58 protein-coding genes (1 of these 58 only partly in view) are annotated in these 55,323 nt (G+C 69.1%); 32 read left to right on the forward strand and 26 right to left on the reverse strand.

From position 1 onward, the window contains the following. Both VNJ48_RS10600 and VNJ48_RS10605 read right to left on the reverse strand, forming a co-directional pair. The gene (locus VNJ48_RS10600) at nt 1-1,098 is read right to left on the reverse strand and encodes an IS630 family transposase (RefSeq protein WP_325601850.1); all 1,098 of its coding nucleotides are present in this window, start codon (nt 1,096-1,098) and stop codon (nt 1-3) included. A gap of 127 nt (nt 1,099-1,225) precedes the next feature. Continuing rightward, a complete protein-coding gene (locus tag VNJ48_RS10605) occupies nt 1,226-4,300 on the reverse strand; it encodes a DUF3427 domain-containing protein (RefSeq protein WP_325601852.1) in 3,075 nt (1,024 codons plus the stop codon). 366 nt (nt 4,301-4,666) lie between these two features. On the opposite strand from VNJ48_RS10605, the gene VNJ48_RS22665 reads away from it, so the two are divergent. From VNJ48_RS22665 to VNJ48_RS10640, 8 genes are all read left to right on the forward strand, one after another. Beyond that, nucleotides 4,667-4,741 carry an excalibur calcium-binding domain-containing protein gene (locus VNJ48_RS22665; protein ID WP_414689942.1) on the forward strand — a complete coding sequence of 25 codons (75 nt, stop codon included), beginning with the start codon at nt 4,667-4,669 and terminating at the stop codon, nt 4,739-4,741. A 122-nt stretch (nt 4,742-4,863) separates the two neighbouring features. Continuing rightward, entirely contained in the window at nt 4,864-6,450 is a 1,587-nt protein-coding gene (locus VNJ48_RS10610; RefSeq protein ID WP_325601854.1) for an alpha/beta hydrolase, read from the forward strand. 131 nt (nt 6,451-6,581) lie between these two features. Further along, nucleotides 6,582-7,454, forward strand: coding sequence for a dienelactone hydrolase family protein (locus tag VNJ48_RS10615; protein WP_325601855.1), 873 nt, complete (start codon nt 6,582-6,584; stop codon nt 7,452-7,454). A gap of 98 nt (nt 7,455-7,552) precedes the next feature. After that, nucleotides 7,553-8,047, forward strand: a complete 495-nt coding sequence (locus VNJ48_RS10620) for a sigma-70 family RNA polymerase sigma factor (RefSeq protein ID WP_325601857.1) — start codon at nt 7,553-7,555, stop codon at nt 8,045-8,047. After that, a complete protein-coding gene (locus tag VNJ48_RS10625) occupies nt 8,044-8,958 on the forward strand; it encodes a hypothetical protein (protein ID WP_325601859.1) in 915 nt (304 codons plus the stop codon). Before VNJ48_RS10620 ends, VNJ48_RS10625 begins: the two co-directional genes overlap by 4 nt. 77 nt (nt 8,959-9,035) lie before the next feature. Continuing rightward, a complete protein-coding gene (locus VNJ48_RS10630) occupies nt 9,036-12,113 on the forward strand; it encodes an ABC transporter permease (RefSeq protein ID WP_325601860.1) in 3,078 nt (1,025 codons plus the stop codon). After that, entirely contained in the window at nt 12,113-12,940 is an 828-nt protein-coding gene (locus VNJ48_RS10635; protein WP_325601862.1) for an ABC transporter ATP-binding protein, read from the forward strand. Before VNJ48_RS10630 ends, VNJ48_RS10635 begins: the two co-directional genes overlap by 1 nt. Next, entirely contained in the window at nt 12,937-13,602 is a 666-nt protein-coding gene (locus VNJ48_RS10640; RefSeq protein WP_325601864.1) for an ATP-binding cassette domain-containing protein, read from the forward strand. The genes VNJ48_RS10635 and VNJ48_RS10640 overlap by 4 nt, the downstream gene beginning before the upstream one ends. A 9-nt stretch (nt 13,603-13,611) precedes the next feature. On the opposite strand, the gene VNJ48_RS10645 is transcribed toward VNJ48_RS10640, so the two are convergent. Together VNJ48_RS10645 and VNJ48_RS10650 are read right to left on the reverse strand one after the other, a co-directional pair. Continuing rightward, nucleotides 13,612-14,082, reverse strand: coding sequence for a GNAT family N-acetyltransferase (locus VNJ48_RS10645; RefSeq protein ID WP_325601865.1), 471 nt, complete (start codon nt 14,080-14,082; stop codon nt 13,612-13,614). A 95-nt stretch (nt 14,083-14,177) separates the two neighbouring features. Continuing rightward, on the reverse strand, nt 14,178-15,821 hold the full coding sequence (locus VNJ48_RS10650) for a S8 family peptidase (RefSeq protein ID WP_325601867.1): 1,644 nt from the start codon (nt 15,819-15,821) through the stop codon (nt 14,178-14,180). 127 nt (nt 15,822-15,948) lie between these two features. Between VNJ48_RS10650 and VNJ48_RS10655 the strand changes: the two genes are divergently transcribed. Beyond that, on the forward strand, nt 15,949-16,497 hold the full coding sequence (locus VNJ48_RS10655; RefSeq protein WP_325601869.1) for a hypothetical protein: 549 nt from the start codon (nt 15,949-15,951) through the stop codon (nt 16,495-16,497). A 40-nt stretch (nt 16,498-16,537) separates the two neighbouring features. Then, nucleotides 16,538-17,362: a hypothetical protein gene (locus VNJ48_RS10660; protein WP_325601871.1), complete on the forward strand. Its 825-nt coding sequence runs from the start codon at nt 16,538-16,540 to the stop codon at nt 17,360-17,362. On the opposite strand, the gene VNJ48_RS10665 is transcribed toward VNJ48_RS10660, so the two are convergent. Then, nucleotides 17,335-18,417 (reverse strand): EAL domain-containing protein, encoded by a 1,083-nt coding sequence (locus VNJ48_RS10665; RefSeq protein ID WP_325601873.1) that lies wholly within the window; start codon nt 18,415-18,417, stop codon nt 17,335-17,337. The two genes, VNJ48_RS10660 and VNJ48_RS10665, sit on opposite strands and share 28 nt — an antisense overlap. Nucleotides 18,418-18,574: 157 nt before the next feature. Continuing rightward, complete coding sequence (locus VNJ48_RS10670) at nt 18,575-18,964, reverse strand: DUF2237 domain-containing protein (protein ID WP_325601875.1); 390 nt, start codon at nt 18,962-18,964, stop codon at nt 18,575-18,577. 45 nt (nt 18,965-19,009) lie between these two features. On the opposite strand from VNJ48_RS10670, the gene VNJ48_RS10675 reads away from it, so the two are divergent. Beyond that, nucleotides 19,010-19,978, forward strand: coding sequence for an ERCC4 domain-containing protein (locus tag VNJ48_RS10675; RefSeq protein ID WP_325601877.1), 969 nt, complete (start codon nt 19,010-19,012; stop codon nt 19,976-19,978). Here the strand turns inward: VNJ48_RS10675 and VNJ48_RS10680 are convergent, their stop codons facing one another. The 9 genes from VNJ48_RS10680 to VNJ48_RS10720 form a co-directional block, all read right to left on the reverse strand. Then, entirely contained in the window at nt 19,979-20,554 is a 576-nt protein-coding gene (locus VNJ48_RS10680) for a hypothetical protein (RefSeq protein WP_325601879.1), read from the reverse strand. It abuts the gene before it with no gap. A 21-nt stretch (nt 20,555-20,575) separates the two neighbouring features. After that, on the reverse strand, nt 20,576-20,728 hold the full coding sequence (locus tag VNJ48_RS10685) for a hypothetical protein (protein ID WP_325601881.1): 153 nt from the start codon (nt 20,726-20,728) through the stop codon (nt 20,576-20,578). Nucleotides 20,729-20,793: 65 nt separating this feature from the next. After that, complete coding sequence (locus VNJ48_RS10690; protein ID WP_325601883.1) at nt 20,794-22,239, reverse strand: hypothetical protein; 1,446 nt, start codon at nt 22,237-22,239, stop codon at nt 20,794-20,796. Nucleotides 22,240-22,291: 52 nt separating this feature from the next. Further along, nucleotides 22,292-22,654 (reverse strand): DUF7674 family protein, encoded by a 363-nt coding sequence (locus tag VNJ48_RS10695; protein WP_325601885.1) that lies wholly within the window; start codon nt 22,652-22,654, stop codon nt 22,292-22,294. Further along, nucleotides 22,651-23,241 (reverse strand): hypothetical protein, encoded by a 591-nt coding sequence (locus VNJ48_RS10700; RefSeq protein WP_325601887.1) that lies wholly within the window; start codon nt 23,239-23,241, stop codon nt 22,651-22,653. The genes VNJ48_RS10695 and VNJ48_RS10700 overlap by 4 nt, the downstream gene beginning before the upstream one ends. 240 nt (nt 23,242-23,481) lie before the next feature. Next, the gene (locus VNJ48_RS10705; RefSeq protein WP_325601888.1) at nt 23,482-23,961 is read right to left on the reverse strand and encodes a hypothetical protein; all 480 of its coding nucleotides are present in this window, start codon (nt 23,959-23,961) and stop codon (nt 23,482-23,484) included. Continuing rightward, nucleotides 23,958-24,254 carry a WXG100 family type VII secretion target gene (locus VNJ48_RS10710; protein WP_325601890.1) on the reverse strand — a complete coding sequence of 99 codons (297 nt, stop codon included), beginning with the start codon at nt 24,252-24,254 and terminating at the stop codon, nt 23,958-23,960. Before VNJ48_RS10710 ends, VNJ48_RS10705 begins: the two co-directional genes overlap by 4 nt. Then, complete coding sequence (locus VNJ48_RS10715; RefSeq protein WP_325601892.1) at nt 24,251-24,556, reverse strand: WXG100 family type VII secretion target; 306 nt, start codon at nt 24,554-24,556, stop codon at nt 24,251-24,253. Before VNJ48_RS10715 ends, VNJ48_RS10710 begins: the two co-directional genes overlap by 4 nt. A gap of 125 nt (nt 24,557-24,681) precedes the next feature. After that, the gene (locus VNJ48_RS10720; protein ID WP_325601894.1) at nt 24,682-25,530 is read right to left on the reverse strand and encodes a DICT sensory domain-containing protein; all 849 of its coding nucleotides are present in this window, start codon (nt 25,528-25,530) and stop codon (nt 24,682-24,684) included. A 102-nt stretch (nt 25,531-25,632) separates the two neighbouring features. Between VNJ48_RS10720 and VNJ48_RS10725 the strand changes: the two genes are divergently transcribed. Further along, a complete protein-coding gene (locus VNJ48_RS10725; protein WP_325601895.1) occupies nt 25,633-25,800 on the forward strand; it encodes a hypothetical protein in 168 nt (55 codons plus the stop codon). 6 nt (nt 25,801-25,806) lie between these two features. Here VNJ48_RS10725 and VNJ48_RS10730 read toward each other — a convergent pair whose 3' ends face one another. Continuing rightward, complete coding sequence (locus VNJ48_RS10730) at nt 25,807-26,658, reverse strand: NAD(P)H-binding protein (RefSeq protein WP_325601897.1); 852 nt, start codon at nt 26,656-26,658, stop codon at nt 25,807-25,809. Between the two features lie 81 nt (nt 26,659-26,739). Here VNJ48_RS10730 and VNJ48_RS10735 point away from each other — a divergent pair, with 81 nt between their 5' ends. Next, entirely contained in the window at nt 26,740-27,654 is a 915-nt protein-coding gene (locus VNJ48_RS10735; RefSeq protein ID WP_325601899.1) for an AraC family transcriptional regulator, read from the forward strand. Between the two features lie 6 nt (nt 27,655-27,660). On the opposite strand, the gene VNJ48_RS10740 is transcribed toward VNJ48_RS10735, so the two are convergent. Next, complete coding sequence (locus VNJ48_RS10740) at nt 27,661-28,593, reverse strand: acyl-ACP desaturase (protein ID WP_325601901.1); 933 nt, start codon at nt 28,591-28,593, stop codon at nt 27,661-27,663. Nucleotides 28,594-28,639: 46 nt separating this feature from the next. Here VNJ48_RS10740 and VNJ48_RS10745 point away from each other — a divergent pair, with 46 nt between their 5' ends. Further along, complete coding sequence (locus tag VNJ48_RS10745; protein ID WP_325601903.1) at nt 28,640-30,100, forward strand: cryptochrome/photolyase family protein; 1,461 nt, start codon at nt 28,640-28,642, stop codon at nt 30,098-30,100. On the opposite strand, the gene VNJ48_RS10750 is transcribed toward VNJ48_RS10745, so the two are convergent. Further along, a complete protein-coding gene (locus VNJ48_RS10750) occupies nt 30,097-31,572 on the reverse strand; it encodes a PhoX family protein (RefSeq protein WP_325601905.1) in 1,476 nt (491 codons plus the stop codon). The genes VNJ48_RS10745 and VNJ48_RS10750 overlap by 4 nt on opposite strands. A 79-nt stretch (nt 31,573-31,651) precedes the next feature. After that, complete coding sequence (locus VNJ48_RS10755; RefSeq protein WP_325601907.1) at nt 31,652-32,029, reverse strand: SRPBCC family protein; 378 nt, start codon at nt 32,027-32,029, stop codon at nt 31,652-31,654. A 64-nt stretch (nt 32,030-32,093) separates the two neighbouring features. Between VNJ48_RS10755 and VNJ48_RS10760 the strand changes: the two genes are divergently transcribed. Both VNJ48_RS10760 and VNJ48_RS10765 read left to right on the forward strand, forming a co-directional pair. After that, nucleotides 32,094-32,306 carry a DUF2945 domain-containing protein gene (locus VNJ48_RS10760; RefSeq protein WP_325601909.1) on the forward strand — a complete coding sequence of 71 codons (213 nt, stop codon included), beginning with the start codon at nt 32,094-32,096 and terminating at the stop codon, nt 32,304-32,306. Between the two features lie 36 nt (nt 32,307-32,342). After that, nucleotides 32,343-32,846 carry a hypothetical protein gene (locus VNJ48_RS10765; protein WP_325601911.1) on the forward strand — a complete coding sequence of 168 codons (504 nt, stop codon included), beginning with the start codon at nt 32,343-32,345 and terminating at the stop codon, nt 32,844-32,846. A gap of 10 nt (nt 32,847-32,856) precedes the next feature. On the opposite strand, the gene VNJ48_RS10770 is transcribed toward VNJ48_RS10765, so the two are convergent. Beyond that, nucleotides 32,857-34,008: an endonuclease gene (locus VNJ48_RS10770; RefSeq protein ID WP_325601913.1), complete on the reverse strand. Its 1,152-nt coding sequence runs from the start codon at nt 34,006-34,008 to the stop codon at nt 32,857-32,859. 38 nt (nt 34,009-34,046) lie between these two features. Then, nucleotides 34,047-35,237, reverse strand: a complete 1,191-nt coding sequence (locus VNJ48_RS10775) for a zinc-dependent alcohol dehydrogenase (protein WP_325601915.1) — start codon at nt 35,235-35,237, stop codon at nt 34,047-34,049. 70 nt (nt 35,238-35,307) lie between these two features. On the opposite strand from VNJ48_RS10775, the gene VNJ48_RS10780 reads away from it, so the two are divergent. The 6 genes from VNJ48_RS10780 (at nt 35,308) to VNJ48_RS10805 (ending at nt 41,585) form a co-directional block, all read left to right on the forward strand. Next, a complete protein-coding gene (locus VNJ48_RS10780; protein WP_325601916.1) occupies nt 35,308-35,754 on the forward strand; it encodes a hypothetical protein in 447 nt (148 codons plus the stop codon). Nucleotides 35,755-35,891: 137 nt separating this feature from the next. Further along, entirely contained in the window at nt 35,892-39,374 is a 3,483-nt protein-coding gene (locus VNJ48_RS10785) for a sensor histidine kinase (protein WP_325601918.1), read from the forward strand. 14 nt (nt 39,375-39,388) lie between these two features. Further along, on the forward strand, nt 39,389-39,808 hold the full coding sequence (locus VNJ48_RS10790) for a roadblock/LC7 domain-containing protein (RefSeq protein WP_325601920.1): 420 nt from the start codon (nt 39,389-39,391) through the stop codon (nt 39,806-39,808). 109 nt (nt 39,809-39,917) lie between these two features. Beyond that, nucleotides 39,918-40,193, forward strand: a complete 276-nt coding sequence (locus VNJ48_RS10795; protein WP_297737110.1) for a DUF742 domain-containing protein — start codon at nt 39,918-39,920, stop codon at nt 40,191-40,193. Next, nucleotides 40,174-40,770, forward strand: a complete 597-nt coding sequence (locus VNJ48_RS10800) for an ATP/GTP-binding protein (RefSeq protein ID WP_325601924.1) — start codon at nt 40,174-40,176, stop codon at nt 40,768-40,770. The genes VNJ48_RS10795 and VNJ48_RS10800 overlap by 20 nt, the downstream gene beginning before the upstream one ends. Next, nucleotides 40,770-41,585 (forward strand): ABC transporter substrate-binding protein, encoded by an 816-nt coding sequence (locus VNJ48_RS10805; protein WP_325601926.1) that lies wholly within the window; start codon nt 40,770-40,772, stop codon nt 41,583-41,585. The genes VNJ48_RS10800 and VNJ48_RS10805 overlap by 1 nt, the downstream gene beginning before the upstream one ends. A 64-nt stretch (nt 41,586-41,649) precedes the next feature. On the opposite strand, the gene VNJ48_RS10810 is transcribed toward VNJ48_RS10805, so the two are convergent. Continuing rightward, nucleotides 41,650-42,813 carry an ROK family transcriptional regulator gene (locus VNJ48_RS10810; protein ID WP_325601928.1) on the reverse strand — a complete coding sequence of 388 codons (1,164 nt, stop codon included), beginning with the start codon at nt 42,811-42,813 and terminating at the stop codon, nt 41,650-41,652. 94 nt (nt 42,814-42,907) lie between these two features. Between VNJ48_RS10810 and VNJ48_RS10815 the strand changes: the two genes are divergently transcribed. From VNJ48_RS10815 to VNJ48_RS10845, 7 genes are read left to right on the forward strand one after another with little or no spacing between them, the layout of a single operon-like run. Further along, a complete protein-coding gene (locus tag VNJ48_RS10815) occupies nt 42,908-44,437 on the forward strand; it encodes a sugar ABC transporter ATP-binding protein (RefSeq protein ID WP_325601930.1) in 1,530 nt (509 codons plus the stop codon). Continuing rightward, the gene (locus tag VNJ48_RS10820; protein WP_325601933.1) at nt 44,434-45,447 is read left to right on the forward strand and encodes an ABC transporter permease; all 1,014 of its coding nucleotides are present in this window, start codon (nt 44,434-44,436) and stop codon (nt 45,445-45,447) included. Before VNJ48_RS10815 ends, VNJ48_RS10820 begins: the two co-directional genes overlap by 4 nt. Continuing rightward, nucleotides 45,444-46,577: an ABC transporter permease gene (locus VNJ48_RS10825; protein ID WP_325601935.1), complete on the forward strand. Its 1,134-nt coding sequence runs from the start codon at nt 45,444-45,446 to the stop codon at nt 46,575-46,577. Before VNJ48_RS10820 ends, VNJ48_RS10825 begins: the two co-directional genes overlap by 4 nt. Continuing rightward, nucleotides 46,577-47,833: a substrate-binding domain-containing protein gene (locus VNJ48_RS10830; protein ID WP_325601937.1), complete on the forward strand. Its 1,257-nt coding sequence runs from the start codon at nt 46,577-46,579 to the stop codon at nt 47,831-47,833. The genes VNJ48_RS10825 and VNJ48_RS10830 overlap by 1 nt, the downstream gene beginning before the upstream one ends. A 3-nt stretch (nt 47,834-47,836) precedes the next feature. Next, a complete protein-coding gene (locus VNJ48_RS10835) occupies nt 47,837-48,697 on the forward strand; it encodes a sugar phosphate isomerase/epimerase family protein (RefSeq protein ID WP_325601939.1) in 861 nt (286 codons plus the stop codon). 1 nt (nt 48,698) lies between these two features. Further along, nucleotides 48,699-49,841, forward strand: coding sequence for a Gfo/Idh/MocA family oxidoreductase (locus VNJ48_RS10840; RefSeq protein ID WP_325601940.1), 1,143 nt, complete (start codon nt 48,699-48,701; stop codon nt 49,839-49,841). Next, on the forward strand, nt 49,838-50,839 hold the full coding sequence (locus tag VNJ48_RS10845; protein ID WP_325601942.1) for a sugar phosphate isomerase/epimerase family protein: 1,002 nt from the start codon (nt 49,838-49,840) through the stop codon (nt 50,837-50,839). The genes VNJ48_RS10840 and VNJ48_RS10845 overlap by 4 nt, the downstream gene beginning before the upstream one ends. A gap of 5 nt (nt 50,840-50,844) precedes the next feature. On the opposite strand, the gene VNJ48_RS10850 is transcribed toward VNJ48_RS10845, so the two are convergent. Further along, complete coding sequence (locus tag VNJ48_RS10850) at nt 50,845-51,198, reverse strand: hypothetical protein (protein WP_325601944.1); 354 nt, start codon at nt 51,196-51,198, stop codon at nt 50,845-50,847. Then, nucleotides 51,195-52,256 (reverse strand): (p)ppGpp synthetase, encoded by a 1,062-nt coding sequence (locus VNJ48_RS10855; protein WP_325601945.1) that lies wholly within the window; start codon nt 52,254-52,256, stop codon nt 51,195-51,197. Before VNJ48_RS10855 ends, VNJ48_RS10850 begins: the two co-directional genes overlap by 4 nt. A gap of 152 nt (nt 52,257-52,408) precedes the next feature. Here VNJ48_RS10855 and VNJ48_RS10860 point away from each other — a divergent pair, with 152 nt between their 5' ends. Continuing rightward, entirely contained in the window at nt 52,409-52,867 is a 459-nt protein-coding gene (locus tag VNJ48_RS10860) for a hypothetical protein (protein WP_325601947.1), read from the forward strand. On the opposite strand, the gene VNJ48_RS10865 is transcribed toward VNJ48_RS10860, so the two are convergent. Beyond that, on the reverse strand, nt 52,809-53,378 hold the full coding sequence (locus VNJ48_RS10865; protein ID WP_325601949.1) for a mismatch-specific DNA-glycosylase: 570 nt from the start codon (nt 53,376-53,378) through the stop codon (nt 52,809-52,811). The genes VNJ48_RS10860 and VNJ48_RS10865 overlap by 59 nt on opposite strands. A gap of 375 nt (nt 53,379-53,753) precedes the next feature. Between VNJ48_RS10865 and VNJ48_RS10870 the strand changes: the two genes are divergently transcribed. Next, nucleotides 53,754-54,719 carry a type IV secretory system conjugative DNA transfer family protein gene (locus VNJ48_RS10870; protein WP_325601951.1) on the forward strand — a complete coding sequence of 322 codons (966 nt, stop codon included), beginning with the start codon at nt 53,754-53,756 and terminating at the stop codon, nt 54,717-54,719. Continuing rightward, nucleotides 54,716-55,168, forward strand: a complete 453-nt coding sequence (locus VNJ48_RS10875; RefSeq protein WP_325601953.1) for a DUF4913 domain-containing protein — start codon at nt 54,716-54,718, stop codon at nt 55,166-55,168. Before VNJ48_RS10870 ends, VNJ48_RS10875 begins: the two co-directional genes overlap by 4 nt. Nucleotides 55,169-55,254: 86 nt before the next feature. Here VNJ48_RS10875 and VNJ48_RS10880 read toward each other — a convergent pair whose 3' ends face one another. Continuing rightward, a protein-coding gene (locus tag VNJ48_RS10880) for a hypothetical protein (RefSeq protein WP_325601955.1) crosses the window boundary here: on the reverse strand, nt 55,255-55,323 show its end. It continues 339 nt past the right edge of the window; 69 of the gene's 408 nt are visible here — the last part of the coding sequence; its start codon lies beyond the right edge, outside the window; its stop codon occupies nt 55,255-55,257.

Here is a 55,323-nt window from a genome sequence, read left to right on the forward strand (position 1 = left end):
CTAGTGCCGAGGATTTGAAGTTGTTGGACGGTTGGCCTTCTTGAGGATCTCCTCGGCGGTCTTGGTCCAGACGAAGGGGTGGGAGCGGTCGTTCCACCCATCGATGAAGGCCCGGATCTTGGTGTTGAGGTCCTTGACGGACTTGAACACTCCTCGGCGGATGGCTTGGCGCTCGACGATGCCGAACCAGACCTCGACCAGGTTCATCCACGAGGCGTGGGTCGGGGTGAAGTGGATCTTGACCCGCGGGTTCGCCTCGAGCCAGGCGCGGACGTTGGTGTGCTTGTGAGCTGCGTAGTTGTCCATCACCAGATGCAGCTCGACGGGGTCGCCGTCGGAGTCGAGGACGTGGCGGTAGGTGCGTTCGATCTGCTTGAGGAACGCCAAGAACTCCTGATGACGATGCCGGGGCTTCAACGCCGCAGTGACCTGACCCGTGGCGATGTCCAGGGCGGCGAACAACGTCGAGGTGCCGTGCCGATAGTAGTCATGCGAGCGGCGCTCGATCCGGCCCTCCTGCATCGGCAGGATCGGCACCGTGCGGTCCAGCGCCTGGATCTGGGACTTCTCATCCACGCACAGCACGATCGCGTTCTCCGGTGGCGCGAGGTACAGCCCGCAGATGTCGGTGACCTTCCCGACGAGCTCGGGGTCGGTGGAGAACCGGAACGACTCCGCCTTCCACGGCTTGACGCCGTAGGCCCGCCACGCCCGCGCGATCGAGGTGTTGGAGATCCCCAGCCGATCGGCGAGCAGCCGGGTCGACCAGTGCGTGACCCCGAGCTTCTTCGGCGGCGGCTTCAACGTCTCGGCCACGATCGCTCGATGGTCCAGCTCGCGCGGGCGCCCAGGGCGATCACGATCAGCAAGACCCGCAAGACCATGCTCGGTGTACCGCTCGCGCCACGCGATCACGGTCGTGGGACTCGCCCCAACGAGCTCAGCGATCCGCCGATTCCCCACCCCGTCGGCGGCGAGCAGCAGGATCCGTGCCCGCTTCGCGGCGCCCGCCCGCACGGTCGAGGAACGCGTCCACCCCTCCAGGACCTCGCGGTCACCAGAGCGCAACACCAGAGCCGGAGCAGGATGATTCGCCATGCCCCCATAATTTCAGACCCATAGCGTTCATCTATTTACGACACGCGACACTAGTGCCGCGTCATAGGGGCGAAGTGGGCGCATCACTCTGGGCGGTACGCCCTCTTCAGATCGGGAACATCTGAACCTACTGCGCGACCGCAGAGGCGTAGTTGAAGAAGTCTGTCGGCAGAGGGCTCTCTAGCTTCCATGTGATCGCGATCGGCCGGTCGCCCGTGTGCGCGACGTACGTCGCGGGACCGAGGAATAGGTACGGCGACGTGCCGAAGTCGTCCTTCTGCTCCTGGCGCACGAAGAGCAGGACGGTAGAGGACCCGTCGAGGTAGCGCCGGCCGGTGGGTGAGTTGACCGAGGTCGTCGACTGTGACTCCCAGTGGAACAGGTCGCGCGAGATCAGGTAGTCGGCGTACATCGTCGTCGGAGAGTAGTCGGCCTCGGACTTCTTCAGCGTGACGAAGAACGCGTCGATGTTGTGCTCGACGAAGTAGAAGACGCCTTCGCGGAAGCTGTTGGGCAGGCGCGGGAAGTCGAGAGCGGCGAGGATCTCCTCCCGCTGGTACCGGGCGTGCACACGCAGCGGCACGCCCTCCAAACGTCCGGAGAGCGCGAGGGGCACGTGACGAGCTGCTTCGAAGCTGAGGTCGACGACGCTCGTGATCTCGGAACGCGCGGCGGTCTCCTTGCGCATGGCCTCGAAACCTTCGGAGACGGTCGCGAAGCCGCCGCCGTCCGACCAGAACGAGTAGTAGAGCATTCGCGCGATCCGCTGCTCGGCAGGGGAGAGCGCGTCATACGTCGGTGCCGACTCGGCGAGCAGCGACCGGTAGGCCTCGGCGCGCAGGGGGTCGTCCACGTGCGCGAAGGCACGGACCCGCTTGAGGAGCTTCTCTTCCAGTTCCGAGCCCGGCAGGGTTTCGAGGCCAGCGTCGTGGCGCAGCTTCGTCCAGGAGTGACTCCCTCTCCGTAGGACGTCGCTGAGCTCTAGTCCCGACGACTCCAGGAAGTCTGCCAGGGACTGGTCCTTGGTCGCGCGGAGCCGCTCAACGATCTGCGCCCAACGGTTGGCGATCTGGGACTTGAGGTTCTCGAGCACGACCTCTTGTGTCTGCTTGTCGAGGCGGACCTGGCACCCGGACGGCAGGAACGGGAAGTCCTCCTTGACCGCCTTCTCCAGATGCTTGCCGCTGAGGCCCGTCAGGACGCCGAACTTCCGGGAGAAGCTGAACTCCTTGCGGTGATAGCCAACGAAGTCGAGCACGGTCAGCACGGCCTTGCGCTCGGTCCGCCTCAGCCCGCGTCCTAGTTGCTGCATGAAGATGGTCGAGCTCTCCGTGGGTCGCAGAAACAGCACGGTGTCTACATCTGGGACGTCGAGACCCTCGTTGAAGACGTCAACGGTGAAGAGCACGTTGATGTCTGCGGACCGCAACTGCCTCAAGGCATCAGAGCGATCCGCAGTCGGGGTTTCTCCGGTGACACTGGCTGCCGGGATCCCTGCCTCATTGAAGACGCGCGTCATGTACTCGGCGTGGGCAACGCTGACGCAGAACCCGAGGGCCCGCATCTCGTGCACGTTGACGATCTTGTCGCGCACCTGCTTGAGCACGACGCGGGCGCGGGCGTCGTTCCCCGTGTAGACGTCGGCGAGTTGTTCCTCGTCGTACCGGCCGCGAGTCCACGTCACCTGTCGCAGGTCCGTTCCGTCGGCGATCCCGAAGTAATGGAAGGGGCACAGCAGATCGGCGCCCAGCGCATCCCAGAGTCGGAGCTCGGCGGCGGTGCGCCCGTCAAAGAAGGAGCGCACATCGGTGCCGTCGGCTCGTTCCGGAGTGGCGGTTAGCCCCAAGAGCTCAGCAGGCTGCAGGTGATCCAGGATCCGCCGATAGGTCTTTGCCTCCGCGTGGTGGAACTCGTCGATGACGACCACTTCATAGGCATCGCGGGGGATGTTGGTGACGCCGTACGACGTCAGCGACTGGACGCTGGCAAAGACGTGTTTCCACCGCTCGGGTCGCTGTCCACCGACGTACAACTCACCGAAGTCGCCGTCGGCGAGAACCTCTCGGTACGTGCGCATCGACTGTTCGAGGATCTCGCGCCGGTGCGCGACAAAGAGGAGACTGGGTGCGCGGCCACCGGCCTTTGCGACCAGGTGTCGGAAGTCCAGGGCAGCGATGACCGTCTTGCCAGTCCCCGTCGCGGCGACGATGAGATTGCGATGGCGATCGTGGAGGACCCGCTCGACCTCGATCGCGTCGAGCATCTCTTGCTGGTACGACCAGGCGCGTACTTCTAGGCCGACAAGGCTGATGGTCACGCGGTCGGAGCTCTTGGCGCCTTTGGCCTCGAGCAGCGCGTCGTCGAGCCGGTCACGATCGCGGTCGGGGTCGTAGGTCTCGAACTCGGGGCTGTTCCAGTAGGCGTCAAACGTCGCGCGGAACTTGTCCATCAGGCTGGGCGTTGCTGCCTTGCTCAACCGGACGTTCCACTCAACGCCTTCGAGCATCGCGGAGGTCGTGAGGTTCGAGGACCCGACGTAGGCGGTGTCGAAACCGGTATCGCGTCCGAAGAGCCACGCCTTGGCGTGGAGGCGAGTGCGCTTGGCGTCGTACTGCACCTTGACCTCAGCGCCAAAGTCGCGGACCAATCGATCGAGTGCCTCGCGCTGGGTGCCGCCGATGTAGGTCGTCGTGACGACTCGGATCGGAATGCCCGCTTCCCGAGCGGTCGCCAGCTCGCCCTCTATGAGTCGCAATCCGTGCCACATCACAAAGGCGCAGAGCAGATCGATCGAGTCGGCTGAGTCGATCTCGGCCCGGAGCTCGGAGGCCAAGCTCGGCTCGCCGTGCGCGTTGGTGAGGAGCGCTACGTCGTTGAGTGGCGTCTTCGGACGGTGCCGGAGCCGAGGCGTGCGACCAGGACCCAGGGGGGCGCGCAACGCGTGGAGTTCACGGACTGGGTCGCTCAGCGGATCCGGAACGGACTCGATGGCGGCCAGCACTGCGTTGGCTGCCTCTAGGCGCGCGCCCGGGTCCTTGATCGCAGCCAGGCGGGAGTGAAGTGCCTTAGCGATGTGACGGGTCAGCACATGTGACTGGTCTGCCTCGTCGACTCTGCTGAGCTCCGACTCGAGACCGTGGAGCGAATCGAGAGATCGCTCAAGGCCTGCCGTGACCACGTGTTCGTACAAGCCTTCGCGCACGGTGCGTACCTTGCCAGTTTGCGGGGCGAGTGTCCGCTAGAGAGGGGGATCGCACGATTAGAGCTCCGAAGTCGGCATTCACCTGACACGCGCGGATCGGGCTCGCACACTCATAAGCGCCGCCACCTTGGCGATGAGTCTGATGTCTACGGGGAAACACACATGAAGAAGAAGCTTGCCGTCGCAGCCGCGTTGTCGCTGCCTTGCCTTGCGTTCACTGCCGTCTCCGCCAACGCTGCGGCCCCTCCCGCTAGGTGGGCCAACTGCACCACCGTCAACGAGCGACTTCCGCACGGCGTGGGCCTCGCCAATGCTCGCGACAGGACGTCCGGGACGCCCGTGACCACATTCCGGCGCGACACTGCGATGTACCGAACCGCTGATGCCGCAAACAGTCGCTTGGACGGCGACAACGATGGCGTCGCCTGCGAGAAGGCGTAGCGGACCGCGTCACCGGCGACGCCAACTTGGACCCAGAAGTCCGCGATTGAGTGGCAAAGCAGGCGCCAGCCTGCGACGCTACGCACGTCGCGACACCGCGCCACAACTTTCACGGGAGAACCATGTCCACACGCATCCTGGTCGCCGCAGCATCCTTCGCGCTGGGCGCCACCCTGCTCGTCGCGCCCGCCACGGCGGCGCCGACGACCGTCGCTTCGTCAGCACCGGCGCAGTACAAGGCTGCCCCTATCGACTGGGGCAAGTGCAAGGACGACTTCCTCATCGACTCCGGCGCGCGGTGCGGGATGCTCACCGTCCCGCTGGATCACGCGGACCCGACCGGCCCCACGATCAAGCTCGCCGTCTCGCGGGTGAAGCACAAGGGGCAGAAGTACCGCGGCGTGATGTTCACCAACCCCGGCGGCCCGGGCGGCAGCGGCACCTTCGTCGCGGGATACGGCCAGTTCGTGCCCAAGGACGTGGGGAAGACCTACGACTGGATCGGCGTGGACCCGCGCGGCGTCGGGGACAGCAGGCCCGCCCTGTCGTGCGACAAGCGGATCCTGAAGATCGGCACGCGTCCGCCGTACGACCCGACGACCGGCGGGATCCTTGCCAGGTGGATCGGGAAGTCCGAGGACTACGCCCGGGACTGCGGCGACTCGGCCGCGGCGAGGCTGCTGCCGCACATGAAGACCACCGACATCGTCGCTGACTTCGAGGTGCTGCGCGAGACGCTCAACGCCGAGAAGGTCAGCTTCTACGGGTTCTCCTACGGCACCTACATCGCTCAGGTCTACGCCACCCTGCACCCCGAGCGCCTGGACAAGCTCGTGCTCGACGGCGTCGTCGACCCGCGCGGCATCTGGTACGAGTCCAACCGAAACCAGAACGTCGCCTTCGAGAAGTCGATCAAGGGCTTCTACCGCTGGGCCGCCCGAGGCAACCGCGACCTGCGGCTCGGCCGGACCGCGGCGGCTGTCGAGAAGACCTACTACCGGGTGCTGCGAAAGGTGACCCGCAACCGGATCAACGGGGTCGGGGCCGCGGAGCTGACCGACGTCGTGCTGGGGGCGGGCTATGCCGCGTTCCTCTACCCCGAGATCGCGTCTGCGCTCTCCGAGATCGCCAACAAGGGGACCGCCAAGCAGGCCCGCATGCTCTATGTGTCGCAGAACCCGGTCGAGCCCCGCGGCGACAACGGCTACGCGGCCTACCTCGCCACGATCTGCACCGACGCCCCCTGGCCGACGGACCTCAACCAGATCCTCGCCGACAACGCGGCCCAGCACGAGCAGTACCCCTTCATCACCTGGGGCAACGGCTGGTTCAACGCCCCGTGCCGCACCTGGCCGGCACCGGCCGCGCCCGCTGCGGTCGAGGTTGCGCCGTACGCCGGATCTGTCCTGCTGATCAACGAGACCTTCGACGGCGCCACGCCGATCGAGGGTGCCAGGGAGGTACGCCGCCGGTTCACCAGCGCCGTGCTCATCGAGGGCGTCAAGGGCACTACCCACTCAGGGAGCCTGAGCGGCGTCGGCTGCGTCGACAACAAGATCGCGAAGTACCTCGCCACGGGCAAGCTGCCCACGCGCAAGTCCGGTGACGTCTCCGACGTCCGCTGCCCGCGCATCCCCGCGCCGCCGACCGGGCTGGCCGGCGACGGGCACGACTTCGAGGCCAACCCCCGGATCACGCCGCTGGGGTAGGCGCTGGGGCGCCGACCAGGGGGTGTGAATTGGGCGGACCGCCCATTGTGGAGCAGCCGGGTCCACTGGCATGGTGCAGGACACACGTAGTTCTCGTCATGGTCCTCGGGGACCCTGCATCAGGAGCCACCATGTCCACAGCCCTCCGTTCACGTCTGGGGGCGGGGCTCTCAGCCCTCGTGCTCAGCGCCTCCCTCCTCGCCCTGCCGGCGCCCAGCTTCGCTGAGACCGAATATCGGCGAGGCCCGGACCCCACCGCAGCAGCGCTCCAGACGACGGGCCCACTCGCCTACGCGTCCGTCACCGTCTCCGATGCGTCGACGCCCGGCTTCGGCGCGGCGACCATCTACTACCCGACGGACACCAGCCAGGGGACGTACGGCGGGGTCGCGATCTCGCCCGGATACACCGAGTCCCAGTCGGCGGTCAGCTGGTTCGGCCCGCGGCTCGCCTCGCACGGCTTCGTGGTCATCACCTTCAACACCAGCTCGCGCTACGACCAGCCCGCTGCCCGGGGCACGCAGCTCCTGGCCGCGCTCGACTACCTGACCACGTCCAGCAGCGTGAGGACCCGCGTCGACGCCAGCCGGCTTGCCGTGATGGGCCACTCGATGGGAGGCGGCGGCTCGCTCGACGCTGCCAAGAAGCGACCGTCGCTGCAGGCGACCATCCCGCTCACGCCCTGGCACACCGACAAGACGTGGCCGGAGATCGTGACCCCGTCGCTCATCATCGGCGCCGAGCGCGACACAGTTGCACCGGTGGGCAGCCACGCCGAGCCGTTCTACGTGAGCGAGTCGGCGACACTTCAAAAGGCCTACGCCGAGCTCAACGAGGCGGGCCACAGCGCGACCAACTCCGCCAATGCGCCGACCTCGCGGCTGTCGGTGGCCTGGCTCAAGCGCTTCGTGGACAACGACACGCGCTACGCGCAGTTCCTCTGCCCGCCGCCCGTCACCCCGAGTGCGGAGCTGCAGGAATATCGCTCCACCTGCCCGTACTGAGAACCGCCTGCCCTCCAGAATCGCACTCAAGGCAACCCGACCACCCTCAGGAAGCGTAAGGAGGGCGACACCCCGCCGGCGACGAGGAGCAGCCCCCGATGCGGAGAGAGCGACGCGAGGCGGAGTTCACCGAGTTCTACCTGACTCGACGGCAGGCACTGCGCAGGACGGCGTACGTGATCGTCCGCGACTGGCACACCGCGGAGGACCTCACCCAGCAGTCGATGATCAAGCTGTACGCCGCATGGCCACGAGTGCGCCGAGACACCGTCGACGCCTTTGCTCGCAAGATCGTGGTGAACGAGTGCATCAGCCACCTGCGACGGCGGCGCGAGGTCACGATGGGGCACCTGCCGGACCGTGCTCAGCGATCGCCGGAGTCGCCTGAGCTCGATGTGGGGGCCGCGCTCGACATGCTGCCTCCGCGCCAGCGGGCGGTCGTGGCGCTGCGCTACCTCGATGACCTGTCGGTGGTCGACGTGGCACTCGCCCTGGCAGTCACGGAGGGCACGGTCAAGAGCCAGACTGCCAAGGCCTTGGCCACGCTCCGCACGCACGTTTCCGCGCTGGTCCTGGCCGAGGAGCCCCGATGACCGAACACGACATCGCCACGCTGCTCCGCCACCACGTCTCCGACGAACCTGCGTACACCCAGACCGCCGCCCCCATCCTGAGCCGCGGACGACGCACCGTGCGCCGTACCCGATTTGCCATCTCGGGCGGGGCCGCGGGTCTCGCCCTCGCCGCCGCATCGGGGCTGAGCCAGTTGCTGGCCGTCGAGACGGGTCCCGAGCGCGCCGTCGACCCCGCGATAGCCCGCCCCGTCGACGCCTACGACGTCACCGCGATGCGCCAGACGATGGACGAGCACGCGCGACCGATCCTGGAAGAGTCGGTGCCGAACCTCGGAACAGCTGACTTCGTGGCGTTCGACGCTCAGCTCCAGCAGCTCCCGGAGCGCTACTGGGAGAAGGCGAGTGGATTGGTGATCCGCTATGGCGCTGGTTCTCCGCACCAGATCAGCGTCACGCTCGGCCACGCGCGCGGCGCTGCTGATGGGGACGTCGACCGCCACTGTGCCGAAGGCCTGGACGGTGGTCGGTTCCTGGAGTGCGCGGTCGACCAAGTCGAGAACGGGGACGTCGCCATCACCACGGTCGGAGCATTGCGACTTGTGCGCGCACGAGGATCGGGGCTGCAGGGATGGCGTGAGGACTTCATCGCGGTGACCGATGAGGAGCTCGGGTCGACACCGGTCGATCGGTTGTGGTTCTACCGCGATGTGAAGGTGGTCAAGTCCAACACGTTCGTGACATTGAGCAGTGAGCTCGTGCAGGCCTCCGACTTGGTGACCGCACGCAAACGGCTGGTCGTGCCGCCCGACGACCTCGTGGCGATCGGTCTTGACTACGCGCTGATGATGCATCAGCCACCGCCGGGCGAAAACGGCTGCGCTCAATGGACGATGCCGACCATGGACGTCACATGCAGCAAGAGGGATTAGGACCGACGGCGCAGTCAGGAGACGTCGGAGGACCGCTCGTCTCCCGGCACAGCACCGCACGGGGAGGGGACGTGGCTATGAAGGGCAAGCGATCCCCGCGCGCAGCGCGATGGTCACCGTTCCGCTTCGCGTGGCGCTCGGCCCTCGGCCACCGGCGCGGGCAGACCCTGGCGCTGGTCGCGGTCTCTGCGCTCATCACCGCCTGCACCGCCTTCGCCCCGGTCTACGACCGGGCCATGCAGCACGCGCTCGTCGACACCCTGCTCGCCAATGCGAGCGCCACGGAGAAGTCGGTCGTGCTCGTCTCGGAGTCCGACGAGCTCTCGAGCGGCGCGACGGAGCCGCGAAGCCCAGGCAAGCTCGAGGAGTTCATCCCGGCAGCCGTGACGGACGGGCTCGAACCGGTCGTGCTCGGTCGCACGGCGAGCGTCACCCCGATCGACTTCGACATCCCACCGACCGGGCCGCTGGTCTGGCGAGGAGGAGCCTGCGAGCACCTGACGCTGCTGAGCGGCAGCTGCCCGAAGGCGCCCGGCGACATCCTGGTCAGCGAGGCAGACGTCGACAACTTCGACCTCTCGCCGGGGTCCGTGCTGAAGGTGGGCGTGGCGGCGGACGAGACGTACCCACCAGTGCGGCTCGAGGTCGTCGGCACCTACGCGCCCCGCGACGAGCTGTGGTGGCAGGGTCAGCAGCTGGTCGGCCTCTCGGGCGTCTTCGGAACCCTGGACCCAACCGCGGCGCACGACGCGTGGGTGACGACCGAGGAGACGTTCGTCGACGCCCCGCCGATGCTGGGGGAGTCCTCCCAAGCCGGGGCCCTGGTGCGTACGTCGCTGGGCGGCGTCGACGAGGTGTTGGCCCTGGGTGCCGCGGTCCAGGAGATGGGCGTCGAGGCCTCGGGCCGGGGTTCGGACATCGAGGTCCACACCGGCCTGGGCGACCTCACCGGCGAGGTCCGGACGCAGGTTCTCCAGGGTGACCGCACCGTGCCGCTCCTGATGGCGCCGGTGGCGGTCCTGGCGCTCTTCGTCCTTTGGCTCGTGCTTGCGGCCGCCACTGAGCAGCGCCGCGGGCAGGTCGCCGTCGCGCGGCTCCGCGGCCGTGGGCCTCGTGGTGCCGTCGACCTGCTGTTGATCGAGCTGATCCCCGTCCTCCTCGCGGGCGTGGTGCCGGGCGCCGTCCTGGCGCTTCTCGGTGGGGCAGTGGCGCGCAGGCTGCTGCCCGGGGCGGCGCCGTTCGAGGTCGGTCCCGAGTTCGCGATCGCGGTCCTGCTGGCCGTGGTCGTGGTGGTCCTGACCACGGTCGCGGCCGCCGTACGCGTCGCCCGCGAGCCGATGGACAGCCTGATGCGGCGTGGACGCGTGAAGTCGATGCGATGGACGCTCGGTGCGCTCGACGCCTTCCTGATCGCCGCGGTGGGGACCGGCGTCCTCGCCTTCGTCACGGGCAGCCTGAAGGGGCCGCTCGCCCTGGCGGGGCCAGCCCTCCTGGCGTTGTTCGCGGGCCTGCTGCTCGGACACCTCGCCGCCCCCACAGCGAGCGCCTGGGGGCGCCGGCTGCTGCGTCGCGGCCGCCTCGCCACCGGCGTGACCCTCCTCGAGATGGGACGCCGGCGAGAGACCCGCACGGTCATCGCCGTCCTCACCGTGGCCAGTGCCCTGGCCGTCTTCGCCGTCGACGCCCTCGTCGTCGGCGAGCGCAACCGCACCAACGCCAGCCAGCACGATGCCGGAGCGCCGGTCGTGCTCAGCGTGGCGGGACGCAACCTCGACGGAGTGCGGGCCGCGCTCAGCGCCGCGGACCCCACCGGTCATCAGGCGACGCCGGTGATGATCTCCCGCACCACCCTCGCCGTGGAGCCCGAGGGCTTCCGCCGCGTCGCGCTCTTCCCGCGCGGGGCACCGACCGACGCGCAGTGGGAAGCCATCGCACCACCGGACACCCCACCGGTGGACCTGACGGGAACTCGGATCTCGGTGACCGCCACGCCCGACAGCGAGTTCACCACGACAGACGCCTTGGGCGACACCACCGACGCCGAGCTGAGGGCCGTGGTGACGACGAGCTCCGGGGATCGCCGCAGCGTCTACATCGGCACCCTTCCGCCACCTGGCACGACTGCCACCCTCGTGGGGAAGGTGTCGGAGTGTGCGGACGGCTGCGTGCTCGCAGCGGTGCAGTTCGTGGCCTCTTTCGGGGTCGAGGTCGAGGGCGGCCTCGAGCTGGCCGACCTGCAGGTCGACGGGCGCGCCACGGCCTGGGGAGGCTCGGCGGAGGACTGGAACACGACCGAGGGCGAGCAGATCCTGATCTTCCCGAACCCCGCGACGTCCGGCGACGTCCTGGACCTCCTGCTGGCCCTGCGGGGGGACTTCCCGGCCGAGCTCACCCCTGCCTGGGTGCCACCGGTGATCCCGGCCCTTCTGCCCACCGACCGCAAGGACGAGCTCGAGCCGGTGGTGTCAGGACCGGACGGCGCCGAGCGGGCGGCCCGGTCCGAGGGTCGGATCCTCCTCGTCCCGACCATGCCCACCCGCTCGGCGATCGTCGACCTCGACGCGATCTCCCGAGGCTCCGAGTTCACCAACAACGCCCACGTCGAAGTCTGGCTCGACGGTGACCCGGAGCTCGAGGCGGCCGTGACCGCGTCGCTGCGGGAGCGCGGGATCCCGGTCACCGACGTACGCCGCCTCCCGGATGTCCGACAGGGGTACGACGAGTCGGTCGCGACCTGGAGCCTCGCCCTCGGCGCCGTGCTGGCACCCGCCGTGATCCTCATCGCCCTGCTGGTCCTGCTCGTGCTCGCCGTCACCGGCTGGCGCGAGCGCGCCCGCGACCTCGCCGTCCTTCGCCTGAACGGTGCCTCGCGCGGCACGACCGGGCGCGTCGCGGTGTGGGCCCAGCTGCCCTCGGTCGTGCTCGGCATCGTCGCCGGGGTGAGCGCGGGGGTGCTCGGCGCAGCGGTGGCGATGCCCGACGTCCCGTTCTTCGCCCGCCAGCCGACGGTCCCGGTCGTCGACCCGTCGACCGCGTGGACCGCGGTCCTGGCCGTCGCTGCGGCCTGCTGCGTCCTGCTGCCCGCAGCCGCAGCGCTGGGTGGACGCGCAGTGGCCCGCCGGGCTCACCTGGAACGCGCGAAGGAGGCTGCCTGATGACGGGGCAAGCGATCCGGACCCGTGGTCTGGTGCACATCTATCACGCCGAGGAGCACGACGTCGCCGCCCTGTCGGGCGTCGACCTGGACGTCGCGCCGGGGGAGATGATCGGTCTGCTGGGACCGTCCGGGTCGGGCAAGTCGACGCTGATGAGCCTGCTGTCCGGCGTCCTGCGACCCAGCGCCGGCAAGGTCTTCGTCGGCGACACCGAGGTGTCCGCGGCTCCCCAGCGTGAGCTCGACCAGCTGCGCGCGACGGAGGTCGGGCTGATGCTGCAGGGCGCCGGCCGCAATCTGCTCCCGGACACCACGCCCGTCGACAACGTCCTCTTCGCGCAGCACCAGGCCCGGCGAGCCGGCCGGGAGCTCACCGACGCGAGGACGGTGCTCGCGGAGCTCGGTCTTGCGGACCACGCCGACCGCCGGCTGGGCGACCTGACACCCGGTGCTCTCCAGCTGGTCGCGGTCGCCGTCGCAATGTCCACCCGACCCGGTCTGCTCCTGTGCGACGAGCCCACCAGCCAGCTCGACCACGCCGCCCGTGACCAGGTCCTGGCCGCGATCGAGCAGGTCAACCGCACGTACGGCACCACCGTCGTCCTGGTGACCCACGACCCGGACGTCGCCCGGGTGCTGCCGCGCACGGTCACCATCCGCGACGGGCGGATCGGCGGTGAGGGACGCAGCGGCGAGGAGTATGCCGTGGTGACCGCTGACGGTTTCCTGCCCCTGCCGGGCCACGCCCGCGACAAGCTGCCGCCCGGGACGCTGGTCCGGCTGCACGAGGTCGGCGACCACTACGAGCTCAGGGTGGAGCGGACATGAGCGAGCTCCGGGCTGACGGACTGGGCGTGCGGTACGGCGAGCTCGTCGCCGTACACCCGCTGGACCTGCACGTGCCTGCCGGCCGGATGCTGTCGGTGACCGGTCCCTCCGGCGCGGGCAAGTCGTCGCTGCTGTGGGCGCTGGCGCGAGCCATCCGCCCCGCAGTGGCCTCCGTGTCCGGCACGGTCAGCGTGGACAACTCCGTGCTGTACGACAGGCTGCAAGCGGCGCGCGCCGGCGTCGTGCTCGTCCCGCAGACCAACGGACTGGCCGCCACCCTGTCGGCCGAGGAGAGCATCCTCGTCCCGCTGCTTGCGCTCGGACTGCCTGCTCCCGAGGCGTTGCTCCGCGTCGAGGAGTCGCTGATGCGGGTCGGGCTGGCCGAGTCCGGCCGTCACCTCATCGACCAGCTCTCCGGTGGCCAGCAGCAGCGGGTGGCGCTGGCCCGGGCCTTCGCCCTCCGCCCGGCGGTGCTGCTCGCCGACGAGTCGACCAGCGACCTCGACGCCGGCAACCGCGGGCTGATGATCGCGGCGCTGCGGGAGGAGACCGCCCGCGGCGCCTCGGTCGTCCTCGCGACGCACGACCCCGAGGCCGCCGCCGAGACCGACGGGACGCTAGCCCTCGACGAGGGCGTCGCCACCTGGGTCCGCCCGCTCTGAAAGCGGGGACTACAGCTCGAGCTCGTAGGCCAGCATCAGCGGACCGCCCTCGCCTTCGGTGCGACGAAAGCCAGCCGCCTCGTAGAGGCGTTGGGCCAGCTGGTCTTCCTCGCTCGTCACCAGGAACGCGTAGTCGGCGCCGCGCTCACGTGCGACCCGGATGGCCTGCGTGATCAGCTCTCGGCCGTACCCCCGACCGCGCTCGCTCGCGACGACGTACAGCTCCGCGAGGTAGGCCTCGTACGCCGCACTCCAGACCGACGGTTGCACCCTCATCAACGCCACGCCAACAGCTGCCGCGGTCTCGGTGGCCCGGGCGAGCAGGACCGTCACGTGGTCGCCGTCGATCAGCTCGGTCAGCCGAGCCGCCAACTCGTGCGGCGGAGGGCTGGGCTCGTCGTACTCCACGTTGAAGTCGTGCAGGAGCTGCGCGGCGTCGGCGATCCCGTCAGCCGAGCCCCCGGTCACCGTCTCGATCATGAGCGCCAGTTTGTCAGGACAGGAATGGGCCGTCGATGACACGTGCCGGCGCACCCACGAGCGGGTGCGCCGGCACGATGAGTCAAGCGGCAGGGTCACTGGCCGCTGCGGTGCGTCACCGCCTTGAGGGCGTTGATCTGCCCGTTGCCGTACCACGAGTTGTAGCCGGCACCGCCCTGGCACTCCTGCACCTGGCCGTCGGGGCGCAGAGCGGTGGCGTAGGGCCTCGTGGCGCGGCTGCTCCCGGGGGCGCCGGTCAACGGCAGCTCGGTCGGGCACGGCTGCGAGTCGGCCGTCTGCTGGAGGTAGGCGGCCACCGAGCCCGGGCGCATCTTGCCGTTCTGCGGGTTGTCGAGGTCGCCGTAGCGGCTGATGATCAGCGCCGCGACCCCCGAGGCGTGCGGTGCAGCCATCGAGGTCCCCTGTGCGTAGCAGTAGGTCGTGGAGCCGGCTGCCGTGTCCTCCTTGACCGAGCGCCCGCACGGAGCATCGCTGGGCCAGGTGGAGAGGATCAGGCCGAACGGCTGACCCTCGGTGCCCCGACCGTAGAAGAAGTCGCCGCCGGGAGCAGTGACCTCCGCGACCCCGACGCCGTACGCCGAGTAGTAGGCCTTGAGGTAGTCGTTGGGGTCGTCGTCACCGTCGACCTGGCGGGTGTTGCCCACCGAGGTCACGCCGACCACGCCGGGCAGCTCCAGCGGCACGACGACGCAGGCGTTGGTGATGTCCCGCTCGGTCGCTGCGTCCGGCGGGAAGTTCGGGCTGGAGTCGTCGAACGTCGGGTGGGCCCGGTCGTCGCTGTCGTTGCCCTGGGCCGCGACGTGCAGGACCCCCTGGTTCTGGGCGTACAGCGCAGCGCGCTGGGTCGCCTTCCACAGGACGCGCTGATCGGCGTTGTTGCGGCAGTTGTAGAGGTAGGGATCCATGTAGTAGCTGTTGTTGGTCACGTCCATCTGCTGGGAGCCCGCCCACATGAAGGCGCAGACGACCATGTGGGAAAAGAAGTAGCCGTCGTCGTTGGAGGCCTTGATGCCGGCCACCTTGACGTTGGGTGCCACCCCGGTGATGCCGAACCCGTTGTCGGCGGCGGCGATGGTGCCGGCCGTGTGGGTGCCGTGACCGTGGTGGTCGTCCCAGGCGGCCGGGTCCTGGTTGGGCACACCGCTCTCGCACGACGCGCTGCGTGCGAAGTCGATGTTCTGCTGGAGGTCGGGGTGGTCCTTGTCCAGCCCGGTGTCGATGTCGCCCACGACCACGGAGGGACTGCCGCCGGTGATGGCGTGCGCCTGCGGTGCGGAAATCTGGCGCATGTCCCACTGCAGCGCCGCCAGCGAGTCGGGAGTGGCGGGGGAGTTGGGCAGCTCGGACGGCTGGTCGTGGGAGTCCGACATCTGCGCCCCCGAGGGCGCCACGGAGGCAATGGCCCGCGATGCGGCGACGCCGGAGACGCGACCGTCTGAGCGCATCTGGGTGGCGAACGACGTGCTGGTGGACCGGGCGATGGCGACGCCAATGGCGTCGTACCCGGCCACGAGGGTGCCGTCGGCTCGACCGACGCGGGCGGAGAGGTCAGCCGGGAGGGACTTCTGGTTGTACAGGACGATGTAGGTGGTGTTCTCACCTGTCGCTGCCGCCGTGGATGACGACGGAGAGCTGTTGGACAGGGCCGGTTGGGCCCCAGCCAGGACGAGAGCGCCTACTGCCGCGAGTGATGTCGCGATCTTGTGGACGAGTTGCATGTGTGCACGCTCCTCTGCACCGATGCCTCTGCCACCGATGGCAGCACCGAGAAGGCAGCCGGATGCCCGCAGTTTTGCACTACGCGCGGTGCATGACCAGACCCTCGCGGGACGCTACCGTCCGGTCATGGAGATCCCCTTCGTCCTCAACGGTGTGGCTGGCCGAGTGCTCGTCGACTACCGCCGCAACGTCGACCCGGATCTTTTCGGGTGCGAGCCGGACACCGTCGACTACCCCATCTGCACCGCGACCGTTGACCGACCGCTCCGCGGCTACGACTCGTTGATGGGCTGGGTCCAGCTGGTGCGCTCGGACGACAACGACAGCGGCGGCGAGCGTTTCGAGATGGACCCGCTCGCGTTCCTGGGCCACCTGCCGCACCCCTACTGCTGGCTCGGTCTCAACCCGACGCTCTTCGACGCCCCGTCCCGCTCACCGCGCGTCGACATGGACTGGATGGCCCACAGCTTCCTGTGCTTCCCCGACGACATCGGCAACGGTCTCGAGGCGCGGCCGATGCTCGGCTTCTCGTGGGGGTTCGTCGCCCGGGGCGGCGAGATCACGCTCGTGCCGCCGCAGGTGCTCGACGGCGCCGCCTGGGACGAGCACCTCGACACGCTGCGCGCACTTCACCCCGGCTGGCACTTCTCGCCGGGTCTCGCCGACCTGGCGTGATTCCGGGTCAACTGGCGGCAAACGGCTCTAGGGTTCGACCATGCGCCCCTCTGTGCCTCGCACCGCACCCGCCGTCGCCGTCATGGCCGTCGTTGCTCTCCTGGCTGGGACCGGTGGTGCCGTCGCCGGGACCATGATCACCAGCTCCCAGATCAAGAACGACACCATCCGCAGCGTCGACGTCAGGAACGGCACGCTGAAGACTCGTGACCTCTCGGCAACCGCCAGGGCCACTCTGGCCGGATCCGGGGGCCCCATCGGCGCAACTGGCCCGCGTGGACCTGTCGGGCCAGTCGGACCGAGGGGTGCGCCGGGGGACACGGGTGCCCAGGGCGTCCCGGGCGTCACTGGGGCGCCAGGACGAGCAGGAGAACCGGGAGTGGCCGGTACGCCGGGCGCTGATGGGGCTGATGGCGTCGATGGAGCCCCCGGGCTCGTACCGGACGCTGCCTGTCCTCTGGGCGAGATGCCGGTCAGTGTCGTCGCGGGTGCGTTGGACTGTCAGGTGACGAACGTCCTGCGGGAACTCGACCCCAACCCCGATGCCGTGTCAGTGCAGTTCCTGCGCGGCCACATCAGCGGGTCCGTCCTCGCCTTCAGCGGGGGCGCCCAGGACGGCGACGAGTACAGGTTCTTCCTGCCCGAGACCCGCGTCGTCAACGTGCAGATGATCAGCCCCTGCGACCAGCCACGGCAGGCCTTCCTAGAGATCAGGACGCCGTTCGGCTCCGAGCAGCCAACAACGGATCAGAACGGGTGCCTCACGATCACCAGGGAGCTCGGCCCTGGTACCTACAGCATCCGCGTGAACCCGGGCGTTGCGAACCAGGTCATCCGCTACGAGCTGGTCTTCGACGCCCGCTGATCCGTCGAGACAGGCAGGCCTCGAGCGACTGCTCCCGCGGTCCAGCGGACGCCTGAAGGATGGCGGCCCACGGTGTGGTTGAGCGCCGCCGCGATGTCCTGGGTCGACGAACCAGCAGCGTGCATCTCGGCGATGAGAGTGGCGTCATCGCACGAGACGCCGTCAGCGACTCGTGGCAGGCGCGACTGTCGCTCCGCCACCGGGACCCGTTCGGAGGCGGCGATGGCGTCCTCGAGCTGGTCGATGGGGACCGCTGGTGACCACAGCCAGCCCTGACCTCGCTGGCACCCCATGGAACGAAGGACGCCGTACTGTTCTGCTGTCTCGACGCCCTCAGCGACGGTCGAGGCGCTCACGGCCCGAGCCAGACTGATGATGCTGTCGCAGATCGCTTCGTCGTCGGCGCTCGCCCCGATGCCGGCGACCACCGCACGGTCGATCTTGAGAGCGTTGATCGGGTAGAGGCGCAGGCGCAGCAGAGAGCTGAAGCTCGTCCCGAAGTCGTCGATGGCGAACTTGACACCCAGGGACGACAAGGCGGCGTACGTCGCGGCCGTGATCCCCTCGTCCTTGAGGAAGGCGGACTCCGTCACTTCGACCGTCAGGCGCTCCGGGCGTACATCGTTGGCCTCGAGAGCGTCCTGCACCTTGCCGACCACGTGGTCATCGAGCTGGTGCACCGAGAAGTTGATCGCCATGTCGAGCTCGCGGCCCTCCCGCGTCAGAACTGACGCGTCCCGGATGGCCTGGCCGAGTGCCCAGTCTCCCAGTGGGCCGATGAGGCCTTGGTCCTCCGCGAGCGTGATGAACCGGTTCGGTGCCAGGAGCCCCAGGACGGGGTGCTGCCAGCGCGCCAGGGACTCGACCGCGACCACCCGGCCCGAGGTCAGGTCCACCACGGGTTGGTAGTGCATGACGAACTCGTCCGCAGGGTGCTCCATCGCGAGGTGGAGGTCCGCCTCCAACCCCCTCACCGGCGTCGTCAGCTTGTGCAGCTCCCCGAACGAGGCGCGTTCACGAGGGCTGGGTGTGGGGGACTCGGGTGGCGTGGCCATGGCGACTGGCAGTGGATCGAGCGACGACACTGATGCTGCCTGCTTTCGGTAGTGCCGGGTGGAATGCCACAGTTTCTCCACAAGTGGGCACCTATGGTCAACATTCGGCGAGACATAGTCATAACCGACCATGCGCACCAAGACCTTTGGTGCCCCGTCAGGTCAGATCTCTCGCATCGCCGGGGACGTCGACGGAGTGGGCGCGGAGCGCATCCAGCGGGACGACGTCGAGGGCCCGCTCGGACGTGGCGGCCAGGACGACCGGGCACGCCAGCCCTGCGTCGTACGCCTGCAGCCAGCGGACTGCGACCACGCACCAGCGGTCGCCGGAGACCAGGCCGGGGAAGCCCCATTCGGGCCGGGGAGTGGACAGGTCGTTGCCGACTTCACGCATGTAGGCGAGGAACTCCGCGGTCATGACGGCGCAGACCGCGTGCAGACCCACGTCCTGAGGCCCGACGGTGCACGTTCCGTCGCGGTGGAAGCCGGTGACCGGATCGGTCCCGCAGACCTCCAGCTCACCGCCGAGGACGTTGAGTTCGCTCATGGGCAAAGCATCGCAGGCCAGGCCTCAGGGACTAGCGTGACGGCTGTGCCTGACGACTTCGTGATCGCACACAACCCGGACGGCGACTCCACGCTGCCCTACCTCGTGCGTGTGCCGCTGGGGGAGACCGGAATCGTGCTGAAGAGTCGCGACAAGTGGCCGCGCACCAGCAAGGTCTATTGCCACCGGGTCGACGAGTGGCCCGACGAGCCGGACATCGTCGAACGGGTCGCGACCCGCAGCTGCGTCCGCCGCGGCGCGGCGATCGACCTGGTGCTGGATCGCGGGCGGGAGAATCGCTCACAGTTCGTCATGACGCGGGTCCGGGGCCGCCAGGTCATCTTCTGGCAGAGCTCACGCACGGCCAAGCAGGCACGACCCAACGTCCGCACCCCCACCGCCCGGGCCATGGGGGTGAGGGACCTGGAGATCGTCGTGGACTCCCGCGAGCGCTACGGCTACTCCTTCTCCGATCGGCCCGTCACGACCACGAAGGCCCGACTCGAAGCCGGCGACTACGGACTGGTGCGCCACGGCACGTTGCTTGCCACCGTCGAGCGGAAGAGCCTGGCCGACCTGGTTTCCTCGATGACCACCGGAAAGCTAAAGTTCCAGCTCACCGGCCTGGCGGCCATACCCCGCGCCGCCGTCGTCGTCGAGGACCGCTACTCGGCGGTCTTCAAGCTCGATCGTGTGCGCCCAGCCGTGGTCGCCGACGGCATCGCTGAGTGCCAGGTCGCGTTCCCGACCGTGCCGATCGTCTTCTGCGAGACGCGCAAGCTCGCCCAGGAGTGGACCTACCGGTTCCTCGCCGCAGCGGAGGTTGCCGAGGAGGCGGAGTACGGCGGCGCCAGGCTGGTCGCCGGCCTCGCCCAGGCGCCGCCGCTCGCTCCCGCCCCGCCCACGCCGGCCGAGGTCAGAGCATGGGCGTTGCTCAACGGGCACGCGGTCGCCGAGAAGGGGCGGGTGCCTCTCCGGCTGGTCGAGGCGTTCGAGGAGGCTCGCCGGGGGTGATCAGTCGCGTTCCAACGCGTAGATCTCCTTGATTTCGACGCTCGCCCGGTCGTAGGCGTCGAGAGGTAGATCGAGCACACGGCGGACGCGAAACCTCCCGTGCAGGCAGCCGATGTCCAAGGCATCGAGGTCTTCGGGATCGACGTCACGGAGCGGGATGGTGAACCAGCGCTGGGCGGTGGTCTCGCGTCCATGGATCTCCAGGGATTCGCCGATCGCGTGGTGATCTCCCGCATCGAGCTGACCGGCTCTGCTGAGCGCCAGCAGATCGGCAAGCAGTCGATCGGCGGCTTCGAGCTGCCCCGTCTCGAGGTCGAGGTCGAGCAAGGACGCGAGCGGATGCAGGAAGCTCCGGTGACCGCTCTCCAGCACCTCTTCGAACGCGGATCGAGCCTCGTCGTAACGACCTGTCATCTGGAGGTGGTCGCCCAGGACGGTCAGGTAGCTGCTGCGCGCTTCGCTGCCGACAGGGTGTCGTTGTGCTCTGCTCTGCAGGACAGCGACCTTGTCCTTGGTGCGCCCAAATTCGATGGCCTCGATGTCGTCGAGAATCTCGTCGAGATGGGGTTGGCTCACCAGCACACGCTAGACCGTTGCTCAGCCAGTTCTGGTGACCGCCCGCACGTCGTCCTGCGGGATCGGGCGGATAGCGTCCAGCGTGGCCAGGTGCACGACTTCGCACCCGACATCGGCGAGCCGCGCTGCGGCGTACAAGGTCATCGCCCACAACCGGTCGGTCTCGGTGATCACGTCGAGGCCCGGCCGGGACCGGAGGTCCCAACTACGCCCGGCTGACGCGGGCAGCGGGCTGAGGCTCAGCAGGGGTAGATGTCAACGCCGGGCGGCGCTTCGAGGATGAGCTCGCCGTCGTCGGGATCGAGGTGGTGCGTGCCGGTGTGATCGCGCAGGTAGTAGTGACCGTGCGGCGTGGCCCACAGATATCGTCCCGGTCCGGCCTGGCGGCAGCGGTATCCGCCGAAGGTCTTCCACCGGTGGTGGGTCCGACGGAGGGGGGCTGAGTTGTGGTTGCCGGTCTGTCCCGGTGGCCCGTCCTTGTCGTATGGCGTCGGGTGGTCGTGGTCGACAACGGCACGGTTGGCGGGTGGGGTGTAGGGAAAGGCATCCCCGCCTGAGAGGTGCCAGGCGTGGTCCTTTAGAGCGTCGGGGTGTTCGTACTGGTCGACGCGGATCCGGCCGTTGAGGTCGCGGACCGGCTGAAGGCGGACGTCGGCGTGCCCGAGGAGCTCGGCGAGGCGCTCGACCAGCTGGGGGCCGAGGTCCTCGACTCGGGCGACGCCGCTCCTGGTGCGCAGGGCTTCGTCGGTGAGGTGCACGTGGGCCACGGCCTTGGGACGGAGCGCGGCGAGCTGACGCGGGGTGAGGGCCGCGAGACGAGCCAGGGTGTCCGACGTGTGCGTCGGCTCCCAGACGGGCGCGGTCTCGTCGGCGGACGGCGCGGTGTGGCTGACCAGGAGCTGCAGCAGGTCAGCGGGCCGAACGAGCCAGCCCATGGCCAGGGAGCGAAGCTCGTCACGGTTGTGGTCGCCGCCGGGGGTCAGGGCCAGGATGTCGGCGACTCGGTCGACCATCGCGTCGATCCACACGGCATCGCCATCGGTGACGCGCGCGATGACGTTGCGAAAGCCAGAGGCATCGGAGCGGGAGAGCGCGACGTAGCGACGTCGACGCTCGAAGTCCAGACGGTCCTTCTCGTGCTCGGGATCGGCCTCGATGCTCTTGGCTCGCGTGAGCTCGAGCAAGACGGCGGGGGACTCCCCGGCGATCGCTGGGGCAACGGCTCGATCGACGATGCCGACGCGCTCGCGGTCGAGGTGGCGGGTGATGCTGGCGACCTTGCGGGCGACCCAGGGTTCGCACCGCAGGCCCAGCATGACCTGGAAGGTGAGCGGCAGCCGATGACGAAGATCAAGGATGTCGGCAACTTGGGAGCGCAGGGTCGCGTGGTGGATCTCCTTGGCCCAAGCGAGCTCGGCGAGCGCGAACTCGCGCATGGCGGGAGTGCCGTCTCCTCCCGGCTGGATCATCCGCTCCCGGGCGTGGGCGGGGCGGTCCGGATCCTCGGCCGGCGGATCGGAGTGGAGGTCGGCCCAGTGGGCGACGACCAACAAGTCGTGCACCTCTGCTTCGCGGCGCGCCCGCATCGTCGACTCGGCAACGGCCAAGGTGGCGGCTGCGTCGAGGTCGCCGAAACCGTCAGCGGGGACGAACCCCAGTGGAGGTGCGATGGTGGCGACTGGCATACGTCATTCTATGTCGAACTCACGTTCGAATCAAGGGGAAGTGGGTCGCGGTTTATGAGCGTGTCTCCCACGGATGGGGCAAGTTCATTGCTTCCGCCTCCTTGTAAAGGGACGGGCCCAACAACGCGAGCAGCGGAGACCCTTCTGGGGCAGGGGGCAACATCTCGACGTATCCGACAGCGATGAGGTTCTGGACGACCTCATCGGCTCGGTCGAATCGCCGCTCAAGCCACGTGGACAGCTCTGCCACCCGGCCCGCGTCGTGGCTGACCGCGTCGTGTGCCCAGCGGGCGACCTCTCCCAGGAGGAGATAAGGGAGCAGCTCATCGTGATCGTCAATGTGTTCCGCAAGCACCGGCAGGAACTCGGGAAACTCACGAACCATGTCGTGGATCAGGTCCTCTGATGATGTCATCGGCCCAGCACCTCCTTGAGTTCGTCCAGCAGCGATTGAGCGACCTGTCGATCGGATCGCGAAGCCGCCGGATTCTTGCGAAGCCAGGCCTGCAACCCTCGCATGATCTCGGTCCCCTTCACGAGATGCGCCCTGCCGTGCACGTCCTTGCCAGTCAACAGTTCGTGCCGGATGGCGTCCATCGTCGTGCCGTCCCCCACACGATGGGGGTTGGTCGTCCCCTTGAAGAGATGGTCGATGTAGTTCTTGAGCTTGGTGCTCTCGACCTGCGGAACTGCACGACCGCCGGGGCGAAGTCGTCGATTGCCACCCCCGCCACCCGGCAACCGCACCGACCCTCGCTCGTTGCGGGCGGGCACGCGGGCGAACTTCTCGACCCGGGCCCGAACCGTGGTCAGTCCGTCGCGGACGGTGCGGAGTCGGGTGGCGTTGGCGGCGCCGGCCAGGCGAAGGGTGGTCAGCAGCGCGTGGAAGCGCGGCGCCTGGGCGCTGATCCGGGCGAGCGCAGCCGCGCCGGCGGCTCCGGCGCCGAGTCCGCCGGTGAGGCCTCCGACGATCACGGAGATCGCCGCACCCTCGACGACCATCCGACCGATCTCGGTGAGCAGGGCCCGGGTGCGCTCATGGGCCTCGATGACGGCTTCGGCGTACTGCTCACACGCGGTCCCAAGCGCGGTCAGGGCATCGGCGGTGTCGCCGACGTGTGCGCGGATCTCCGCGAGTGCGTCGAGCGCGAGCGGGATCTCGGGGGAGACCTGGCGCTCGAGGAGACTGACCGCGACCGCGCAGTGCGCGTCGAGGTCAGCGACGGCGCTCGCCGTACGCCGTCAGGTCGCCGCCGCCTCGTGCAGGAGGGCGGCGTCGGCGCCCGGCCACACGAACCCCTCGATGTGGTCGAGGATCCAGGTCTCGACAGCGCCGAGGTGATGAGGGTTCGAGCCGAGGCTCGACGGCGGGGCGGCAGGGGAGACCCGGACGTAGTCGTCCTCGTCGAGCGATCCGCCTGCGTACGCCGAGACTCCAGCCGAGGCTGCCTCGGCGTCGCGATGGTTGGCGCCCGACGCCGAGAGCAGGCGGCCGAGACCGACGAACGCGTGGGTCAGCTCGGCCAGGGTCGCGACCGCTTCGCGTGCTCCTTCGTCGTAGGACGCCGCGAACTCGACGCTGCTGGAGTCGTCGCCGGCCATGCCGACGTAGCCCGCGAGCTTCCCCGCCAGCGACTCGCTCAGCAGGGCGGAGATCTGGTTGGCGGTGCGGCTGGTGTCCGCCGCGGACGCGAAGCCCCCGCAGTCGACGGCAACCCTCATCGCACCTGCTCCCACATGGTGGTGTTGGCGTCGACGGCTGCGGTGTAGTTGGCGCGGGCCGTGTCGCCGAGGGCACGGAGCGCGGCCAGCGCCACGGTCATGTCGGCAAAGGATTCCCGCCATTGGCTGTGCCACCCGCTGTGCGCCGTGCTCGCCTGACCGCCCCACTCCGTGTGGATCGCGCGTTGGGCCGACTCGACCTCCGTCGCGAGATCGACCAGGTCACGCCCGCAGGACGCCATGGACGAGATGACTGCCACCAGCTCGTCGACGTCAACGGCGTATGCAGTCATCCCAGCCGCCGGGACAGCAGATCGTGGGCGTCGGATGACGAGGCGTCGGCCGCGCACAGGTCGTCGCGGGCAGAACGCAGCGCGACGGCACCCGCCGTCAGTCCGGCGATCACGTCGTCGGCGCCCGTGCGCCACTCCTCCCACAGCCGGGCAAAGCGGTCGGCGGCGTCGCCGTGCCAACTCGCGAGGAGCGCGTCGACCGAGGCCTCGATGTGCGTGCGACGAGCGGCCATGTCGGCGGCTCGCGCGTCAACGGCCGCCGCACCGACGGACAAGTGGGCAGGGTCCAGCGTGATGTTCATCGAGTCTCCCGAGGTGTGCCGGCGACGGGCCGGACAAGTACGACGAGACCGACTCTTCCTGTTTCGGGCGCAGCGTGGAACCGGCAGTTCGAGACCTGTGGACAGAAGGCTCGCGGCGCCCGCGGCTACCTGGCCCGAACCTTCTGACGCGCGTCCATCCGCTCGAGGACCCGGAGCAGCACCCTGTCCGCATCGGGCAGCGTCGTCTCCCCGGAGGCCGGAGCGGCAAGCAGCTCGTCGACGTCCTGAGGCGGGGTGGCTCCGGCTGATCGTGCTGCGCCGACGATGACGCGGGCGGCTGCCAGGGCGGCGGATCTGCGCATGGTGATCACTGCTTCGTACGTCGAAGGGCGCCCCTCGGGCGACGGCACCTCCCAGGCCGCCAGCACCGCCGCGAAGGTCTGGCTCAGCACGGCCACGGTCCACTCCCGACGCATCGGAGACCCGTCCGGGAGCTGGCACCGAGCGGGCTTGGCAGCCGGGTCGGCCTCCCGGCCGTCGTCGAAGTCGGCCAGGACGGCCGACCATGTCGCCGTACGCGCAAGCTCGTCCCAGCGGTGACGCGACTGCGCATATTCGTGACCCTCCTGGAAGGTTCCCAGGACCACGGAGCGGTCGGCGCGAGCCAAGCACTCGTCCTCGATGGCGTGGGACGCGGCCAGCAGGACCGACTTGCCGAGTCGTTGTGGTCGGAGGTCCGGGAACTCGCGGACGAGAGTCGCGTGGACGGACTCGCCGCGCTCGTGTCGAGCGCGTTGCAGGACCGCGTCGACGGCGAGGGGGAGCGGCACCCCCCGCTCCCGAGCCGCCAGGACTTCATTGACGAGCAGCACGTCGACCTCGGTGAAGCGGCGGTGACCGGTCGCGGTCCGGCGACCAGTGGGGAAGCCGAAGCGGTTCTCCCAGGTGCGCAGGACGTTGGGGGTGACCCCGGTCCGGTCAGCGAGAGCGCCGATGCTGAAGTCCTGGGTCACGAGGTGAGTCTCCCAAAGTCGGGGGCGGTGGGGGCTATGCAAAAGTTCTACAAACAGTTATACATGTTTGTAGAACTTTTCGCACCTACCGCAGGAGCCCTCATGATCACCATGATTCTCATCAGCTCGGCCGCCATGCTCACCGGCATCGTCGGAAGCTTCGTCATCTGGCGCTTCGACGCCCACCGGGCCGACGAGATCGAGCAGACCGTCGTTCCGATCCGCCCGGCGGCGTCGCCGAAGCCCATCGAGCCCCGACCGGCCGCCTGACTGACGTCAGTCAGGCAGTCGCAACGACCCGGCCTCCCGGGCCGCCCAGTCCTCGAAGGACGTCGCCGGCCGTCCCAGAGCGCGTTGCACGCCGTCGGAGACGTCGGCGTCGTAGCCGTCGCGGATGAGGGTGAACAGCATCCCCAGCATCTCGGCGTAGTCGGCGGGCAGTCCGTTCTGAGCAGCGCCCGCTTTCCAGTCGTCGACCGGGAGATCGACGTGCTTCACCTCGCGCCCTGCGTGCGCCGACAGGATCGCAGCGACCTCGCTGAAGCGGAGGGCCTGCGGTCCGGAGAGGTCGTAGGCCCCCAGCGGCGCCTGCCCGGTGAGCAGCGCGACCGCGACGGCCGCAATGTCCTCGGCGTCGATGAACGCGTGGGCGCCCTCACCGGTCGGCGCGACGATCACGCCGTCGGAGCTGGTGGCGGGAGCGAAGAAGGACTCGGTGAAGTTCTGCGCGAACCACGACGGGCGGACGACGCCGGTGGGCAGCCCGGTCCCGGCCAGCGCCTGCTCCGAGCGGAACGTGGCGTTGTCCGGCGCCTTGTCCACCCCGCGCGCCGAGAGCAGGACCGCCCGGCTGACGCCCAGGTCCAGAGCGAGGGTGCCGAGCGCGGCGATCTGCTCGGCGTGCTCGAGCTGAAGAGCCGGAGGGACGACGTAGACCGCGTCGACGCCTGACAGCGCCGGGGCGTACGTCGATCGGTCGGCCCAGTCGAAGTGGACGGGCTCGACGCCCGGGGACGCCGGGCCGGGGGTGCGCGCCGCTGCGCGCGCAGTGTGGCCGGCGGCGACGAGCTGGGTGAGGACGCGACGGCCGGTCTTGCCGGTGCCGCCGAGGACGAGGTGAGTAGTCATGAGTGGAGTCAACGCGAACTCATGGACGTGCACCATGTCCTGCACGCTCACGCTCTTGCAAGATCGTCTACATTGGGCGACATGGACCCCCTCACCGACATGCTCGCGCGAGCTCGGGCGTCCGGCTCGCTGTTCGCCTCGACCACGCTTCACGGACGAGGCGGCCTGGACATGCAGGGCGACACCTCCCCGCTCGCGCTGCACGTCGTACGCCGAGGCCCGCTGTGGCTGCGGGCAGAGGGCACCACCACCCGGCTGGAGACCGGCGACGTCGTGCTGGTGCGCGGCGGCACCGCACGGAGCTTCAGTGCCGGGCCGGAGGAAGTCCCCGCGCCCCTGTCGGTCCTCCTGGCGGGGCGCACGCCGGAGCCGGGAGTCAACTCGCTCGACGTCCCTGGCCCGGGCCAGGCGAGCGTGCTGCTCTGCGGGGTCTACGCGTTGCACGGATCGGTCTGCGACAGCCTCCTCGAGGTGCTGCCCGGCGTGGCGCTCGTGCCCGCCGGTGACGGTCCGTTGGGGCGGGTCGTGGACGTGCTCTACGACGAGCTCGACGGGGCCGCGCCCGGTCAACAGACCGCTCTGGACAGACTGCTCGACCTGCTGCTCGTCCATGCCCTGCGGGCTCACTTCGCATCCGGAGCCGCGGTCCCTGCGTGGTACGCCGCCCTGGACGACCCCGCCGTCAGCCAGGCGCTGCACGCACTCCACGGCGACCCGACCGCTCGCTGGACCGTCGAGGGGCTGGCCCGGACGGTCGGCCTGTCGCGAGCGGCGCTGGCCCGTCGGTTCACCGCTGCCGTGGGCGAGCCGCCGTTGGCCTACCTCACCGGATGGCGCATCGCCCTGGCCAAGGAGGCGCTGCACCGCGACGGGAGCACGTTGGCGTCGGTGGCGCGCGAGGTCGGGTACGCCAGCGAGTTCGCGCTGTCGGCCGCCTTTCGCCGTACCGTCGGCGAACCCCCGGGACGGTGGCGCGAGCGCACCCGCCCCGCCTGAGAGCGGCTACGCCAAGCGCGCGGCCTTCTTCGCCGCCGCTTCGTCACGCCGCTCGACGAACTTCGAGGCCTCGGAGTCGAGCGCCGAGACAGCAGCCGCGAGCTCGTCGCGGGCCTTCTCGCCGTCCTCGTCGAGCCCCTCGAGCTCCCACACCCCCCACTGGCGGAGGAGGGGAGTGACGATGTCGTCATGGTGGATGCGCAGGTCGTAGATCCCGGCCTTGGCCATCTGGACCGCCTTGCGGGCGAAGCCGGGAATGACGCTGCCCGGCATCTGGAAGTCGACGACCTCCTCGGTGATCGCGCGCATCGTCTGGCTGGGGGTGAGAGCGAGGGCCGCGGTGACGAGGTTGCGGTAGAAGATCATGTGGAGGTTCTCGTCCTTGGCGACCCGGCTCAGCAGCTTCTCGGCGATCGGCTCCTCGGTGAAGCGGCCGGTGTTGCGGTGCGAGACGCGGGTCGCCAGTTCCTGGAACGAGACGTAGGCGCAGACGTTGAGCAGTGACTTGTCGAGCGCCTCGTAGCCCGTCTCCATCGTCTCCATCCGCGCCCGCTCGAGCTCGACGGGATCGACGCCGCGGGTGACGAGGAGGTAGTCGCGGATGCAGAAGGCGTGCCGGCCCTCCTCGGCCGTCCACCGGTTGACCCAGGTGCCCCAGGCGCTGTCCCGGCCGAAGGCGCGGTCGATCTCGCGGTGGTAGCTGGGGAGGTTGTCCTCCGTCAGCAGGTTGACCTCGAGCGCCGTACGCGCGATCGGGGAGAGCTGCGACTGGGCGGCCTCCCACGGGTCGCCGCCGAGGTCGGCGAAGTCCCGGCCCAGGCTCCACGGCACGTATTCGTGCGGCATCCACTCGTCGGCCGTGGCCATGTGCCGGTTGAGGTTCTCCTCGACCACCGGCTCGAGCTCGGCGAGCAGCTGGGCGCTTTCGAGAGGGGCCATGTTCCATGACTACACCTGTCTTGGCCGCGTGCCTAGGGTTTGAGGTATGACGACCCGGTGGCTCTTCGGCGACCAGCTCGGACCGCACTTCGCCGACGACCACAGCGGCCGGCTGCTGATGGTGGAGGCCAGATCGGTCTTCCGGCGCCGGCGCTTCCACCGCGCCAAGGCGCACCTGGTCCTGTCCGCGATGCGCCACCGCGCAGCCGAGCTCGGTGACCGGCTGACCTACGTCCAGGCCGACACCTACACCGAGGTGATCCGGCAGCACGACGACGTCGAGGTCATCCATCCGACGTCGTACGCCGCACTGCGACTCGTCGAGCAGCTGGGGGCGCGCGTCCTGGAGCCGCGCGGGTTCGCCACCGCCAGGGACGACTTCGAGCGGTGGGCAGACGGCCGGGGCGCGAAGCGGCTGCTGATGGAGGACTTCTACCGTCGCGCCCGCCGGGCGCACGGTGTGCTCATGGACGACGGCGAGCCGGCGGGCGGCAGGTGGAACTTCGACCACGACAACCGCCAGCCGCCGCCCAAGGGGGCGACCACCCTCGGGGTGACCGAGCCGTGGTGGCCGACCGAGGACGACATCGACGCCGAGGTGCGCGCCGACCTCGACCGCTGGGAGCGCGACGGTGACGTCACCTTCCTCGGTCGGGACGGGCCGCGACGGTTCGCTGCCACGAGGACCGAGGCGTTGACCGCGCTCGACCACTTCGTCGAGCACCGGTTGCCCGAGTTCGGCGCGCACGAGGACGCGATCCTCGAGGGCGACCCGTGGATGGCCCACAGCCTCGTCAGCGCGCCGATGAACCTCGGACTGCTCGACCCCCTCGAGGTCGTCGAACGTGCCGAGACGGCCTACCGCAGCGAGGCTGCGCCGATCGCCAGTGTGGAGGGGTTCACCCGCCAGGTCATCGGCTGGCGGGACTACGTGTGGCACCTCTACTGGCACCAAGGTGACGACTACCGCCACCAGAACGCGCTGGCGGCGGACAAGGACATCCCCCGGTGGTTCGCCGAGCTCGACCCCGATGCCACCGACGCGAGGTGTCTGTCCCACACGCTGGAGCAGCTGGCGGCGTACGGCTGGACCCACCACATCCCGCGGCTGATGGTGCTCGGTTCCTATGCGCTCCAACGCGGGTGGCAGCCAGCGCAGGTCACTGACTGGTTCCACCGAGCCTTCGTCGACGGCTACGACTGGGTCATGGTGCCCAACGTCGTCGGGATGTCGCAGCACGCCGACGGCGGCGTGATGGCCACGAAGCCCTACACCTCCGGCGGCGCCTACATCAACACGATGAGCGACCACTGCGGCTCGTGCCGCTTCAACCCCAAGGTCCGGGTCGGTGAGGACGCCTGCCCGTTCACGGCCGGCTACTGGTGGTTCCTCGACCGGCACCGCGACGCGTTTGCCGGCAACCACCGGATGTCACGCGCGGTGCAGGGGCTGGATCGGCTCAAGGACCTTGCGGAGCTGATCGAGCAGGAGGATGCACGCGGTTAGACGCCGATCCGGTGCCACGGCCCCCAGATCGCAAACGTCAAACCGCGCGACGCCTGAATGTTGACGAAGAGGGTCTGTCCGTCGGGGCTGAAGGTCGAGCCGGCGAACTCGTCACCGAACCGAGATGCGCCGCTCGGGCTGCGCAGGCGGTTGAGCGCGATGTTCCAGAGCTTGCCGTTCGTCGTGAGCCCACGGACGTAGTTGTCGCCGGAGCCGTCCTCGCACACGACGAGGGTGCCGCGCTTGGACGTGGTGATGTTGTCCGGCAGATCGAGCTCCATCGGCCCGGACGACTGGAAGACGCAGCGCAGCTTGCCCGAGCTGGCGTGGTAGGCCCAGACCTGGCCGGAGCCGCGCCCGAAACCGGCAGGATTCTCCTGGCCGGCCTCCGCGGGGCCCCCGCCCTGGGTGGAGGTGAAGTAGACGACGCCGTGGCGGGCCACCTGACCTTCGAGGCGGGAGAAGTACGCCGCCCCCTGCGCCCAACCCTGCCGGGCGACATACGTGAGCGCCTCGTTGTTGCTCGTGGGAGCGGTCTGGCCGGGCGTGTAGGCAAACTCCGGATCGGGGTCTGCGATCGGCACCCACTCGACGTCGTACGTCGCGTCGGTGCTCTGCGCAGCTTCGAGGTGGGCGTTGTCGAGGCCGACGATCTTGAGCATCTCCAGCGTGCCGCCGTCCTCGAGCCGGCCGACGACACCGGGGTCGCTCGGGGGCTTGTAGCGGTAGAAGCCGGAGGCGAAGGCGAAGTCGTCCTCGGTGAGGTAGAGGTAGCCGCTGTGGGGGTCGTAGGACACGGCCTCGTGCGCAAAGCGGCCGGCCGAGCGGATCGGTGTGCGGGACGACTGCCCCTCGCCCGGGAAGACACTGGCCGGCACCTCGAAGACGTAGCCGTGCGGCTTGGTGAGAGCGACGTTGGACGTGCCGGTGAAGTCGGGACCGACATCTGGTCCGTTGATGGTCTCCTCGCACGTCATCCACGAGCCCCAGGGCATCTCACCGCCCGAGCAGTTCATCATCGTGCCGTTGAGGCTGGTGAACGAGCGGATGACCTCGCCGGTGGTGGTGACCTGGACGGTCGTGGTGCCACCTCCCGCGCGAGAGTCGTAGGGCGTGCCGGGGCCGAAGGCAGCGGCGACCGGGTTGTTGACCTCGTGATTGCGCACGACCACGACCGTGCCGTTCGGGCCGGGGAAGGTGCCCATCCCGTCGTGCCGTCCGGGCAGGCGGGTCCCGTCGGTCAGGGTGACGGGGGACTCGGTGTCGTGGAACGAGCGATAGCGGAAGTCCTGGGGCAGGTGCAGGCGCACGACGCCATCGCGCTCGTCGGGCACAGCCACGAGCGGCATGGACCTGGGGTTGGCGGCTGCGGAAGCGGGCGCGGCCACGAGACCCGCGAAAGGTCCGGCCACCGAGGCGGCAGCGGCGGTCTTGAGAACTGTGCGGCGCTCGACCGATGGGTCTGTGGACATGGTGAAGTCCTCCCGAGATAGAAGTTGATCTCGTGACGATAGGCGGCTCGAACGAGGGTGTAAACGGGCCTGTTGGAGGTCAGAGCCCCACCAGTCGCCGCAGGGCGAGCTGCGCGAGGGGAGAGTAGGGGAGCACGACCAGGGAGGGCGCGTGCACGTCGGCCCAGGCGCTGCAGCCCGACTCCAGGTGGTCGACGCCGTGATCGAGGACGACGGACAGGGGTCCGATCCCGACCCTCCACGTCCAGCGCCGGGCGACATCGTCGATCGCCTCGATGACGAACGGCACCCGCAGCACCAGCAGCCCGTGCACGACTCCGCGAGCCCCCGGGCTGATCGGGTCGGCGACGCCGCGCACGGAGGTGATCTGGGGAGCCCACGTCGGCCAGGTCGACGGGCGCGTGTAGAGACTCCACACCTCGTCGGCGCTCCTCGGTCCGCTGGCCTCGATCCGCATGGCACCTCCTGGCTCGATGGTGCCACGCCGGGCCTGGCTTGCGGTGGCGTGCGATGGTGGAGGTATGACGATCCGCACCGGCACGACCGTGACATGGCAGTGGGGCTCCGGCGAGGCTGAGGGCACCGTCACCCAGGTCCACCACGACAAGGTGACCCGCACGACCAAGGGCCAGCAGGTCACGCGCAACGGCACTCCGGACGACGCTGCCTACGTCATCGAGCAGGAGGACGGCACCATCGTGCTCAAGCTGAACAGCGAGGTCGAACGCGCCTGAGACGCGTGCGAGTCAAGCCCCAACCAGGAGGTCCTGATGCACGACACCCTGTTCCTCGGCCGGATCGAGGTGCGGCCGCCGCTCAACGAGTCCGAACGCGACTACCTGGCCGACCTCGTCCGGTCGACCTCGACGCTGCGGGGCACGCCGACGGGTCGCGGTGACACCAGTGTGCCGTTCGCCCACCTCGCCTGGGAGCCGTGCGAGTCGGGCTGCTGCCTGACGTGGAGCGGCCAGGAGCGGAGCAGCCACATGCAGGTCACGCTCCGCTTCGTCGTCGACCACCTCCTCAGGAGAGGAGCGAAGGCCGGCGGGCACAAGGACTTCGGTGACTTCACCTGCGACCACGTCCTCGACGGGACGGTCATGGGCGCGAGGTACGACGACGAGCAGGTCCACGTCATAGACGTGGTGGGCAACACCGTTGCGGCACGCTCGTTGGACCAGCCCTGCGAAGGGACGGCGCAGTCGCCGCAGGCCAGCATCTGTCCGCAGCCGCTCCCGGACAATGTCTTTGAGCTCCACCCTCGCGAAGCGTGACGCGGAGCGCTCAGTTCCAGATGGGCGTGGCCCACTCCGGGTGGTCGATAAAGGGGTTGCGGTTGCCCTGCCACGTGGAGTGGATGCGGTCGTTGCGGCGCATCTCGAACGCCGAGACCGGGTCCTCGGCGTTCCACGCCAGCAGCACAGACGTCTTGCCGTGCCAGGGCGTCGTGCCGTTGATGGAGTTGTTGAGCTCGAGGTTGACGTAGCCGTCGTCGCCCTCGTAGCGGATCGCCATGTAGAACAGCATCCGCGCCACGTCGCCCTTGACCGCGTCGCGCGGCTCGAAGGAGTCGGAGTCGGTCCAGCAGTCGGAGCACTGGAGGACCGACGACCCACCGAGGTCGAAGTCCTTGTTGCCGCGGGTGGAGTTGACCGTCACGTCCTCGGGGCGCAGGTGGTGGACGTCGGTGCCGGGGCCGGCGGTGGTGCCGAAGCCGCCGTGGCTCTGGGCCCACACGTGCTCGCGGTTCCAGTCGTCGGGGTTGCCGCCGTTGAGGGTCTTGGAGATCGACCGGCCGGAGTAGATCTCGATGACGTTGGCCGTGTTGTTCGGGTCCTGGTCGGTGTCCTTGAGGGCGCTCCACACCTGGTCGTAGGACAGCTTCGTGTGGTTGTCGATGATGTCGTGCAGCGAGGTCCGCAGGGCGGTGCCGGTCTTCCCGATCGCCGGTGCGTAGTAGGTGCTGTCCCACGGGCTCGTCCCGCCGCCCGGGGGAGGGTTGGTGGTCCCGCCGGACAGGGCGAAGGCCGTGGTGCCCGTCATGCCGGGGTGCGAGAAGTACGCCGCCAGCGACCCTGTCACGTCGATCTGCTTGCCCATCAGACCCGGGTTGGTCCTCAACCCCCACTGCGCGCGGAACGCCGTCGGGATCTGGACGTAGAGCATCTGGGTGGTGCTCGACTGGGTCGAGGAGTCCGCGATGGCGAGGGCGTAGTCGTTGGTGAAGCCCGACTTCACCACCGTGTTGGTCGCGGTCGGCTGCCCGACGACGTAGCCCCGGACGGTCTGCGTCGAGCCGTTCTGCTGCCCGATGGCCTGCGAGACCGTGATCGGTGCCGCGGACAGGGCCGGCGGGGCGACAGGTGAAAGGACGACGATGAGGGCGCTGATGAGGGCGAGCGCAAGGGCCCGACCCGTCCCGAGATGACGGTTCATGCTCGGAGCCTGCCGTACTGCAGGCGCTGTGGGAACCCCTACATCTCGGGCTTCAGCACGACCTTGAGGCAGTCGTCGGTCTTCTTCTGGAAGATCTCGTACATCTCGGGTGCCTCGTCGAGCGGCACGCGGTGCGTGGCGAGCGTCTCGAGGCCCAGCACGTCGTCGGACTGCGTGGCGATGTCGAGGAGCTCCTCGGTCCACTGCTTGACGTGGCACTGGCCCATCCGCAGCGTGAGGCCCTTGTCGAACATCGTCATCATCGGCATCGGGTCGGCCATCCCGCCGTACACGCCGCTGATGGAGACCGTGCCGCCGCGACGGACGGCATCGAAGGCTGTGTACAGGGCGTCGAGCCGGTCGATGCCCACCCTCTCGATGGCTGCTCGCGCGATCGGCTTCGGCAGCCGGCTGGCCGCAGAGATCGCCATCTCGGCGATCGGGTTGCCGTGGGCCTCCATGCCGACCGCCTCCAGCACGGAGTCCGGCCCACGCCCGTCGGTCAGGTCGCGCAACGCCCCCGGCACGTCGTCGACCTCGCTCAGGTCGACGGTCTGTGCTCCTGCGGCCCGGGCGGCGGCCAGGCGTTCGGGGACGAGGTCGACGCCGATGACGTCGGTGATGCCGCGATGGCGAGCAGCGCGTACGGCGAGCTGCCCCACCGGCCCCAGCCCCAGCACCGCCAGCGAGCCGCCCTCCGGGACGTCGGCATATTCCAGGCCCTGCCACGCGGTGGGCAGGATGTCGGAGAGGTAGAGGAAGCGTTCGTCGGCCCCGTCGGCGGGCAGCTTCACCGGCCCGAAGTCGGCGTGCGGGACGCGGACGCGCTCGGCCTGTCCGCCCGGCACTGCGCCGTACAGGCTGGTGTATCCGAAGAGGCTGGCGCCCTTGCCCTGGTCACGGTTCTGCGTGGTCTCGCACTGCGCGAACAGGCCACGCTCGCACATCCAGCAGTGACCGCAGGAGATGTTGAACGGCACGACGACACGGTTGCCGACCGCGAGGTTGTCCACGCCTGAGCCGACCTCCTCGACGACGCCCATGAACTCGTGGCCCAGGATGTCTCCGGGCTTGAGGTAGGGCGCCAGCACGCCGTACAGGTGCAGGTCGGAGCCACAGATGGCCGTCGAGGTGACACGGACGACCGCGTCGGTGGGCTGCTCGATGACCGGGTCGGGGACCTCGGTGATCTCGACGCGGTTGAGTCCTTGCCAGGTGAGTGCCTTCATTCCTCGAACGTGTCATCGCGCCCCACGTGCCCGCACCACCCCGAAGTAGAGAGCCGATACGCTGACCCCGATGCCTGACGACTACTGCGACCTGTGTGACCTGCCCCTGTCGACGTGCGTGCACGGGATGCCTGCCGCCCCCACGCCGCCTCCGACGCCGGCGAGAGCAGTGCGGGAGACCACGCGGTCGCCCCGGGCACCGCGATCACCACGAGCGCAGGCCAAGGTCGCGGCCCCAGCTGCCCCGACCCGCCGGGCTCCTCGGCGCTGGACGCGGCCGGAGGACCTGGTGCCCCACATCGTCGCCGTGCTGGAGGAAGCGGGCCGCGAGCTGGACAGCGACGACCTCTTCACCGCGCTCGAGCAACGGCTCGCAGACGAGCTGCTCGAGGGCGACCGGCAGCTGACGCCCGAGGGGGAGCTGCGGTGGCGCTACGCCGCTCGTCGAGCCCGCCAGTCGATGATCAGCGACGGCGTGATGAGCAAGGGCGCGCCCGGGATCTGGTCGCTGCGATAGGGCTCCAGCGAATGTCTGGACCAGAGTTTTTTTCATTCCGCCACGCGGTGCGCTCAGATTCCCTATCTTAGCGATTGCCCGTGAAGGGCAAGTCGCCTCTCCGGGCGGCGCGACGAATGAAAGTCATGGGGTCTCACATGAGCGACCAGAGCCCGTCCATCAAGGGACGCCTCTCCCGCCTCGGCATCGCCGGGTGGCCGCTGCGGCGCAAGGTTGCGCTCGCGCTGGCGGTCCCGCTGCTTCTGGCCGCCGCATTCGGTGGCCTGCGAGTGACCAACGACCTCGAGCAGTCCACCAACGCCTCGGCCAGCGCCGAGCAGGTGACGATCGTCAAGCCGGCCATCGCCTACCTGACCGCTGCCGAGAAGGGCATGGTGGCCGCGCAGTCGACGGTCGGCACCAGCCAGGCCGACCTCGACGATGCACTGGTCGAGCTCAAGGCCGCAGCCAAGGACCTCGAGAAGACCCGTGACGAGTCCAACCTGACCTTCGCGCAGCGCCAGCAGGTCGACGTCATCCTCGACCTCAGCCAGACCTTGCGCGCCGAGGGCAACGACCCGGTCAGCGCCGGCACCTGGATCGCCCAGCTCCGCCAGATGCAGTCCGGTGTCACCAAGCTGATCACCGAGATCATCAACGCGCAGCTCACTCCTGAGCCTCGTCTCGAGCTGCTGTCCCAGGCGCTCGGTGGACGATTCGCCCTCGCGCAGCAGCAGGCCCTGGCCTCCAGGGAAGGCAGCGGCCGCAGCGTCAGCATTGCCCTGTTCGCAGAGTTCGGCGCCGAGCGCGTGGCCCTCGACCGTCTGGCCGGCCAGAACGGTGTGGGTGACTCCTCGATCCAGACCCTGCGTACCAACAACGGTGAGCGTGCGCGGCAGGACAACTCGGGCAATCTCGGCAGCACCGACGCCTACGACGAGTACGACAAGCTGCAGACCTCGCTCCTGGAGGCGGTCGACAAGGACCTCGCCAAGACCGCCGCCGCCGCGCAGAACAGCGCCCTGCTCAACGCGCTCCTGACCCTGGCAGCCCTGGCCGCCGCCATCGGCCTCGCGCTCCTCATCTCCCGCAGCCTCGTCAACCCGATCCGTCGGGTCCGTGAGGGCGCCCTCCAGGTCGCCAACCAGGACCTGCCGGACGCGGTCAACCGGATCCGTGCCGGCGCCGAGCCCGGCCCCATCAGGCGGATCGACGTCACCACGCACGAAGAGGTCGGCCAGCTCGCCCGAGCCGTGGACGACCTTCACCAGCAGGCCGTGACCCTGGCCTCCGGCGAGGCCACCCTGCGTACGCAGGTCGGTGAGATGTTCGTGACGCTCTCGCGCCGCAACACCACGCTGATCAACCAGCAGCTGAACCTCATCGAGGCGCTGGAGAGCGACGAGGAAGACCCGAAGCGGCTCGAGAGCCTCTTCCGCCTCGACCACCTCGCCTCCCGCATGCGCCGTACTGCTGACTCGCTGCTCATCCTCGCCGACGCCCCCACGCGTTCGGCCGGCTGGGAGAGCGTCTCGATCGCGGAGACCCTGCAGGCTGCGACCGCCGGTGTCAGCAACTACCAGCGGGTGCGCGTCGAGTCTGCACTCGCCACGAAGGTCGACGAGTCCGCTGCCGGCGACCTGGTGCACCTCCTCACCGAGCTGGTGGACAACTCGCTGTCCTACTCCTCGCCGAACACGAACGTGACCCTGGCCTCCACGACCGGAGAGAACGGCGTCACGATCACGGTCAGCGACGCCGGGCTCGGCATCCCCCTCGACGAGCTCAAGGTCATCAACGACAACCTGCGTCTCGGCGTCGAGGTCACCCCCGACACCGCCCGTCGCATGGGCCTGTTCGTGGTGAGCCGGCTGGCCAAGCGCCACGGCATCAACGTGTCGCTCAAGACCAACCGAGGCGACGGCATGACCGCCTTCGTCTTCGTGCCCAACGCGATCCTGCCCGAGCGCGCGCACCTCGAGCTGGTGCCCGAGGAGGCCGAGGTCGAAGAGGTCGTCGAGCCCGTCTCGGAGGAGCCGGCCTACGTCGAGCCGATCGTCGAGCCGGAGCCTGTCGCCATCGCCCCGGTCGCCATCGCCCCGCTCACCGTGGTGCCGAACGCGGTCGAGCCGACCGACGACGAGCCCACCGACGGCGAGGACGACGAGACCGACCCGCTCGGCCTGGCCCCGGAGCCGAGCGAGCCCGAGCTGGACACGTCCGACCCGCTGGGGATCGGCGACGCCTACCTGAAGCCGGTGGACCAGGGCCTGCCGACCCGCCAGCGTGGCGCGTCCCTGCCCCACCTCGCCTCCGCCGGCGTCAACATCCCCAAGAAGGACGCCGACGGCAACGACGAGGTCGTGGCGCCCCGCGAGATGAAGCGCGCCACCGGTGCCATGCCGCTCCGGTCCAAGCGAAACCTCGACATCGGAGCGCCTGCCGTCTCCGCCGTCCCGGACCTGCCCTCCGATTCAGAGTCGGCCGAGTCCGAGTCCGCCGAGTCGCCCGAGTCCGACGTCCAGGAAGCCCAAGTCGCGGAAGCGTCCGTGGCCACCGATGTCGACGCACCCGAGGTCTTCGACACCCCCTCAGCCCTGGACGAGCCGGCGGCCTACGTCGTCGACGAGTCCGGTGTCACCGAGTCGGTCGAGACCTACGAGCCGGAGTCGGTCGAGGCCTACGAGCCGGAGTCGGTCGAGACCTACGAGCCGGAGACGTTCGAGTCCGCCGCGCCGGAGCCCATCGAGGCCTACGAGCCCGAGACGTTCGAGCCCGAGACTGTCGAGCCGGCTGCCTATGAGCCCGAGACTGTCGAGCCGGCTGCCTACGAGCCCGAGACTGTCGAGCCCGAGACGTTCGAGCCCGAGACCTTCGAGCCTGAGACGTTCGAGCCTGCTGCCTACGAGCCTGAGACTGTCGAGCCCGACACGTTCGAGCCCGCTGCCTACGAGCCGGCCGAGACCGAGACCCTCCAGCCCGCCATGCTCGGTTCGTTGGACTCGGCGGAAACCGCCGAGACCGTCGAGGTCGAGCTCGCCGAGACCGTCGAGCCTGCCAAGGTCGAGGCGGCCGCTGCGAACATCTCGGCCCTGATGGCCAAGATCCGTCCGCAGCGTGGCCGGTTGCCCATCCCGGACTACGACGATGTCGACCACGCCGAGATCCTGCGCGGAGTGGGCCGGGACCGCAGTGCCCTCAACGGTGCACACGCAGCGCCGGTCGAGACGGCACCGCAGCCCTCCTACACCAGCGAGCCGGCGCCGGCATTCGCCTCCACCGTAGTTGCCGACGCGATCGCGCCGCAGGCCACCGAGGCCAGGCGAGACGAGGAGTCCTCCATCAATGGCGCGACCAAGTCTTCGTGGCTGAGCTCCGACGAACAAGACCACACCTGGACCTCCACTGAGGTGGAGGCCGGATGGCAGCGAGCCGACACGGTCGCTGAGACGCACAGCGAATCGACCAGCGATGCCGGCCTGCCGGTTCGCCAGCCGGGGGCACGCCTCGTGCCAGGAAGTGTTTCAAAGCCCGTGGGGGCAGGTGGCCGCGATCCTGAGGCCATCCGCGCCCGACTCTCCGCACACAAGGCAGGCGTCCGCCGTGGCCGTATCACCCCCGTCTCTGCTGACGACCAGTAAGAAAGAAGAAACTCATGTCTGAGCCCCAAGGCCTCTCGGCCACCGACAACAACCTCAACTGGCTGGTGTCTCGCTTCGTCGACGAGGTGACCGACGCCGCCCACGCCATCCTCGTGTCCGCCGACGGTCTCCTCATGGCGGAGAGCCAGAGCATCCCCGGAGAGCGTGCCGAGCAGGTTGCGGCCGTCTCCTCCGGTCTCGCGAGCCTCGCCGTCGGCGCAGCTCGACTCTTCGACGGCGGGGCAGTGCTCCAGACCGTCGTGGAGATGGAGCACGGCTACCTCATGCTCATGAGCGTGGGCGACGGCTCCAACCTCACCGTCCTTACCGAGGAAGACGCTGACATCGGCCAGGTCGGTTACGAGATGGCGCTGCTCGTTGAGCGCGTCGGTCGGACCGTCCAGGCAGAGGCCCGCGTCCCCACCCCGGGCTGAGGTGTTTGTGGTCGTGTCATCAAAAGAGTCTGACGGTACGGACGAAGAGGTCAGCCGACCTCGCTTCGTCCGGCCGTACACCATCACCTCAGGGCGAACCCACTCCACAGTGGACCTCCCCATGGAGGCGACCTTGAGGCGAGAGAACGCCGAGGTCACGGGAGTGAGCGCCGCTGCGCTCCAGGTGCTCGAGGTGTGCGACAAACGCTCCGTCGCTGAATGCGGAGCCCTCGTCAAGATGCCAATCGGCGTCGTACGCGTCTTGCTCAGCGATCTTGTTGAGCACGGGTTCATCCGCGTGCAAGCAACCATCACTGAGAACTCGTCGAAGGACGAGCGGATAGAACTCATCGAAAGGACCCTCCGTGGACTCCGCACCTACTAGCTCGTCGCGCAAGGCTGCGTCGACCAAGATCGTCATTGCAGGCGGCTTCGGCGTCGGCAAGACGACTCTGGTCGGCTCCGTCTCGGAGATCCAGCCGTTGCGTACCGAAGCCCTTGTCACCAACGAGTCCGAGGGCGTCGACAACCTGGACGCTGTGCCGAGCAAGCACACGACCACCGTCGCCATGGACTTCGGCCGCCTCACCCTGGGAGAGGACCTGATCCTCTACCTGTTCGGTACCCCCGGGCAGCGGCGATTCTGGTTCATGTGGGACGACCTGTGCCTCGGCGCCATCGGCGCCATCGTCATCGTCGACACCAACCGTCTCGACGAGTCGTTCTCCCCGCTCGACTACTTCGAGGCCAAGGGGCTGCCGTTCATCGTGGCGGTCAACCAGTTCGACGGCCTGCAGCAGTACACCCTCGACCAGGTGAAGTCTGCCCTCTCGCTCCCGCCGGAGGTGCCGATCATCGCGATCGACGCCCGCGACCGGGACTCGGCGAAGGCTGCCCTGATCCGCGTCACCGAGTACGCCCTGGAGCACCTGACCCGGAACCTCGCCGTGGGGGCCAGCTGATGAAGCGCTCCAAGGTGCAGATGGTGCGTGCCGCCGTCGCTACCGCTGCTCTGCTCGGTCTGGCCGCCTGCGGCTCGGCCGAGGGCTCGGAGGGCTCGACCAAGAGCACCGCTCCGGACCCGACCCTGCTCCGAGACGGCACCATGACCGTCTGCACGTCGGAGGGACGTGAACCGTTCGTGTTCGAGCGCGGCGGCAAGGTCGTCGGCTTCGACATCGACCTCGTGGGTGAGGTCGCCAAGGAGCTCGACGTCAAGGTGTCCCTCGTCACCGAGGACTTCAACGAGATCGCATCGGGCAAGCCGCTCAACGCGAACTTCTGTGACGTCGCCATCGCCGCGGTCTCGATCGATGGCGACCGTGCCCGAGTCGTGGACTTCTCCAGCCCCTACTTCAACGCCAAGCAGGTGATGGTGGTCCAGAAGGGGAGCGGCATCAAGAGCCTGGAGGACGTGGTCGGCGGTCGTATCGCTGTCCAGGAAGCCTCCACCGGGGAGACCTACGCCAACGACAACAGGCCGCTCGACACCCAGATCCAGTCCTTCACGGACGTCGGGGACCTCGCAGACGCGCTCAGCGGCAGCCAGGTCGACGCGGCCATCTACGACAACAACATCGTGGCCGACGCCATCAAGGACAACCCGAACTTCGAGATCGTCGAGGAGTTCGACACCGGTGAGCAGTACGGCATGTTGGTGAAGAAGGACGGCAACATCGACCTCCTCCGAGTCATCAACGACGTGCTCGCCGACATGCAGGAGGACGGTCGCTACGACACGATCTACGGGGACTGGTTCGCCAACGCGAGCTCCTAGTCACTGCTTGAATGATCGGCCCGACGCCTCGTGCGTCGGGCCGATTGTCGTCTGCGGGCCGCCCTCAGCCAGCGAGCAGTGCGCTCGCGGCGGCATCGACCGCGTCGGGGGACAAGACGTGCTCGACCGCCATCGCCGCGGCGCCCCGGACGCCCGCCTCTGAGCCCGCCAGGCTGGTCTCGATGCGGAGGTGCTCGGTCGCCAGCGGCAGTGATCGCTGGTAGACGACCTCCCGGATGCCGGCCAGCAGATGCTCACCGGCAGCTGAGAGCTGCCCGCCGATGACGACCACCGACGGATTGATGAGGTTGACCATCGTGGCCACCACCTCGCCGATGTCGCGGCCGGCCTGACGGACCACTGCTATCGCGTCGGCGTCCCCCTGGCGGACGAGCTCGACGACGTCGTGCCCCGCGCTCGCTCGGCCGCCCCGCTCGCGGACTGCAGCCGCCAGGGCGGGCCCGGCCGCAACTGCCTCCAGACACCCTTCGTTGCCGCAGCGGCACAGGACGTCGGCAGCCCGGGCGACGCGGACATGGCCCAGGTCGCCGGCCGTGCCCTGGGCGCCTCGCTGCAGGACGCCGCCCGAGACGATGCCCGAGCCGATGCCGGTCGCGACCTTGATCAGCACCAGGTCCTGGACAGCTGAGAGTCGAGCCTGTCGCTCGCCGAGAGCCATGATGTTGACGTCGTTGTCGATCAGGACGGGCACGTCGAAGGAGCGCTGCACGTGACCTGGCACGTCGTAGCGATCCCATCCGGGCATGATGGGCGGGTTCATCGGGCGACCCGTCGAGTGTTCGACGGGGCCCGGGAGGCCGATGCCGATGGCGGCGAGGTCCGCGGTCTTGCGCCGGTGGGTGCGGAGCAGGGAGCGCACGGTGGTCGTCACCCAGCCCAGCACCACGTCGGGTCCTTCCACGATGTCGATCGTGTCAGCCGCTTCACCGAGCACCTGTCCCGCGAGGTCGCTCAGCACTGCCCGAGCATGGGTGGCGCCGATGTCGACGCCGACCACCACTCGCGCGGCCGGGTTCATCGCGAACAGCGCCGGCGGTCGACCACCCGTGGACCGTCCACCACCGAAGGGAGCGATGAGCCCCAACTGCATCAGCACGTCGATCCGAGCGGTGACGGTGGAGCGTGCCAGTCCGGTGGACTCGGCCAGCTCTGCGCGGGTCCAGGGACGGCCGTCGCGAAGCAGGTCGAAGAGGTCACCGGTGCGCACAGCGGAAGTAGATCACCGCAGGACTTGTCTCGTCTAGAGAACAACTTTTGTACGATACTCGACAAAAGTGTGTGACGCGTGCCACCCTCGTTCCGTGGACAACGACACGATGGCGGCCGGGCCCGCAAGCACCCCGGTGCTCACCGTGCGCGGACTCACCAAGAGCTTCGTCGGCAACCTGGTCCTGCAGGACGCGTCCCTCGAGCTGGTGCCAGGACAGGTGCTGGGTCTCGTCGGGGAGAACGGCGCCGGCAAGTCGACCCTGATGAAGATCCTCGCCGGGGTGCACCAGCCGGACGGAGGGACGATCGAGGTCGGCGGTGAGGAAGTGAGCTTCAGCCACCCGGTCCAGGCGCAGCAGGCCGGACTCTCGACGGTCTTCCAGGAGTTCAACCTGCTGCCGGAGCGCTCGGTCGCGGAGAACATCTGGCTCGGCCGCGAACCTCGGCGTCGTGGGCTCGTCGACACCACGGCGATGGCAGCGGCCACGGACGAGCTGTTGTCGGGGCTCGGCATCACCGGGCTCCGCGCGAGCCGGCGCGTCCGTTCGCTCTCGGTCGCCGAGCAGCAGGTCGTGGAGATCGCGAAGGCCGTCAGCTTCGACGCCCGGATCATCCAGATGGACGAGCCGACCGCAGCGCTTGCTGACCACGAGGTGGAGCTGCTCTACACGATCATCCGGCGGCTCGCCGAGCGGGGCGTCGCCATCATCTACGTCTCCCACCGTCTCAAGGAGATCTTCGACCTCTGCGACACCATCACCGTCCTCAAGGACGGGGTGCAGGTCGCCACCCACCCAGTCGCCGAGCTCGACGAGGGGGCTCTCGTGCGGCTGATGGTCGGGCGGTCGATGTCGTCGTTCTTCCCTGATGCCCTCGACGGGACGGCGGCCGGAGAGCCGCGGCTCGAGCTGAGCGGCGTCGGCAACGGGTATGTCGACGGGGTCGACCTCACCCTGCGCGGCGGCGAGATCGTGGGCATCGCTGGGCTCCAGGGCTCCGGACGTACCGAGCTCCTCGAGGGGATCTTCGGGGTCACGCCCTTCACGCGCGGCACGCTGGCCCTGGAGGGCAAGCGCGTCTCCATCCGTACGCCGCGTCAGGCCGTCCGTCATGGGCTCGCCCTGATCACCGAGGACCGCAAGGCGACCGGGCTCGCGCTCCGCCAGTCGATCCTGGACAACGCGCTGGGCGTCGTGCGGGCGGTCTTCCCCAGCCGCGTCGCGGCAGCACGATCCGTCGTCCCGGGCACGTTGTCGACGCTGGCCGTCTCAGCGCGCTCCTTGGCCCAGGAGGCGCAGTTCCTCTCGGGCGGCAACCAGCAGAAGGTGGTGCTGGCCAGGTGGCTGGCCGCGAACCCCGGCGTCGTGCTCATGGACGAGCCGACTCGCGGCATCGATGTCGGCGCCAAGCACGCGATCTACGAGGTCATGCGCAGCCTGGCCGCCGAGGGCGTCGCCGTACTCATGGTCTCCAGCGAGCTTCCGGAGGTGATCGGCATGTCCGATCGCATCGTGGTCATGAAGGACGGACGGATCGCCGGCGAGCTGCCCGGCGGGTCGTCCGAGGAAGACGTCCTCACCATGGCGACGGGCGCGTCGAGCCCTGAGCAGGTGGCCTCATGAGGTCCCGACTCGGCCCCATCACCTCGACCACCATCGTCTACGGCGTGCTGGTCGTGGCGATCGTCGTCGGCGCCGGCCTCACGGCTGCCAACGGCCGCAACTTCTTCAGCATCGGCAACGTCGACAACATCCTCACGGCCACCAGCATCCTGGGCTTCATCGCCATCGGGCAGACCCTGGTGATCCTCGGCGGCTCGCTCGACCTCTCGGTGCCGTTCGTCGTGAGCCTGGCCAGCGTGGTCGGTGGCGGAGTCATGGCCGGTGAGTCGGGCAACATCGTGCCTGCGGTGCTGGTGACGCTGCTGCTGGGCCTGGCCATCGGCCTGGTCAACGGGCTGATCGTCACGTTCCTCCACGTGCACGGCTTCATCGCCACCCTCGGCACCGGGCTGATCATCTCCGGCTACCTCGCGAGCAACTACAAGGGCAGCCACGGCAGTGCTCCTCGCGACTTCCGGCTGCTCGACGCGACGCGGATCGGGCCGGTGCCCATCTCGACGCTGATCATGCTCGGGTGCGCGGTGCTCGTCATCGTGATGCTGCGCCGCAGTCGCCTGGGGCACCACCTGTACGCCGTCGGCGGCAACGCCGACGTCGCGCGGCTCTCCGGCCTGCGGACCTCCGTGCCCGTGATCGCCGCCCACGTGATCTGCTCCGCGCTGGCTGCCGTCGCCGGGCTGCTGCTGCTCGCCCGACTCAGCGTCGGGAACCCGACGATCGGCTCCCAGGGTGGCTACGACCTGATGTCCATCGCGGCCGTGGTCCTCGGCGGCACCCTGCTGGCCGGCGGCAAGGGCAACATCGCCGGCACCCTGGCCGGCGTCGCGATCTTCGCCGTCATCGACAACGTCATGGGCGTGATGGAGGTCAACCCGTTCCTGCGCGACGTGGTCCGCGGGCTCGTCATCGTCGCTGCCGTCGCGGTCTACGCGCGCCGGGAGATCGACGCCCGACCCCCGCGGTTCGACCGGCCCAGCCCGCTCGACGCCGCCCTCCAGGAGGCACGATGAGCACCCCCACCACGGGCATCACGGCCATCACCACGACCGAGACGGCAGCCCGGCCCGAGATCCCGCGGCACCAGGGCGGGTTCGGCGCCCGGTTCGCGGCCGGGATGGCCACGCCGGGCGGGGCGGTCTTCGTCCTCGTTGCGGTGCTCCTCGTCTCGATCATGATCTCCAACCCCAACTTCACCGACCCGGGTGCGCTCATCCGGTTCGCCGGTCGCACGGCACCGATCGCGATCGCGGCGATGGGGCAGTACTACGTCATCGTCAGCGGCGAGTTCGACCTGTCCATGGGCGCCGTCGTCGCGACCCAAGTGGTCCTCGCCGGCAACTTCATCGGCGACGACCAGTCGCGGATCGTCCCCGGGATCGCGCTGATGCTGGCCGTCGGCGCCCTGATCGGGATCGTCAACGGCCTGGTCACGACGCTGCTCAAGGTGCCGAGCTTCATCGTCACGCTCGGCATGATGCTGGCGCTGTCCGGGCTCGTCCGCTACATCACCGGTGGGGCGGCCAGCGGCAACCCGGTGGACGACTTCCGCCAGATCGGCCGAGGCGGCATCGAGGACGTCCCGGTCGTCGACATCATCCCGTACCCCCTCATCATCCTGGTCGTGCTGGCGGCGGCCTCGGTCTGGCTCATGCGCCGGCCCTTCGGTCGCACGCTGGTGGCCATCGGTGACAACCCGGAGGCGACGAACTACTCGGGGGCTCCGCTGTGGTCCTACAAGACCCGTGCTTTCGTGCTGTCGTCCCTCTCGGCCACGGTCGCCGGCATCCTGCTCGTCGGCTATGCCGGTGTGCACCCGTCCGTTGGCGCCGGCTACGAGTTCACCGCGATCACCGCGGTCGTCCTCGGCGGCGTGCTGCTCGGCGGCGGTCGCGGCTGGGTGCTCTCCGCGGCGGCAGGCGCGTTCGCCCTCGAGCTGCTGTTCACCCTGCTCAGCTCGCTCGGCGTGCCGTCCACGTGGCGCGACACGGTGCAGGGGCTGATCATCATCGTCGCCGTCGCGGTCTCCGCGCGCGCCTGGCAGGTGGGTCGGCGCCCGCGGCGTACGACCGCCCCCACAGATCTCTCGAGCAACTCCACACCCAACCAGCCCACTGCGGGCGCAACCACAGGAGAACACTGATGCGCACACCCATCAGGAGGACGTTCGCGTCCACCTCGTCAGCACTGCTAGTGCTGGCGGTGCTGGCTGGCTGCAGCACCGATGACGTCGACGACCCGGCCGACACCACGGCGACGGAGACGACCACCGAGACGGCCACGGAGGAACCGACCTCCGAGGAGTCGAGCCCGGAGAGCGGCAGCGACAGCGAATGGTTCGTGCAGGCCGACTACGACGAGCAGGACGCCCAGCGGTCCGCCACCTTCGAGGGCGACGAGTCCGAGCCCTGGCTGCAGTACATCGACGGCGAGATGACCGACACGGCCAAGTTCGCGTCGGAGGGTGCCAAGAAGGTCTGCTTCGCCAACGCCTCCGTCAGCAACCCGTGGCGCCAGACCGGCTTCATCACGATGAACCAGCAGCTCGAGGCGCTCCAGGACAAGGGCGTCATCTCCGAGATGGAGGTGCGCGACGCCCAGGACGACGACAACAGGCAGCTCGCGGACATCGACTACTTCATCTCCGAGGGCAACTGCGACGCCTTCGTGATCTCGCCCAACTCCACGGCTGCGCTGACGCCAGGTGTGGAGCGTGCCTGCGAGACCGGCAAGCCCGTCATCGTCTTCGACCGTGGGGTCGAGACCGACTGCGCCACCACCTTCATCCACCCGATCGGCGGCTACGCGTGGGGGATCGACACCGCTGAGTTCCTCGTCGACAACCTCGAGGAGGGCGACAAGGTCATCGCGCTGCGCATCCTGCCCGGCGTCGACGTCCTGGAGACCCGCTGGGCCGCGGCCCAGAAGATCTTCGAGGAGAACGGCATCGAGGCCGACGACTTCTTCACCGGTGCCGACCCGACCGAGATCAAGAGCTACATCACCGACGCGCTCAACCAGGGCGAGGTCCACGGTGTCTGGATGGACGCCGGCGACGGCGCCGTCGCTGCGATCGAGGCCTTCGAGGACGCCGGGGTCGACTACCCGGTGATGACCGGCGAGGACGAGATGAGCTTCCTGCGCAAGTGGGAGGACACCGGGCTCACCGGCCTGGCGCCCGTCTACTCCAACTTCCAGTGGCGCACGCCGCTCCTCGCCGTCGAGAAGATCTTCGCCGGCGAGGAGGTCCCGAAGGAGTGGGTGCTCCCGCAGACCCCGATCACCGAGGACGAGCGTGCCGACTTCCTCGAGGCCAACGACGGCATGCCTGACGGCCACTACGCCAAGTTCGGCGGCGAGGACCTCCCGGGCTTCCCGGAGGCCTGGCAGGACCGCTGAGCCGTGCCCGCCATCGGCATCAACACGTGGGTCTGGGTCTCTCCCCTGACCGACGCCGTGGTCGGCGACGTGCTCATCCACGTCGCCGACCTGGGGTTCGACGCGGTCGAGCTCCCGCTGGAGAACGTCGGCGACCTGAGCGTCGACGTGGTCGGGGCCGCTCTCGAGCGGACCGGGCTGGCGGCCTACGTCGTGGGCGCGATGGCTCCAGGTCGCGACCTCGTCGCCACGGGGCCGACGAGCATCGCGGCCACACAGGACTATCTGCGCGCGTGCATCGATCTCGCTCACGGCGTGGGCGCCCCAGCAGTGTGCGGCCCGTTCTATGCCTCGACCGGCCGTGTCTGGCGGATGTCGGCCGAGGAGCGGCTCGAGGCGTACGCCGAATGGCGGGCCAACATCGCCCCCGTCGCCGACCACGCGGGGGAGCGGGGCGTGGTGATCGGCATCGAGCCGCTCAACCGCTACGAGACGTCACTGGTCAACACGGTGGCGCAAGGCCTCGACCTGCTCGACGGAGTGCCGAGCACGGTGGGCCTGGCGCTGGACAGCTATCACCTCAACATCGAGGAGCGCTCGACTCCTGCGGCCATCCACGCGGCCGGTGAGCGTCTGGTGCACGTCCAGGTGTGCGGCTCCGACCGCGGGGCGCCGGGTGGCGACCAGACGGACTGGCCGGCGCTGGTCGCAGCGCTCGATGACGTCGGCTACGAGGGCCCGCTGAACATCGAGAGCTTCACTGCCGACAACGCCGCCATCGCCATGGCGGCGTCGATCTGGCGGCCGCTGGCCGCCACCCAGGACGACCTGGCCCGCGACGGGCTGGCCTTCCTGAGGTCCCTGACCGCACGAGACGAGGACTGACATGAATGAGGCGCCGGCCGACTCGGTGGGCGTGGCCGTGATCGGCTACGCCTTCATGGGCAAGGCCCACTCCAACGCCTGGCGAAATGTGGGCGCCTTCCACCCCGGGGTGCCGACCGTCCGCCAGGAGGTGCTCGTCGGCCGGGACCCGGCGCAGGTGGCCGAGGCCGCCTCCCGCTACGGCTGGTCGCGCGCGGCCACGGACTGGCGGTCCGTGATCGAGGACGACAGCGTCGACATCGTGGACATCTGTGTGCCCGGCCACCTCCACTGTGAGATCGCGATCGCCGCGCTGGCCGCCGGCAAGCACGTGCTGGTCGAGAAGCCGCTCGCGAACTCGATCAGCGAGGCCGAGGCGATGGTGGCGGCGGCCGCACAGGCCGCGACGCGTGGCGTCCTCGCCATGGTGGGGTTCAACTACCGGCGAGTGCCCGCACTGGCGATGGCACGCGACCTGATCGCGGGCGGCCGGCTCGGGACGGTACGCCAGGTGCGGGTGTCCTACCTCCAGGACTGGCTCGTCGACGACTCAGCACCGATGACCTGGCGGATGCGCAAGGATGCGGCCGGCTCCGGCGCGCTGGGTGACCTCGGCTCGCACGCGGTCGACCAGGTGCGCTACCTGCTCGGTGCCGACATCGCCACCGCGTCGGGGCTGCTCGAGACGTTCGTCGGCGAGCGGGTCGGCGACGGCGGGCCCGAGGCCGTGACCGTCGACGACGCCGCTTGGGCAACGTTGTGGACCACGACCGGCACCGTGGCCAGCATCGAGGTCAGCCGCATGGCGACAGGGCAGAAGAACGCACTGACGATCGAGGTGTACGGCAGCCTCGGTGCGCTTCGCTTCTCCCTCGAGTCGCTCAACGAGCTCCACGTCTGCCTCGACGGCAGCGCCGGCTTCACCCGGGTCCTGGCCACCGAGGCGCACCATCCCTACGTCGAATCCTGGTGGCCACCGGGTCACGTCCTGGGGTGGGACAGCACCTTCACCAACCAGGCAGCCGACTTCCTCGCGGCGATCGCTGTCGGGACGGAGCCCTCCCCGAGCTTCGCCGACGGCCTCGCCGTACAACGCGTGCTGGCGGCCATCGAGGACAGTGCGGCACGCTCGGGGGCAACCGTCTCGCTGGAGGAGCCGTCATGAGCCGTCCCTACACCCTGTTCACCGGCCAGTGGGCCGACCTCACGCTGGAGGAGGTGGCGGCCCACGCCGCCGGCTGGGGCTACGACGGGCTGGAGATCGCCGTCTCCGGCGAGCACCTCGACGCTTGGCGCTGGGACGACGACGACTACGTCGCCGACCGGCTCTCCGTCCTCGAACGCCACGGGCTGAAGGTGTGGGCCATCTCCAACCACCTCACCGGTCAGGCCGTGTGCGACGACCCGATCGACTTCCGGCACCAGGCCATCGTCGGCCCTCGGGTGTGGGGCGACGGGACGCCGGACGGAGTCCGCGCTCGCGCGGCGGAGGAGATGCAGCACACGGCGAGACTGGCGCAGCGTCTCGGCGTCGACACCGTGGTCGGTTTCACCGGTTCCGCGATCTGGCAGTACGTCGCCATGTTCCCACCGGTGCCGGCCAGTGTGATCGAGGCGGGATACACCGACTTCGCCGACCGGTGGAACCCGATCCTCGACGTCTTCGACGAGTGTGGGGTCCGCTTCGCCCACGAGGTGCACCCCTCGGAGATCGCCTACGACTACTGGTCGACGACGCGGACGCTGGAGGCGATCGGCCACCGTCCCGCCTTCGGCCTCAACTGGGACCCCAGCCACATGATGTGGCAGGACCTGGACCCCGTCGCGTTCATCACCGACTTCGCCGACCGGATCTACCACGTCGACTGCAAGGACACCCGGATGCGCCTCGGTGGCGGCCGCAACGGCGTGCTGTCGTCCCACCTCCCGTGGGGCGACCAGCGCCGCGGCTGGGACTTCGTCACCGCCGGGCGTGGCGACGTGCCCTGGGAGGACTGCTTCCGGGCGTTGGGCGCGATCGGCTACGACGGCCCGATCTCGGTCGAGTGGGAGGACGCCGGCATGGACCGGCTGCACGGTGCCCCCGAGGCGCTGGCCCACCTCAAGCAGTTCGACTTCGACCGGCCGACCCGGGCCTTTGACGCTGCCTTCACCCAGGACTGAGCCGCTCAGCGGTAGGCGAGCGCGATGCCGATCGCGGACGGGACCAGGCCGAGCACCAGCCAGGGTGAGATCGGCCGCTTGCCGTGGATCATCAGGGCGAGGGCGACCGCGATGACGCCGAAGGCGCCGGCGATGAGGCAGAGCCCGACCCGGGCGCCGGGACGAGGGTCGTCCAGGAACAGCGCGGCGATGATCAGGCCCATCACCAGGTGGAAGATCGTGGTGACGACGAGCGCCGACATGACCCAGCGCTGCACGCGGGTCAGGTTCTTGTCCTCCGCGGCCCGGTCGCGCACGGGGCGCGGTGCGTCGGGGTCCATCAGGTGACGCCGGCGGGGAGGCTGTGCGGGCTCGGTCATGAGTCGTCCGCGGCGTGCATCGTCTCCAGCCGAGCGGTGAGCTTGGCCACGCGGTGGGAGTTGCCCCGCAGGTCGACGTACTGCTGGCCGAAGATCGCGAGCAGCGCGTCGTCGAGGCGCCGCACGGCGCCGGCGGGATAGCGGTAGCCCATGCGCCGGATGATGGCGTCGGGGTCGACCGAGGTCAGGAGCGCGCCGAGCTCGTCGAGCGAGGTGATGCCGAGCTCGAGGAGCAGTCCGCCGATCCACTCGTAGTGATCGGTGTGCGACCACCCAGCGTCGGCATACTGCCCGGCAAGGAAGGCTGCGAGCTCCTTGCCGCTGATCCGCGGATCGCTGGGATCGGAGTCCTCCGGCGAGACCGGCCCGACGGCCTGGAGACGCTCGCGGATGGTGGAGAACTCTCGGTCGGCCAGCTCGAGCAGGCCGGCGGCCAGGGTGAAGCGGCGGTCCAGGTCGGGGACGTATTCCTCCGGGACGGTGCCCTTGTAGCGGATGTCGTGCTCGAACTCGGCCCACGCGTGCTGCAGCACGGTGCGGACCTGCACGCTGGCGCGGTGGCCCCGCACTGCGGCGTACGGCGCCTGGTGATCCTCGCCGCCGTCGGGGTCATCGGGGTCAGGTGTCACCAGCAGGTGGCGGCTGGCGTAGCCGAAGCCGCCGGCGCTGGCCGTCTCCTGGCCCATGTCGCGGTCGTCGAGGATCGTCAGCTCGTCGTCGAGCAGCTCGGCGACGGCGGCCACGTCCGCGTGGACGTAGGTGATGACCCGGACCCCGATCTGGTCCGTGACCTGGTTGAGCGGATCGGGGTACAGCAGCTGGTCGTCGACGACGCGTGCCGCCTTGGCAGCGAAGGAGGCCACGCTCTTGGTCCGGCCGGTGACGCTGAGGTAGTTGATGCCCGCGTCGTCGAGCAGGGTGGTGATCAGCTCGACGAAGCGCTCGGTCGGCGCGACCAGCCCCGGTTGGCGAGTGGCGTAGGCGCGCACGGCCTCCCGCACCGGCCGGGCGGCCGGCGCCGGAACGAGAAGCTGGGCGGGTTGGTCGGATGACGGCACAGGCACAGCCTGCCGTGTCTGGCCCCGCTTCGCACCCGGCGGTGCCTCGTGGCGGTGGGCGCGGTCCCTCCACAGCCGCGATCGCGGGGGATTGGCCAAGGCCCCGAACAGGAAGGAGGGAGGTCACGGCACCCTCACCAAGGAGCACCCCGATGCAACGACTACGGCTCCGCGTCATGCCGGCCATCGACGCCAGCGACGTGGTCTTCCTGTCCGGCTTCTGCCGTCACTCGGTCCCCGAGCACGGGGAGCTGCCCGCGCTGGCGGAGGGCGGCGTCACCCGGATGTGGCCCGGGCAACCGGCGGTGGCGTCGCCGTGGGTGCCGTGCGCCGACGGCTGTTGCCTCGTGCTGGCTCCGAGCCGAGCCCGGGTGGATGCGGCCGGTCAGTGGCTGCGCTTCCTCATCGCGGAGTTCCTCGGCGCGCCGCACCGCCTCGACGGGTGCGTCGAGGTGCCCGGATCGAGGGGCAGGGGGCCGGTGCTGCTCATCGTCGACGGCGACGAGGTGTTCGAGGGTGAGCTCATCGAGCTGCCAGGGCTCAGTCCAGGGCTCAGTCCAGGACCCCCGCGGCCCGCGCGGGCTCGGCGTACGCCGCCGCCAGCGAGGTGACCGTGTGATGGGCGTTGAGGCCACTGGGGTTGGGCACGACCCACAGGACGGCCCCGCCGAACGGCTCCGGCTGGCGCCCGAGGGCGGCCTTCGGCACCCCGAACGCCCGGCGGTAGGCAGTGATGCCGGCCACCGCGACGACATGCGGTGCTCGCTCGGTGACCAGTGCGACCAGCCGCTCTCCGCCGGCGCGCAGCTCCTCGGCGCCCAGCTCGTCGGCACGTGCGGTCGCTCGCGGCGCGAGATTGGTGATGCCGAGCCCACGTGAACGGAAGTAGTCGCGGTCCGCCTCGTCCATACCGTCGGCTGCGTCGATCGGCCGGTCGATGACGCCCGCCTGCAGGAGCGCGGGATAGAAGCGGTTCGCCGGGTGCGCGAAGTGGGTCTGCGTGGCCGCCGTCCACAGGCCTGGGTTGATGCCGACGAACAACAGGCGCAGGTCCGGGCCGAGCAGGTCGGGGACCACTGCGTCGCGGAAGGACTCGAGCTGTGCGCGGGTGAAGCGGGCCATAGCCGCTCAGCCTAGGCGTCGGCCCAGAGACCCATCCCGGTGTCACCATCGGCCGCGCCGTGGCCACCAGGGGCGTCCTGGCCGGATCATGGGAGGACACCCACCTCGACATCTGGGGACCCCGCACCGGCAAAACCACCTCACGCGCCATCCCGGCGTTGCTCAACGCCCCCGGAGCCGTACTCGTCACCTCGAACAAGCGTGACATCGTCGACGCGACCCGCGACGTGACCGCCGAGACTCTTGCCGACCTGTTCGCCTCGTCGTCGCGCCCAGCGGACGCCAAGAGCGACGCCTACTTCGAACCCGAGGGGCAAGGACCTGCTGACCGGGCTGCTGCTGGCGGCCGTCCTGGACGGTCGACCTGTCACTGGCGTGTACCGGTGGACCACGCGACCGACCGAGGAAGCACCCGTCGAGATCCTCCGCGCCCACGGCTACGACCTGATCGCGGACGGTCTCTCCGACGTCATCGACGCCCCCGACGAGCAACGCGACGGCGTATATGGCACCGCTAAGCAGATGGCGCGGTGCCCGCGATCACGCAGCGTCGAACCCTGGATCACCGAGACCGGTGGACCCGCCAGCCGGCGTCACTTCGACCCCGAGAAGTTCGTCCGCAACGGCGGCACCCTCTACAGCCTCTCCAAGGAGGGCAAGGGCTCCGCCGGAGGCCTGGTCGCCGCACTCACTGTCGCCGTCGTCGAGGCCGCCGAGGCCTACGCCGTCGACCAGGGCGGCCGACTGAAAGTCCCGCTGCTGGCCGTGCTCGACGAGGCAGCGAATGTCTGCCGGTGGCGCGACCTGCCCGACCTCTACAGCCACTTCGGCTCCCGCGGGATCGTGCTCATGACGATCTTGCAGTCCTACTCGCAAGGCGTGGAGGTCTCCGGCGAACGCGGAATGAAGAAGCTGTGGTCGAGCGCCAACGTGAAGGTCTACGGCGGCGGCGTGAGCGAGGTCGCGTTCCTCGACGACCTCTCCAAGCTGGTCGGCTACGACAAGCTCACCCGCTCCACGTCTTCCAAGGCGGGCGCTGGTGGGGTCTTCGGGTCGTCTGGGGTCACTACCAGCCGGCAACTGCAGCGCGACCTGATCATGGAGGTCGACGACCTCGCGGCACTGCCCAAGGGCCGCGCCATCGTGCTCTCCTCCGGCAACCGCGCCACCATCGGGGAGACCATGCCCTGGATGACCGGCCCCCACGCTGACGCAATCCGCGACTCGATCAAGGCCCACGACCCCGAGGCCCAGAAGACGTTGCGTGAAGCCGACGAGGAACTCCTCCGGGTCCAGGAGGACCTGGCCACCCTCTCGGGGATGCAGGAGGTGTCGAGATGAACGCGATCGGCGAATGGGCCGACGACCCCGACGACTGGACCCCTGACCCCGACCTCCCTGCCGCTGACGCGGCCCCCGCGGCCGAGGCCACACCGGAGCTCCAGTACGGCTCCGTCGACGAGTTCGTCCGCGAGATCATCGTCCCGGTCTTCCGCCGCAAGGTTGCTGCACGCAACGCTTCGCGATGGGATGCCGAGTGGTGGCGCTACCCCGAAGCAGTGATCCGTCTCGAAGCGCTGTGGCGGGCATGGGAGCACCTACGCCTGGACCCAGCCACCGGCATGAGCGTCTGGCTGCGTGATCACGCTGACCACCACCTCACGGTCTTGTTCTCTGACGAAGGACGATTCGGCAAGTCCTCGGACACCTCCGATCACGGATCCCCGCTGCCCTACACACCACCCCCCGAAAGCCTGTTCCCCGACGTGCGGGCACGATCTATCGAATGATGGATAGATCCCCAAGTACGCCGTCGATCACACCTCGACATCGGGCCGTTCGTCCGGGCGGTAGGTCATGACGGGGTGGCGTCCGGTCAGCGACGACGAAGCTGGCGAATCTTGGCGCGAAGCCGCTTGAGGGTGTCGCCGCGCCGTTCGGCAAC

It is taken from the genome of Nocardioides sp. (assembly GCF_035576065.1).
GTDB lineage: Bacteria > Actinomycetota > Actinomycetes > Propionibacteriales > Nocardioidaceae > Nocardioides.

Coding starts and splice junctions, on each gene's coding strand:
- VNJ48_RS10645 (WP_325601865.1), bottom strand. CDS start 14,082: ATGATCGAGACGGTGACCGGGGGCTCGGCTGACGGGATCGCCGACGCC.
- VNJ48_RS10790 (WP_325601920.1), top strand. CDS start 39,389: ATGTCTGAGCCCCAAGGCCTCTCGGCCACCGACAACAACCTCAACTGG.
- VNJ48_RS10775 (WP_325601915.1), bottom strand. CDS start 35,237: ATGAAGGCACTCACCTGGCAAGGACTCAACCGCGTCGAGATCACCGAG.
- VNJ48_RS10770 (WP_325601913.1), bottom strand. CDS start 34,008: ATGAACCGTCATCTCGGGACGGGTCGGGCCCTTGCGCTCGCCCTCATC.
- VNJ48_RS10625 (WP_325601859.1), top strand. CDS start 8,044: ATGACCGAACACGACATCGCCACGCTGCTCCGCCACCACGTCTCCGAC.
- VNJ48_RS10640 (WP_325601864.1), top strand. CDS start 12,937: ATGAGCGAGCTCCGGGCTGACGGACTGGGCGTGCGGTACGGCGAGCTC.
- VNJ48_RS10740 (WP_325601901.1), bottom strand. CDS start 28,593: ATGGCCCCTCTCGAAAGCGCCCAGCTGCTCGCCGAGCTCGAGCCGGTG.
- VNJ48_RS10635 (WP_325601862.1), top strand. CDS start 12,113: ATGACGGGGCAAGCGATCCGGACCCGTGGTCTGGTGCACATCTATCAC.
- VNJ48_RS10615 (WP_325601855.1), top strand. CDS start 6,582: ATGTCCACAGCCCTCCGTTCACGTCTGGGGGCGGGGCTCTCAGCCCTC.
- VNJ48_RS10690 (WP_325601883.1), bottom strand. CDS start 22,239: ATGCCAGTCGCCACCATCGCACCTCCACTGGGGTTCGTCCCCGCTGAC.
- VNJ48_RS10830 (WP_325601937.1), top strand. CDS start 46,577: ATGCGCACACCCATCAGGAGGACGTTCGCGTCCACCTCGTCAGCACTG.
- VNJ48_RS10760 (WP_325601909.1), top strand. CDS start 32,094: ATGACGATCCGCACCGGCACGACCGTGACATGGCAGTGGGGCTCCGGC.
- VNJ48_RS10710 (WP_325601890.1), bottom strand. CDS start 24,254: ATGACTGCATACGCCGTTGACGTCGACGAGCTGGTGGCAGTCATCTCG.
- VNJ48_RS10860 (WP_325601947.1), top strand. CDS start 52,409: ATGCAACGACTACGGCTCCGCGTCATGCCGGCCATCGACGCCAGCGAC.
- VNJ48_RS10780 (WP_325601916.1), top strand. CDS start 35,308: ATGCCTGACGACTACTGCGACCTGTGTGACCTGCCCCTGTCGACGTGC.
- VNJ48_RS10850 (WP_325601944.1), bottom strand. CDS start 51,198: ATGACCGAGCCCGCACAGCCTCCCCGCCGGCGTCACCTGATGGACCCC.
- VNJ48_RS10600 (WP_325601850.1), bottom strand. CDS start 1,098: ATGGCGAATCATCCTGCTCCGGCTCTGGTGTTGCGCTCTGGTGACCGC.
- VNJ48_RS10745 (WP_325601903.1), top strand. CDS start 28,640: ATGACGACCCGGTGGCTCTTCGGCGACCAGCTCGGACCGCACTTCGCC.
- VNJ48_RS10785 (WP_325601918.1), top strand. CDS start 35,892: ATGAGCGACCAGAGCCCGTCCATCAAGGGACGCCTCTCCCGCCTCGGC.
- VNJ48_RS10755 (WP_325601907.1), bottom strand. CDS start 32,029: ATGCGGATCGAGGCCAGCGGACCGAGGAGCGCCGACGAGGTGTGGAGT.
- VNJ48_RS10655 (WP_325601869.1), top strand. CDS start 15,949: ATGGAGATCCCCTTCGTCCTCAACGGTGTGGCTGGCCGAGTGCTCGTC.
- VNJ48_RS10875 (WP_325601953.1), top strand. CDS start 54,716: ATGAACGCGATCGGCGAATGGGCCGACGACCCCGACGACTGGACCCCT.
- VNJ48_RS10650 (WP_325601867.1), bottom strand. CDS start 15,821: ATGCAACTCGTCCACAAGATCGCGACATCACTCGCGGCAGTAGGCGCT.
- VNJ48_RS10825 (WP_325601935.1), top strand. CDS start 45,444: ATGAGCACCCCCACCACGGGCATCACGGCCATCACCACGACCGAGACG.
- VNJ48_RS10620 (WP_325601857.1), top strand. CDS start 7,553: ATGCGGAGAGAGCGACGCGAGGCGGAGTTCACCGAGTTCTACCTGACT.
- VNJ48_RS10660 (WP_325601871.1), top strand. CDS start 16,538: ATGCGCCCCTCTGTGCCTCGCACCGCACCCGCCGTCGCCGTCATGGCC.
- VNJ48_RS10715 (WP_325601892.1), bottom strand. CDS start 24,556: ATGAACATCACGCTGGACCCTGCCCACTTGTCCGTCGGTGCGGCGGCC.
- VNJ48_RS10725 (WP_325601895.1), top strand. CDS start 25,633: ATGATCACCATGATTCTCATCAGCTCGGCCGCCATGCTCACCGGCATC.
- VNJ48_RS10730 (WP_325601897.1), bottom strand. CDS start 26,658: ATGACTACTCACCTCGTCCTCGGCGGCACCGGCAAGACCGGCCGTCGC.
- VNJ48_RS10695 (WP_325601885.1), bottom strand. CDS start 22,654: ATGACATCATCAGAGGACCTGATCCACGACATGGTTCGTGAGTTTCCC.
- VNJ48_RS10610 (WP_325601854.1), top strand. CDS start 4,864: ATGTCCACACGCATCCTGGTCGCCGCAGCATCCTTCGCGCTGGGCGCC.
- VNJ48_RS10865 (WP_325601949.1), bottom strand. CDS start 53,378: ATGGCCCGCTTCACCCGCGCACAGCTCGAGTCCTTCCGCGACGCAGTG.
- VNJ48_RS10700 (WP_325601887.1), bottom strand. CDS start 23,241: ATGGTCGTCGAGGGTGCGGCGATCTCCGTGATCGTCGGAGGCCTCACC.
- VNJ48_RS10750 (WP_325601905.1), bottom strand. CDS start 31,572: ATGTCCACAGACCCATCGGTCGAGCGCCGCACAGTTCTCAAGACCGCC.
- VNJ48_RS10735 (WP_325601899.1), top strand. CDS start 26,740: ATGGACCCCCTCACCGACATGCTCGCGCGAGCTCGGGCGTCCGGCTCG.
- VNJ48_RS10630 (WP_325601860.1), top strand. CDS start 9,036: ATGAAGGGCAAGCGATCCCCGCGCGCAGCGCGATGGTCACCGTTCCGC.
- VNJ48_RS10845 (WP_325601942.1), top strand. CDS start 49,838: ATGAGCCGTCCCTACACCCTGTTCACCGGCCAGTGGGCCGACCTCACG.
- VNJ48_RS10665 (WP_325601873.1), bottom strand. CDS start 18,417: ATGGCCACGCCACCCGAGTCCCCCACACCCAGCCCTCGTGAACGCGCC.
- VNJ48_RS10820 (WP_325601933.1), top strand. CDS start 44,434: ATGAGGTCCCGACTCGGCCCCATCACCTCGACCACCATCGTCTACGGC.
- VNJ48_RS10840 (WP_325601940.1), top strand. CDS start 48,699: ATGAATGAGGCGCCGGCCGACTCGGTGGGCGTGGCCGTGATCGGCTAC.
- VNJ48_RS10765 (WP_325601911.1), top strand. CDS start 32,343: ATGCACGACACCCTGTTCCTCGGCCGGATCGAGGTGCGGCCGCCGCTC.
- VNJ48_RS10705 (WP_325601888.1), bottom strand. CDS start 23,961: ATGAGGGTTGCCGTCGACTGCGGGGGCTTCGCGTCCGCGGCGGACACC.
- VNJ48_RS10670 (WP_325601875.1), bottom strand. CDS start 18,964: ATGAGCGAACTCAACGTCCTCGGCGGTGAGCTGGAGGTCTGCGGGACC.
- VNJ48_RS10805 (WP_325601926.1), top strand. CDS start 40,770: ATGAAGCGCTCCAAGGTGCAGATGGTGCGTGCCGCCGTCGCTACCGCT.